This window comes from Micromonospora sp. NPDC049051 (genome assembly GCF_043197575.1).
Lineage (GTDB): Bacteria > Actinomycetota > Actinomycetes > Mycobacteriales > Micromonosporaceae > Micromonospora.
On sequence record NZ_JBICTL010000002.1, the window covers coordinates 975,055 to 1,031,232 of the forward strand.

Annotated in this window: 57 protein-coding genes and 3 tRNA genes (1 of these 60 only partly in view); 22 read left to right on the forward strand and 38 right to left on the reverse strand. The window is 74.2% G+C overall.

All coding sequences use genetic code 11. The features are described 5' to 3' along the window. Positions 1-573 (forward strand): hypothetical protein (locus tag ACGFIR_RS11590; RefSeq protein ID WP_393144574.1); only part of this gene is annotated, 573 nt, incomplete at its 5' end. A 236-nt stretch (positions 574-809) separates the two neighbouring features. Continuing rightward, on the forward strand, positions 810-1,331 hold the full coding sequence (locus ACGFIR_RS11595) for a DinB family protein (RefSeq protein ID WP_393144576.1): 522 nt from the start codon (positions 810-812) through the stop codon (positions 1,329-1,331). Between the two features lie 29 nt (positions 1,332-1,360). Here the strand turns inward: ACGFIR_RS11595 and ACGFIR_RS11600 are convergent, their stop codons facing one another. From ACGFIR_RS11600 to ACGFIR_RS11610, 3 genes are all read right to left on the reverse strand, one after another. After that, entirely contained in the window at positions 1,361-1,981 is a 621-nt protein-coding gene (locus ACGFIR_RS11600) for an HAD-IA family hydrolase (protein ID WP_393004422.1), read from the reverse strand. Continuing rightward, entirely contained in the window at positions 1,981-5,592 is a 3,612-nt protein-coding gene (smc, locus tag ACGFIR_RS11605; RefSeq protein WP_393004424.1) for a chromosome segregation protein SMC, read from the reverse strand. Before smc ends, ACGFIR_RS11600 begins: the two co-directional genes overlap by 1 nt. A gap of 278 nt (positions 5,593-5,870) precedes the next feature. Further along, entirely contained in the window at positions 5,871-6,065 is a 195-nt protein-coding gene (locus ACGFIR_RS11610) for a hypothetical protein (RefSeq protein ID WP_091096806.1), read from the reverse strand. Between the two features lie 375 nt (positions 6,066-6,440). Here ACGFIR_RS11610 and ACGFIR_RS11615 point away from each other — a divergent pair, with 375 nt between their 5' ends. Further along, positions 6,441-7,592 carry a CAP domain-containing protein gene (locus ACGFIR_RS11615; RefSeq protein ID WP_393004426.1) on the forward strand — a complete coding sequence of 384 codons (1,152 nt, stop codon included), beginning with the start codon at positions 6,441-6,443 and terminating at the stop codon, positions 7,590-7,592. 105 nt (positions 7,593-7,697) lie between these two features. Continuing rightward, on the forward strand, positions 7,698-8,528 hold the full coding sequence (locus tag ACGFIR_RS11620) for an endo alpha-1,4 polygalactosaminidase (RefSeq protein WP_393004428.1): 831 nt from the start codon (positions 7,698-7,700) through the stop codon (positions 8,526-8,528). Between the two features lie 41 nt (positions 8,529-8,569). Here ACGFIR_RS11620 and mutM read toward each other — a convergent pair whose 3' ends face one another. The 11 genes from mutM to ACGFIR_RS11675 form a co-directional block, all read right to left on the reverse strand. Next, positions 8,570-9,427, reverse strand: coding sequence for a bifunctional DNA-formamidopyrimidine glycosylase/DNA-(apurinic or apyrimidinic site) lyase (gene mutM, locus ACGFIR_RS11625; RefSeq protein ID WP_393004430.1), 858 nt, complete (start codon positions 9,425-9,427; stop codon positions 8,570-8,572). Continuing rightward, a complete protein-coding gene (rnc, locus tag ACGFIR_RS11630; protein ID WP_393004432.1) occupies positions 9,420-10,214 on the reverse strand; it encodes a ribonuclease III in 795 nt (264 codons plus the stop codon). The genes mutM and rnc overlap by 8 nt, the downstream gene beginning before the upstream one ends. Next, entirely contained in the window at positions 10,211-11,206 is a 996-nt protein-coding gene (locus ACGFIR_RS11635; RefSeq protein ID WP_393004434.1) for a phosphate acyltransferase PlsX, read from the reverse strand. The genes rnc and ACGFIR_RS11635 overlap by 4 nt, the downstream gene beginning before the upstream one ends. A gap of 114 nt (positions 11,207-11,320) precedes the next feature. Then, complete coding sequence (gene rpmF, locus ACGFIR_RS11640; protein WP_018786309.1) at positions 11,321-11,494, reverse strand: 50S ribosomal protein L32; 174 nt, start codon at positions 11,492-11,494, stop codon at positions 11,321-11,323. A gap of 5 nt (positions 11,495-11,499) precedes the next feature. Next, the gene (locus ACGFIR_RS11645; RefSeq protein ID WP_393004436.1) at positions 11,500-12,063 is read right to left on the reverse strand and encodes a YceD family protein; all 564 of its coding nucleotides are present in this window, start codon (positions 12,061-12,063) and stop codon (positions 11,500-11,502) included. A 109-nt stretch (positions 12,064-12,172) separates the two neighbouring features. Next, entirely contained in the window at positions 12,173-12,670 is a 498-nt protein-coding gene (locus tag ACGFIR_RS11650) for a hypothetical protein (protein ID WP_393004438.1), read from the reverse strand. A gap of 244 nt (positions 12,671-12,914) precedes the next feature. Continuing rightward, positions 12,915-13,403, reverse strand: a complete 489-nt coding sequence (gene coaD / locus ACGFIR_RS11655) for a pantetheine-phosphate adenylyltransferase (RefSeq protein ID WP_393004440.1) — start codon at positions 13,401-13,403, stop codon at positions 12,915-12,917. Beyond that, positions 13,400-13,963, reverse strand: a complete 564-nt coding sequence (gene rsmD / locus ACGFIR_RS11660; protein ID WP_393004442.1) for a 16S rRNA (guanine(966)-N(2))-methyltransferase RsmD — start codon at positions 13,961-13,963, stop codon at positions 13,400-13,402. Before rsmD ends, coaD begins: the two co-directional genes overlap by 4 nt. A 187-nt stretch (positions 13,964-14,150) precedes the next feature. Next, positions 14,151-15,092, reverse strand: coding sequence for a serine hydrolase domain-containing protein (locus tag ACGFIR_RS11665; RefSeq protein WP_393004444.1), 942 nt, complete (start codon positions 15,090-15,092; stop codon positions 14,151-14,153). A gap of 15 nt (positions 15,093-15,107) precedes the next feature. Beyond that, positions 15,108-17,309: an ATP-dependent DNA helicase RecG gene (gene recG / locus ACGFIR_RS11670; protein WP_393004446.1), complete on the reverse strand. Its 2,202-nt coding sequence runs from the start codon at positions 17,307-17,309 to the stop codon at positions 15,108-15,110. Further along, positions 17,306-18,916 carry a DAK2 domain-containing protein gene (locus ACGFIR_RS11675; protein ID WP_393004448.1) on the reverse strand — a complete coding sequence of 537 codons (1,611 nt, stop codon included), beginning with the start codon at positions 18,914-18,916 and terminating at the stop codon, positions 17,306-17,308. Before ACGFIR_RS11675 ends, recG begins: the two co-directional genes overlap by 4 nt. A gap of 190 nt (positions 18,917-19,106) precedes the next feature. Here ACGFIR_RS11675 and rpmB point away from each other — a divergent pair, with 190 nt between their 5' ends. After that, a complete protein-coding gene (gene rpmB, locus ACGFIR_RS11680) occupies positions 19,107-19,298 on the forward strand; it encodes a 50S ribosomal protein L28 (RefSeq protein ID WP_011905179.1) in 192 nt (63 codons plus the stop codon). Positions 19,299-19,544: 246 nt separating this feature from the next. Here the strand turns inward: rpmB and ACGFIR_RS11685 are convergent, their stop codons facing one another. After that, positions 19,545-20,012 carry a GNAT family N-acetyltransferase gene (locus ACGFIR_RS11685; protein ID WP_393004450.1) on the reverse strand — a complete coding sequence of 156 codons (468 nt, stop codon included), beginning with the start codon at positions 20,010-20,012 and terminating at the stop codon, positions 19,545-19,547. 29 nt (positions 20,013-20,041) lie between these two features. Further along, positions 20,042-20,980 (reverse strand): thiamine-phosphate kinase, encoded by a 939-nt coding sequence (locus ACGFIR_RS11690; protein WP_393004453.1) that lies wholly within the window; start codon positions 20,978-20,980, stop codon positions 20,042-20,044. A 122-nt stretch (positions 20,981-21,102) separates the two neighbouring features. Here ACGFIR_RS11690 and ACGFIR_RS11695 point away from each other — a divergent pair, with 122 nt between their 5' ends. The 5 genes from ACGFIR_RS11695 (at position 21,103) to ACGFIR_RS11715 (ending at position 24,547) form a co-directional block, all read left to right on the forward strand. Further along, positions 21,103-21,336, forward strand: a complete 234-nt coding sequence (locus ACGFIR_RS11695) for an Lrp/AsnC ligand binding domain-containing protein (RefSeq protein ID WP_393004455.1) — start codon at positions 21,103-21,105, stop codon at positions 21,334-21,336. A gap of 24 nt (positions 21,337-21,360) precedes the next feature. Then, positions 21,361-21,975, forward strand: a complete 615-nt coding sequence (locus ACGFIR_RS11700; protein WP_393004457.1) for a DUF3515 family protein — start codon at positions 21,361-21,363, stop codon at positions 21,973-21,975. A gap of 259 nt (positions 21,976-22,234) precedes the next feature. Next, positions 22,235-23,161 carry an ATP-binding cassette domain-containing protein gene (locus tag ACGFIR_RS11705; protein WP_393004459.1) on the forward strand — a complete coding sequence of 309 codons (927 nt, stop codon included), beginning with the start codon at positions 22,235-22,237 and terminating at the stop codon, positions 23,159-23,161. Between the two features lie 34 nt (positions 23,162-23,195). Next, a complete protein-coding gene (locus ACGFIR_RS11710) occupies positions 23,196-23,993 on the forward strand; it encodes an ABC transporter permease (RefSeq protein ID WP_393004461.1) in 798 nt (265 codons plus the stop codon). Then, positions 23,990-24,547 carry a TetR/AcrR family transcriptional regulator gene (locus ACGFIR_RS11715; RefSeq protein ID WP_393004463.1) on the forward strand — a complete coding sequence of 186 codons (558 nt, stop codon included), beginning with the start codon at positions 23,990-23,992 and terminating at the stop codon, positions 24,545-24,547. Before ACGFIR_RS11710 ends, ACGFIR_RS11715 begins: the two co-directional genes overlap by 4 nt. A 131-nt stretch (positions 24,548-24,678) precedes the next feature. On the opposite strand, the gene ACGFIR_RS11720 is transcribed toward ACGFIR_RS11715, so the two are convergent. Continuing rightward, a complete protein-coding gene (locus ACGFIR_RS11720; protein ID WP_393004465.1) occupies positions 24,679-25,785 on the reverse strand; it encodes a D-alanine--D-alanine ligase family protein in 1,107 nt (368 codons plus the stop codon). 261 nt (positions 25,786-26,046) lie between these two features. Here ACGFIR_RS11720 and ACGFIR_RS11725 point away from each other — a divergent pair, with 261 nt between their 5' ends. Next, on the forward strand, positions 26,047-27,327 hold the full coding sequence (locus ACGFIR_RS11725) for an AAA family ATPase (RefSeq protein ID WP_393004467.1): 1,281 nt from the start codon (positions 26,047-26,049) through the stop codon (positions 27,325-27,327). Positions 27,328-27,436: 109 nt separating this feature from the next. On the opposite strand, the gene ACGFIR_RS11730 is transcribed toward ACGFIR_RS11725, so the two are convergent. Beyond that, a complete protein-coding gene (locus ACGFIR_RS11730) occupies positions 27,437-27,655 on the reverse strand; it encodes a hypothetical protein (protein WP_393004469.1) in 219 nt (72 codons plus the stop codon). A 281-nt stretch (positions 27,656-27,936) separates the two neighbouring features. Here ACGFIR_RS11730 and ACGFIR_RS11735 point away from each other — a divergent pair, with 281 nt between their 5' ends. Both ACGFIR_RS11735 and ACGFIR_RS11740 read left to right on the forward strand, forming a co-directional pair. Further along, the gene (locus ACGFIR_RS11735; RefSeq protein WP_393004471.1) at positions 27,937-28,782 is read left to right on the forward strand and encodes a helix-turn-helix domain-containing protein; all 846 of its coding nucleotides are present in this window, start codon (positions 27,937-27,939) and stop codon (positions 28,780-28,782) included. A gap of 3 nt (positions 28,783-28,785) precedes the next feature. Then, positions 28,786-28,986 (forward strand): DUF397 domain-containing protein, encoded by a 201-nt coding sequence (locus ACGFIR_RS11740; protein WP_393004473.1) that lies wholly within the window; start codon positions 28,786-28,788, stop codon positions 28,984-28,986. A 216-nt stretch (positions 28,987-29,202) separates the two neighbouring features. Here ACGFIR_RS11740 and ACGFIR_RS11745 read toward each other — a convergent pair whose 3' ends face one another. The 4 genes from ACGFIR_RS11745 to ACGFIR_RS11760 are packed head-to-tail and all read right to left on the reverse strand — an operon-like array spanning position 29,203 to position 32,924. Beyond that, positions 29,203-30,015, reverse strand: a complete 813-nt coding sequence (locus tag ACGFIR_RS11745; protein ID WP_393004475.1) for a putative protein N(5)-glutamine methyltransferase — start codon at positions 30,013-30,015, stop codon at positions 29,203-29,205. Positions 30,016-30,073: 58 nt separating this feature from the next. Next, positions 30,074-31,186, reverse strand: coding sequence for a cystathionine gamma-lyase (locus ACGFIR_RS11750; protein ID WP_393004477.1), 1,113 nt, complete (start codon positions 31,184-31,186; stop codon positions 30,074-30,076). 5 nt (positions 31,187-31,191) lie between these two features. Next, positions 31,192-32,190: an NAD(P)H-dependent glycerol-3-phosphate dehydrogenase gene (locus tag ACGFIR_RS11755; RefSeq protein WP_393004479.1), complete on the reverse strand. Its 999-nt coding sequence runs from the start codon at positions 32,188-32,190 to the stop codon at positions 31,192-31,194. Next, the gene (locus ACGFIR_RS11760) at positions 32,187-32,924 is read right to left on the reverse strand and encodes a lysophospholipid acyltransferase family protein (protein ID WP_393004481.1); all 738 of its coding nucleotides are present in this window, start codon (positions 32,922-32,924) and stop codon (positions 32,187-32,189) included. Before ACGFIR_RS11760 ends, ACGFIR_RS11755 begins: the two co-directional genes overlap by 4 nt. 128 nt (positions 32,925-33,052) lie before the next feature. Between ACGFIR_RS11760 and cofC the strand changes: the two genes are divergently transcribed. Genes cofC through ACGFIR_RS11780 form a run of 4 tightly spaced genes read left to right on the forward strand, consistent with a single transcriptional unit; the run spans position 33,053 to position 37,323 of the window. Then, entirely contained in the window at positions 33,053-33,685 is a 633-nt protein-coding gene (gene cofC / locus ACGFIR_RS11765) for a 2-phospho-L-lactate guanylyltransferase (protein WP_393004483.1), read from the forward strand. A gap of 21 nt (positions 33,686-33,706) precedes the next feature. Further along, the gene (locus ACGFIR_RS11770; protein WP_393004485.1) at positions 33,707-33,904 is read left to right on the forward strand and encodes a cold-shock protein; all 198 of its coding nucleotides are present in this window, start codon (positions 33,707-33,709) and stop codon (positions 33,902-33,904) included. Positions 33,905-33,957: 53 nt separating this feature from the next. Continuing rightward, positions 33,958-36,339: an RNA degradosome polyphosphate kinase gene (locus ACGFIR_RS11775; RefSeq protein ID WP_393004487.1), complete on the forward strand. Its 2,382-nt coding sequence runs from the start codon at positions 33,958-33,960 to the stop codon at positions 36,337-36,339. A gap of 24 nt (positions 36,340-36,363) precedes the next feature. Beyond that, positions 36,364-37,323 carry an NUDIX domain-containing protein gene (locus ACGFIR_RS11780; RefSeq protein WP_393004489.1) on the forward strand — a complete coding sequence of 320 codons (960 nt, stop codon included), beginning with the start codon at positions 36,364-36,366 and terminating at the stop codon, positions 37,321-37,323. Between the two features lie 27 nt (positions 37,324-37,350). Here the strand turns inward: ACGFIR_RS11780 and ACGFIR_RS11785 are convergent, their stop codons facing one another. The 4 genes from ACGFIR_RS11785 to leuC all read right to left on the reverse strand — a co-directional run bounded on the left by ACGFIR_RS11785 (position 37,351) and on the right by leuC (position 42,359). Beyond that, positions 37,351-39,291 carry an endonuclease/exonuclease/phosphatase family protein gene (locus ACGFIR_RS11785; protein WP_393144578.1) on the reverse strand — a complete coding sequence of 647 codons (1,941 nt, stop codon included), beginning with the start codon at positions 39,289-39,291 and terminating at the stop codon, positions 37,351-37,353. A gap of 130 nt (positions 39,292-39,421) precedes the next feature. Continuing rightward, a complete protein-coding gene (locus tag ACGFIR_RS11790; protein ID WP_393144580.1) occupies positions 39,422-40,138 on the reverse strand; it encodes an HU family DNA-binding protein in 717 nt (238 codons plus the stop codon). 172 nt (positions 40,139-40,310) lie between these two features. Next, positions 40,311-40,898 (reverse strand): 3-isopropylmalate dehydratase small subunit, encoded by a 588-nt coding sequence (leuD, locus tag ACGFIR_RS11795; RefSeq protein ID WP_393144582.1) that lies wholly within the window; start codon positions 40,896-40,898, stop codon positions 40,311-40,313. Positions 40,899-40,910: 12 nt separating this feature from the next. After that, the gene (leuC, locus tag ACGFIR_RS11800) at positions 40,911-42,359 is read right to left on the reverse strand and encodes a 3-isopropylmalate dehydratase large subunit (protein ID WP_393004496.1); all 1,449 of its coding nucleotides are present in this window, start codon (positions 42,357-42,359) and stop codon (positions 40,911-40,913) included. Between the two features lie 49 nt (positions 42,360-42,408). Between leuC and ACGFIR_RS11805 the strand changes: the two genes are divergently transcribed. Further along, positions 42,409-43,095, forward strand: coding sequence for an IclR family transcriptional regulator (locus ACGFIR_RS11805; protein ID WP_393004498.1), 687 nt, complete (start codon positions 42,409-42,411; stop codon positions 43,093-43,095). A gap of 101 nt (positions 43,096-43,196) precedes the next feature. Here the strand turns inward: ACGFIR_RS11805 and ACGFIR_RS11810 are convergent. From ACGFIR_RS11810 to ACGFIR_RS11825, 4 genes are all read right to left on the reverse strand, one after another. After that, positions 43,197-43,269, reverse strand: a tRNA-Glu gene (locus ACGFIR_RS11810). Positions 43,270-43,525: 256 nt separating this feature from the next. After that, positions 43,526-43,598, reverse strand: a tRNA-Glu gene (locus ACGFIR_RS11815). A 134-nt stretch (positions 43,599-43,732) separates the two neighbouring features. Beyond that, positions 43,733-43,804: transfer RNA gene (locus tag ACGFIR_RS11820), tRNA-Gln, on the reverse strand. Positions 43,805-43,910: 106 nt separating this feature from the next. Next, complete coding sequence (locus ACGFIR_RS11825) at positions 43,911-44,714, reverse strand: fumarylacetoacetate hydrolase family protein (protein WP_393144584.1); 804 nt, start codon at positions 44,712-44,714, stop codon at positions 43,911-43,913. Between the two features lie 194 nt (positions 44,715-44,908). Here ACGFIR_RS11825 and ACGFIR_RS11830 point away from each other — a divergent pair, with 194 nt between their 5' ends. Beyond that, entirely contained in the window at positions 44,909-46,174 is a 1,266-nt protein-coding gene (locus ACGFIR_RS11830; protein WP_393144586.1) for a hypothetical protein, read from the forward strand. Positions 46,175-46,208: 34 nt separating this feature from the next. Next, positions 46,209-47,099 (forward strand): 3-methyladenine DNA glycosylase, encoded by an 891-nt coding sequence (locus tag ACGFIR_RS11835; protein ID WP_393004504.1) that lies wholly within the window; start codon positions 46,209-46,211, stop codon positions 47,097-47,099. 27 nt (positions 47,100-47,126) lie between these two features. Here ACGFIR_RS11835 and arfB read toward each other — a convergent pair whose 3' ends face one another. The 7 genes from arfB to ACGFIR_RS11870 all read right to left on the reverse strand — a co-directional run bounded on the left by arfB (position 47,127) and on the right by ACGFIR_RS11870 (position 52,726). After that, positions 47,127-47,552, reverse strand: a complete 426-nt coding sequence (gene arfB, locus ACGFIR_RS11840) for an alternative ribosome rescue aminoacyl-tRNA hydrolase ArfB (protein WP_393004506.1) — start codon at positions 47,550-47,552, stop codon at positions 47,127-47,129. Between the two features lie 9 nt (positions 47,553-47,561). Continuing rightward, positions 47,562-47,867, reverse strand: coding sequence for a hypothetical protein (locus ACGFIR_RS11845; RefSeq protein WP_393004508.1), 306 nt, complete (start codon positions 47,865-47,867; stop codon positions 47,562-47,564). Positions 47,868-47,977: 110 nt separating this feature from the next. After that, a complete protein-coding gene (locus ACGFIR_RS11850; RefSeq protein ID WP_393004510.1) occupies positions 47,978-48,841 on the reverse strand; it encodes a S1C family serine protease in 864 nt (287 codons plus the stop codon). A 43-nt stretch (positions 48,842-48,884) separates the two neighbouring features. Continuing rightward, the gene (locus tag ACGFIR_RS11855; RefSeq protein ID WP_393004512.1) at positions 48,885-49,844 is read right to left on the reverse strand and encodes a VWA domain-containing protein; all 960 of its coding nucleotides are present in this window, start codon (positions 49,842-49,844) and stop codon (positions 48,885-48,887) included. Then, positions 49,841-50,854: a DUF58 domain-containing protein gene (locus tag ACGFIR_RS11860; RefSeq protein ID WP_393144756.1), complete on the reverse strand. Its 1,014-nt coding sequence runs from the start codon at positions 50,852-50,854 to the stop codon at positions 49,841-49,843. The genes ACGFIR_RS11855 and ACGFIR_RS11860 overlap by 4 nt, the downstream gene beginning before the upstream one ends. Positions 50,855-50,883: 29 nt before the next feature. Then, positions 50,884-51,936 (reverse strand): AAA family ATPase, encoded by a 1,053-nt coding sequence (locus ACGFIR_RS11865; RefSeq protein WP_393004514.1) that lies wholly within the window; start codon positions 51,934-51,936, stop codon positions 50,884-50,886. Between the two features lie 262 nt (positions 51,937-52,198). Then, a complete protein-coding gene (locus tag ACGFIR_RS11870) occupies positions 52,199-52,726 on the reverse strand; it encodes a hypothetical protein (protein WP_393004516.1) in 528 nt (175 codons plus the stop codon). A gap of 446 nt (positions 52,727-53,172) precedes the next feature. Between ACGFIR_RS11870 and ACGFIR_RS11875 the strand changes: the two genes are divergently transcribed. Next, the gene (locus ACGFIR_RS11875; protein WP_393004732.1) at positions 53,173-54,117 is read left to right on the forward strand and encodes an endonuclease/exonuclease/phosphatase family protein; all 945 of its coding nucleotides are present in this window, start codon (positions 53,173-53,175) and stop codon (positions 54,115-54,117) included. Positions 54,118-54,121: 4 nt separating this feature from the next. On the opposite strand, the gene cimA is transcribed toward ACGFIR_RS11875, so the two are convergent. Continuing rightward, entirely contained in the window at positions 54,122-55,702 is a 1,581-nt protein-coding gene (gene cimA, locus ACGFIR_RS11880) for a citramalate synthase (RefSeq protein WP_393004518.1), read from the reverse strand. A gap of 340 nt (positions 55,703-56,042) precedes the next feature. On the opposite strand from cimA, the gene ACGFIR_RS11885 reads away from it, so the two are divergent. Next, positions 56,043-56,178 carry the start of a peroxiredoxin gene (locus ACGFIR_RS11885; RefSeq protein ID WP_393004520.1) on the forward strand. 425 nt of this gene lie beyond the right edge of the window, so 136 of the gene's 561 nt are visible here — the first part of the coding sequence; it begins with the start codon at positions 56,043-56,045; its stop codon lies off the right edge, out of view.

The following is a 56,178-nucleotide window of genomic DNA, read 5'->3' on the forward strand; positions in this document are numbered from 1 at the left end:
CCCATCACCGGCTACAACACCACCGCCCCCGCCGCCGGCAAGGACGTCGCCATCACCGGCATGCCCGACGGCTCCGCCCAGATGCTCATGATCGGCGCCGACAACGGCGTCTACCACCGGATCCGCCACCCCAACCGCACCTGGGACCCGCTCCAGCCGCTGCCCGGCGCGGGCACGCCCACCACGGCCGCCGGCAGCCGCGTCAGCATCGCCGGCATGCCCGACGGCTCCGCCCAGGTCCTCATCGTCGGCGCCAACGGAGGCATCTACCACCAGATCCGCAACCCCAACGGCACCTGGACCGGATTCCAGCCCATCACCGGCTACAACACCACCGCCCCCGCCGCCGGCAAGGACGTCGCCATCACCGGCATGCCCGACGGCTCCGCCCAGATGCTCATGATCGGCATCGACAACGGCGTCTACCACAAGATCCGCCACCCCAACCGCACCTGGGACCCGCTCCAGCCGCTGCCCGGCGCGGGCACGCCCACCACGGCCGCCGGCAGCAACGTCAGCATCGCCGGCATGCCCGACGGCTCCGCCCAGGTGACCATCGTCGGCCGAGGTTGACGAGGCACCCACGACCCGAGGGCTGACGCCGCACCCGGGCCGCTCCACCTGTCCACCAGGAGCGACTGCGGGAGATCACCGTCGAGCAGTCGGAGTACGGCCGCGCCGACCGTACTCCGACGCGCCGGTCCGCCGTCGCCCCGTCCGCTCGGCTCCGGCCCACGGAGGCGCTGGTCGTCCCGCCGCCCTGACAATCCGGTCGCGGACCGTCAGGGGTTCCCGCCAGGATGACCGGCATGACCTGGCGAGCACCGGAGATCACCCGGACCCCCGAGCCCTACGTCGGCGACGAGCGCACCATGCTGGAGGGCTGGCTGGACTACCACCGGCAGACCCTGCTGCTCAAGTGCGCCGGGCTGACCGCCGAACAACTGAAGACGCCGAGCGTCGAGCCCTCGGGGCTCACCCTGCTCGGCCTGGTCCGGCACCTGACCGAGGTGGAGGCCTGGTGGTTCCGGGAGAACTTCGCCGGCCAGCGGGTCGACTACCCCTACTTCACGCCCGACAATCCGGACGCCGACCACGACGTCAGCGCCGCCGACGCCGAGGCCGACCTCGCCACCTTCCACCAGCAGATCGCGCTGGCCCGCGACGCCGCCGCCGGCCGGTCGCTGGACGAGACCTTCACCGAGGTCGGCCCGAAGCGCCGCACGTTCAACCTGCGCTGGGTCTACGTGCACATGATCGAGGAGTACGCCCGGCACAACGGCCACGCCGACCTGATCCGCGAACGCATCGACGGCGTCACGGGCGAGTAGCCCGCGCCGGGGCGGGCCGGATCAGCCGGTCAGTACGCCAGGGCCGCCCGCGCGTACCGCAGGTCGGCCGGGCCGCTCCAGCGCAGCGCCGACAGCCCGGCCACCCGGGCGCCCCGGATCGCCCAGTCCTCGTCGTCGACGAAGAGCACCCGGCCCGGCGGGGTCTCCAGGGCCGCGCAGGCCGCCTGGAAGTACTCCTTCGCCGGCTTGTTCACCCCGATCCTGGACGAGTTGACCACCACGTCGAACTCGTCAGTCAGGTCGAGCGCGGCGAGGTCGGCGTCGAGCAGGTCGGTGGCGTTCGTGCCGAGCCCGACGCGGATGCCACCGGCCCGCGCCTCGCGGATGAAGGCGAGCACCTCGGCGTCCACCTCGCCCCGGTAACGCTGCCACTGCTCCACGGCCGCCCGGGCCCGCTCGGGGCCGCCCACCGAGTCGGCCAGCGCGTCGGCCACGCTGGTGATCCAGTCGGCGTGGCTGACCCGCCCGGTCAGCACCGGCTGGAGCCGCCCCCACTGCATGGCGATCTCGGTGAGTACGCCCTCGGACAGGCCGTACTCCCGCTCCACCCCGGCGGCGACCGCCGGGTCCCAGCGGCGCAGGACGCCGTCGAAGTCCACCAGGAGCGCCGTCGCCCGTTCCCGACCCACTACTCGTTCTCCTCGCCGCGGCCGTGCCGCTCGTCTCCGTCGGCCCGGTTGAGCCGTTGGCTGATCACCTGGGTCACCCCGTTGCGCATGGTCACGCCGTACAGGGCGTCGGCGACCTCCATCGTGCGCTTCTGGTGCGTGATGACGATGAGCTGGCTCTTCTCCCGCAACTGGGCCAGCAGCGTGATCAGCCGGCCGAGGTTGACGTCGTCGAGCGCCGCCTCCACCTCGTCCATGATGTAGAACGGGCTGGGCCGGGCCCGGAAGATGGCCACCAGCATCGCCACCGCCGTCAAGGAACGCTCGCCACCCGAGAGCAGCGACAGCCGCTTGATCTTCTTGCCCGGCGGGCGGGCCTCGACCTCGACGCCGGTGGTGAGCAGGTCGTCGGGGTCGGTGAGCACCAGCCGTCCCTCGCCGCCGGGAAAGAGCACGGTGAAGACCTGCTGGAACTCCCGGGCGGTGTCGGCGAACGCGCTGGCGAAGACCTCCAGGATCCGCTCGTCGACGTCCTTGACCACGGTGAGCAGGTCGCGCCGGGTGGCCTTGAGGTCCTCCAGCTGCTCGGAGAGGAACTTGTAGCGCTCCTCCAGCGCCGCGAACTCCTCCAGGGCCAGCGGGTTCACCTTGCCGAGCAGGGCCAGCTCCCGTTCCGCCTTGGCCGCCCGCTTCTCCTGCACCGGCCGCTCGTAGCGCACCGGCTCGGGCACCGGCAGGCCGTCGCGTTCGGCCGCCGCCACGTCGGCCTGGGTGGGCGGGACGGGCTGGGTCGGGCCGTACTCGGCGACGAGACTCTCCACGTCCAACCCGAAGTCCTCGGCGGCCTTCGCCTCCAGCTGCTCGATGCGCAGCCGCTGCTCGGCGCGGGCCACCTCGTCGCGGTGCACCTGGCTGGTCAGCCGCTCCAGCTCCGCGCCGAGCCGCTTGGCGGCGCCGCGTACCTCCTGGAGCTCGGCCTCGCGGGCGGCCCGTTCGCGCGCCACGGCGTCGCGGTGCTCCTCGGCCATGGCGATGGAGGTGGCCAGCCGGGTGAGCGCCTCCCGGGCCCCGCCCACCACGGCCCGGGCGATCCCCGCGCCCCGGGTGCGCGCCGCCCGCCGCGCCGCCGCGCGTTCCCGCGCGGCCCGCTCGGCGGTGGCCTGCCGGCGCAGCGAGTCCGCGCGGCCGGAGATCGAGGAGACCCGCTCCTCGGCGGTACGCACCGCGAGCCGGACCTCCATCTCGTTCTGCCGCGCCTGGGGCACCATGGCGGCGAGCTGGTCGCGTTCCTCGGTGGAGGGTTCCGCGTCGACGGGGGTCTCCTCGGCCAGCCGCAGCCGCTCCTCCAGCTCGGCCAGGGCGAGCAGGTCCCGCTCCCGGGCCGCCTCCGCGCGCGCCCGGGACTCGCCGAGCCGGTCGGTCTCCGCCTTCGCGGAGCGGGCCGCCGCGCCCAGCTCGGCCAGCCGGCGGGCGGCGGCGTTGCGGTGGCTCTCCGCCTCCCGCTTGGCGGCGGCGGCGTGCTGCACGGTCTCCTTGGCGGCGGCCACCTCGGCGCGGGCGTCCACGAGCTGCTCGCGCAGCTCCGCGCCGGTGCCCTCGGCGGCGAGCCGGTTCGACCGGGCCTCCTCGACGGCGGCCTGCACCTCGATGAAGCTGGGCGCCTTGGCCGATCCGCCGGCCGCCGCGTACGCGCCGACCACGTCCCCGTCCGGGGTGACCGCGCGCAGCTCGGGATTGCCGGCGACCACCTCGGCCGCCGCGGCGAGGTCGTCGACCAGCACCACGTCGCGCAGCGCCCGGTGCACCGCCGGGCGGATCTGCGGGGAGCACTCCACCAGGTCGGGCGCCCAGCGCGCGTTGTCGGGCAGCTTCGGCCGCAGCGCGTCGGCGGGGCCGTCCATGCCCGGGCCGGCGGGGCTGCCGACCAGCAGGCCGGCGCGGCCGGCGTCGGAGATCTTCAGCAGCCGCATGGCCTCGACGGCCTCGTCGACGCCGCTGACCGCCACCGCGTCGGCGAGCCCGCCGAGCGCGGCGGCGAGCGCGGCCTCCTGCCCGGGGGCGACCGTGAGCATCCCGGCGAGGCTGCCCAGCAGGCCCGGCACCTCGTCGGCGCGGGCCAGCAGCGCGCCCGCGCCGTCCTTGCGACGCAGGCCGAGGGCGAGCGCCTCCTCCCGGGCCTTCCAGGTGGCGGCGTCCTTCTCCGCCGCGCGCTCGGCGTCGGTCAGCGACCGTACGGTGGCCTGCGCCCGTTCCTGGGCGGCGACCGCCTCGGCGTGCCGGGCGTCGAGGTCGGCGTTGTCCCGGTCGGCCTCGGTCGACTGCTCGGCCACCGCGTCGAGCTCGGCCTGCGCCTGCTCGGCCCGGGCCAGCGCGTCGGCGTGCGCGGCGGCGAGCCGTTCGATCTCCTCACCGGCGCTGGTGGTACGGGCCCGGGCGGAGTTGACCTGGCCGGTCAGCCGGGCCAGCCCCTCCCGGCGGTCGGCGATCGCCTTGGCCGCGGCGACCAGCTCGCGCTCGGCGGCGGCGAGCTGCCGTTCCAGCTCCTGGCGGTGCTCGACGGCCTCGGCCAGCCGGATCTGGTCGTCGGTGAGCGCGGCCCGCAGGTCCTCCTCCTGCTCGCGGATCCGCTCGGCCTCGGCCTCCAACTGGTCGGGGTCGCGGCCGGGGCGCTCGTCATCGGGTGTGGCGCTGAGGTGCCGGAGCCGCTCCCGGGCGAGCTGCTCGATGGAGCGGAACCGCTCGGAGAGGGCGGAAAGCTTGTACCAGGTGTCCTGGGCGGCGGCCAGCAGCGGCGCGTCCTCGGCGAGGGCCGCCTCCAGCTCGGCCAGCCGCGCCTGCACCTCGGTGTGCTCGGCCTCGACCTGCTCGCGCCGCTCGCGCACCGCCGTCTCGTCGGCGATCTCCCGGTCCAGGGTGGCGCGCAGGGTGGCCAGGTCGTCGGCGAGCAGCCGCAGCCGGGCGTCGCGCAGGTTGGCCTGGATGGCGGCGGCGCGGCGGGCCACCTCCGCCTGCCGACCCAGCGGCTTGAGCTGGCGGCGCAGCTCGGCGGTGAGGTCGGTGAGCCGGTTGAGGTTCGTCTGCATCGCGTCGAGCTTCCGCAGCGCCTTCTCCTTGCGCTTGCGGTGCTTGAGGACGCCGGCCGCCTCCTCGATGAAGGAGCGGCGGTCCTCGGGCTTGGCGTGCAGCATGCCGTCGAGCCGCCCCTGGCCGACGATGATGTGCATCTCCCGGCCGATGCCCGAGTCCGACAGCAGTTCCTGGATGTCGAGCAGCCGGCAGGAGTCGCCGTTGATCTCGTACTCGCTCTCGCCGGAGCGGAACATCCGGCGGGTGATCGACACCTCGGTGTACTCGATCGGCAGCGCGCCGTCGGTGTTGTCGATCGTGAGGGTCACCTCGGCCCTGCCCAGCGGGGCGCGCCCGGCGGTGCCGGCGAAGATGACGTCCTCCATCTTGCCGCCGCGCAGCGCCTTGGCGCCCTGCTCGCCGAGCACCCAGGCGATGGCGTCGACGACGTTGGACTTGCCGGAGCCGTTGGGGCCAACCACGCAGGTGATCCCCGGCTCCAGCTTCAGCGTCGTCGCGGAGGCGAAGGACTTGAAGCCCTTCACCGTCAGGCTCTTGAGATGCACCTTCTCGATCCTCGTCCGGTGGCCGCCGTACCGTCGCCGGCTGCGCGGACCTGGGTTGACCCGCAGACTAACCCGGGACCGGGAGGCGCCGGGCACGCGACCCGCCTGGCGACCGCCGGGCGCTCACGACAGAGGGGTCGTTCGGTGCGGGACGTCGGCGGAATAGCGCAAGATCATTGATTCACGTCGCGACAAGGGGCCCGGACAGAGTTGCGCGCCGGCACAGAAGTGTCGGCGCGCTTTTTCGCGTGGTGCGATTCAGTTTTGCGATCTGGAGATCAGGTCAGCGCGGGCTCGGCCAGACGGAGCAGATCGTCCGCCTCCGCCGCAGCCGCCGCGAGCCGATCGTTCTCGGCACGCAGCCGCGTGATCTCGAACTCCAGAGCCCGAACCGTGGCACGCAGTCGGGTGACCTCGTCGAGCAGGCGCCGATCGGGCGCCGCGCCTACGTGGCCGTACAGGGCCTTAGCCATGTTGACTCCTTGATATGCGCTGCCGGAAGGGCCGGCCAACGCGCGCCCAAATGTGTACGCGGCTGTCATCCCAGACGATTCTGGGCATGACCGGGCGCGACTGGCGACACCTACATATTGAGCCGGCACCCCCTCCTTCGTCAAGTTCTCGCAGGCCGTAGATCATTTCCACGTCGACCTGACCACTTGCCGAGGGGGCTGCCACAAGGCGCGGACACACTCTGTCCGGACACCCTGACTCTACGCCTCGGATCCCGGGAAGTCCCCACCGTGCCGCCCGGCATCCCCTTAACTCTTCCTTAGCCGCGTTGCCGCTGTTCGCGCCCGCCACGTAGCGTCACCCCGGCCCGCAAGCAACCCCCTGGAGGCACAGGCGTGTACGGCTGGACCGATCCGAACGACCCGGACGGCGCCGCCCGGCGCCGCGAGCAGCCGCTGAGTGAGGAGCCGGCCTGGCTCACCGACCGTCCGGAGCCGAGGTCGGCCTACCTGTTCGGGGACGACCCGCAGCAGCCCGCCGACGAGTGGCACCGCGACCGGCCGACCGCACGCTGGCAGCCCGAACCGACCGACGCCCCGCGCTGGCAGCCCGGGTCCGACGACGCCCGGACCGCACACTGGCAGGCCGCGCCGACCGACGCCCCGGCCGGGCGCTGGCAGCCCGAGCGCGACGACGCCCGCACCGGACACCGGCGGCCCGAGCCGATGGACGCCCCGACCGCTCCCGTCGACCTCGCCGCGCTCCGGGCGAAGCAGACCGTCGCCGACGGCCGCCACCGCCCGCGCCGCCGGTTCCCCCGCCGGCTGCTGATCGGTGGCGCCGCCGCGGCCGCGACGCTGGTGGTGAGCCTCGGGGTCGGCGCGGTCGCGCTGACCGGCGGCGACCCGGCGACCGAGCCGACCGCCGTCGACGACACGGTCGCCGCCGCCCCGGTGCTGCCGGACGTCGAGTCGACACCCGACGCGCTGGCCCCGCCCACCCCGAGCACCACGCCGACCACCGCCAGGCCCAGCCCGTCGGCCACGAAGACCACCAGGCCGGCGCCGGCACCGTCGCGTACCACCGCGCCCTCGCGGGGCAACGCCGAGCGGAGCACCGCGCCGACCAGCGGCGGCACGAAGACCCCGGTCGGCAGCAGCGGGGCCGGCAGCCAGGCCAGCCAGGTGGTCGACCTGGTCAACGCCGAACGCGCCAAGGCCGGTTGCGCCGCGGTGAGCATCGACGACAAGCTGATGACCGCCGCCCAGCGGCACAGCCAGGACCAGGCCGACCACCAGAAGATGTCGCACACGGGCAGCGACGGCAGCAACGTCGGGACCCGGCTGGACCGGGTCGGCTACTCCTGGCGTACCTACGGCGAGAACGTCGCCTGGAACCAGAAGACGCCGGCCGCCGTCATGACCGCCTGGATGAACAGCTCCGGGCACCGGGCCAACATCCTGAACTGCGCCTTCACCGAGATCGGCGTCGGCGTGGCCAGCAGCAACGGGCCGTACTGGACGCAGGTCTTCGCCGCGCCGCGCTGAACGCGAGTCGTGGCCGGGTCCGCGCTCGTTTGACCGGATGAGGTACGCCGACGCGGCGTACCCGCTCCGGGCGGCACACCGCCGCCCGCGACCCGGGAGCTGCCGATGCGGATCCGGCCGCGTACGCGCGCCGTGGCGCGGGCCCTGCCCGCCTGCGTCGCGCTCGCGCTGCTGAGCGTGCTGGGCGCCTGTCGCGTGAACCTCACCCCGCCGGGCGCCCCGACGAGCTGGCCGGCGGCGTCGGCGGGCCGGTGGCAGTGGCAGTGGCAGCTCAGCGGCGTACTGGACCCGACCGTCGCCGCCGACGTCTTCCTGCTCGATCCGGTCGCCACCACCGCCGCGCAGACCGCCGAGCTGCGTTCCCGGGACCGCCGGCTGGTCTGCCAGGTGCACGTCGGCTCCGTCCTGCCGGGCGACCCCGACGCGGACCGCTTCCCGGCCGCCGTACGGGGTGCCGCGTCCCGCCGCCCGCAGAGCCGATGGCTCGACGTACGGCAGTGGGACGCGCTGCGCCCGGTGCTGGCCGACCGGTTCCGGCTCTGCCGGGGCAAGGGCTTCGGGGCGGTCGCGCTGGCCGACGCCGACGCGTACGCGCGCCGCTCCGGCTTCCCGCTCGGCTTCGACGACCAGCTGCGGTTCAACCGCCGGCTCGCCGAGCTGGCCCGCTCGCTGAGCCTCTCCCCCGGCCTGATCAACGACCTGGAGCAGGTGGCCGCCCTGGCCCCGGACTTCGACTTCGCCGTCAACGAGGAGTGCGTACGGCTCGACCAGTGTGACCGGTTACTGCCGTTCGTCGAGGCGGGCAAGCCGGTGTTCCACGTGGAGTACACCGGCTCGACGACGGACTTCTGCGTCACCACGGTGGGCTACGGCCTCTCCTCGATCCGCAAGCAACGCGAGCTGGACGCGTGGCGGATCCCCTGCCAGGTGCCCTGACCGCCGGCACCGCCCAGCGCAGCCGGGGACGCCGGTCGGGGTCACCCCCGAAGTGCCGCCCGGGGGCGGGGCTGACAGCGCGGGCAGCTGTACGACGAACGGTTCATGAACGACTCGCGACGGATGGGCGCGGCGCAGCGGGCGCACGGCAGCCCCTCCCGCCCGTAGGCGTTCAGCGCCCGGTCGAAGTAGCCGCTCTCGCCGTTGACGTTGACGTAGAGGGCGTCGAAGCTGGTGCCGCCGGCCGTGATCGCCTCGGCCAGGACGTCCCGGACGTGGCCCAGCAGCCGCAGCGCGGCCGGGCCGGTCAACGCGTCGGTGGGACGGGCGCCGTGCAGCTTCGCCCGCCACAGCGCCTCGTCGGCGTAGATGTTGCCCACGCCGGAGATCAGCGTCTGGTCCAGCAGGGCCCGCTTGACCTCGGTACGCCGTCGGCGCAGCGCGGCGGCGAACGCCACGTCGGAGAACTGCGGGTCCATCGGGTCCCGGGCGATGTGCGCGATCTCCGCCGGCAGCTCCGCGCCCCCGGCGGAGACGGACAGGCCGCCGAACGTGCGCTGGTCGACGAAACGCAGCTCGGGACCGCCGTCGGTGAACCGGAACCGCACCCGCAGGTGCGTCTCGTCGGGGGCGGCGGCCGGCTGCACCAGCAGCTGACCCGACATGCCCAGGTGCCCGATCACGGCGTCGCCGCTGTCCAGCGGCAGCCACAGGTACTTGCCGCGGCGGCGCACGTCCAGCACCGTCCGGCCGGCCAGCACGTCGGCGAAGTGCCCGCCACCGGGCGTGTGCCGGCGTACCGCGCGGGGGTGGCGCACCTCGACGGTGGAGATCCGCCGGTCGGTGACCCACCGGGCCAGCCCCTGCCGGACCGTCTCGACCTCGGGCAGCTCAGGCACGACCCAGGCCCGCCTCGGCGGCCTCCACCGTCGGGTCCTCGGCCACCGGGCCCTCCGGCCCGACCGGCTCCCGCTCCGCCTGCTCGGTGAGCGTCCGCCAGGCCGCCTCGGCGGCCCGCTGCTCGGCCTCCTTCTTGCTGCGCCCGTCGGCCCCGCCGTAGCGGTTGCCGGCGACCACCACCCAGGCGGTGAACGTCTTGAGGTGGTCCGGCCCGGTGCCCTCGATGCGGTACTCGGGGACGCCGAGCCCGAGCGCCGCCGTCAGCTCCTGGAGGCTGGTCTTCCAGTCCAGGGCCGCGCCCCGGCCGGCCGACTCGGCCATCAGCGGGTCGAACAGCCGGTGGATGACGATGGCCGCGGTGTCCAGCCCGTACTGGAGGTAGATCGCGCCGAGCAGCGCCTCCAGGGTGTCGGCGAGGATGCTCGCCTTGTCCCGGCCGCCGGTGGTCTCCTCCCCCTTGCCGAGCAGCAGGTAGGCGCCGAGCCCGTCCGGGCCGAGGCCCCGGGCCACGTCGGCGAGGGCGCGCATGTTGACCACGCTGGCCCGCAGCTTGGCCAGCTGCCCCTCGGGCAGGTCTGGGTGGTTGTGGAAGAGCGCGGTGGTGATCACCACGCCGAGCACCGAGTCGCCCAGGAACTCCAACCGCTCGTTGGTGGGCAGGCCGCCGTTCTCGTACGCGTACGAGCGGTGGGTCAGCGCGCGCTCGAGCAGTTCCGGATCCAGGCTGACGCCGAACGCGGCTTCCAGGTGACCGACGGACGCCCGCCGCCGCTTGTCGTTGCTCATGATGTCGGTACCTCGGTGTCGATGGTGCGATCGGTGCTGTCCTCGCGGTCGTCCGCCTCGGCGCCGTCGAGCAGCGCGCGGACCTGGTCGGTGGCGCGCCGCCGCCAGAGCTGGGCGGCCAGCGCGATGCCCTCGGCGACGTCCTCGCCCCGGGCGGCGCCGTGGCAGACGACAACCGTCCCGGCGACCCCGAGCAGGGCCGCCGCGCGGGGGGCGCCGCCGCCGGACGGGGGCCCGCCGGCCATCGCGTACGCGCCCTCGATCGCCTTGAGCAGCACGTTACCGGTGAACCCGTCGGTGACCACCACATCGGCGCGCGCGCCGAGGGAGACGTCGTAGCCCTCGACGAGGCCGACGTAGCGGCCGTCGCAGGGCAGCGACGCGGCGGCGAGGACGGGATCGGCGACCCGGCGGGCGCGGTCGCCCTTGCCGGCCTCGGTGCCCACCGACAGCAGCCCCACCCGGGGCGCGGCGACGGCGTGGGCCACGGCCGCGTAGGCGGCGCCGAGCATGGCGTGGCGGGCCAGGGTGGCCGGGCGCGGCTCCAGCGAGCCCCCGACGTCCAGCAGGACCACCGGGCCGGCGACGGCGGGGAGGGTGGCCACCAGCGCGGGACGGCGTACGTCCGGCCAGCGGCCGAGGCCGAGCGCGACGGCGGTGACGGTGGCGCCGGTCGAGCCGGCGGAGACGAACGCGTCGGCCACGCCGTCACGGACGGCGTGCACGGCGGCGCGGACGGTGCTGTCGGCGCGGGCGGCCACGGGGTGGTCGGCCATGCCGACGGCGGTACGGACGGGCCGTACGGTGACCCGGGCGCGCTGCGCGGGGTCGAGGGCACGGATCACCAGGCCGGCGGCCTCGGTCGGGCCGACGAGCAGCAGGTGCAGGTCGGGGTCGGCGTGCACGGCCCGCAGAGCGCCGTCAACCACGACGGCGGGAGCGTCGTCCCCGCCGAGGAGGTCAACGGCGATCCGCGCGGTGCCCGACTCCACCGCTACGCCGGCCGGAGCAGACCGGCCGGCGTCGGAGGGAGCCGGGACACCGGGCGAGTGCCTTGGTGCGCGCGCCGCCCGACCAGGGGTCGGGGGTGTCACTCGGCGTCCAGGTCAGACCTCGAGGACCTGGCGGCCGTTGTAGGTGCCGCAGACGGAGCAGGCGGCGTGCGGCAGCTTCGCCGACTTGCACTGGGGGCAGGCCACGGTCGCGACCACGGTCGCCTTCCAGTTCGCCCGGCGGGCGCGGGTGTTGCTGCGCGACATCTTGCGCTTGGGGACGGCCACGGTTCCTACTCCTCTTTACGGTTCAGTTGCGACAGGCCCGCCCAACGCGGGTCGATCTGCTCGTGACTGTGGTCGGCCGGCAGATCGTCCCAGTGCACCCCGCAGTCGGGGCACAGGCCTGGGCAGTCCTCCCGGCAGAGCGGGTTGGTCGGCAGTGTGAGTACCACCGCGTCCCGCAGCGCCGGCTCCAGGTCGATCAGATCGCCCTGCATCCGGCCCACCTCGTCCTCGTCGGTCGTGGTGTCCGTGGTGCTGTTCTCGTACGCGTACAGCTCCTGGATCCGCACGGCCAGCGAGTCGTCGATCTCGCGTAGGCAGCGACCGCACTCGCCTCGGACGGGACCGCTGACGGTTCCCGAGACGAGCACGCCCTCGGACACCGACTCCAACCTCAGGTCGAGGTCGAGGTCCGCGCCCTCCGGCACGCTGATCATCTCTCCGCCGAGGTCCGCCGGTGCCCGCGCCACCCGCTTTTCCGTACGCATCGCACCAGGCCGGCGCGGCAGCTCCCTCGTGTCGAGGACCAGCGGCGACCTGGGGTCGAGTGTCGGTTGCGTGTGCTTGGGCATAGTCAGACTCCGGCCGGTGAGAGGCCGACAAAAGAGGTTACCTGGACGACCGCCGGACCGTCGAACCGGGGGCGACGCCCGCCCCGTGTGCCGGCTGGTGAGGTGCCGCTCAGAAGGGTAGCGGGCGTTCCGCCTCCTCCCCACCGAAGGTGCCGATCTCCCGCAGCGCGTGCATCTTGTCCCGGCCCCGCTCTATCGACGCCAGCGCCCGGGTGAGGAACTGCTCGAAGTTGGCCAGCGCGGTGTCGACGTAGTCGTCGACCTCCTCGCGCAGGCGCTGCGCCTCGGCGCGGGCCTCCGCGATGATCCGCGCGCCCTCGTGCTCGGCGGAGACCGTGATCTCGTTCACCGAGACCAGCCGGGCGTGTTCCGCCTCACCCTCGCTGATGATCCGGTCGGCCTCGCGCTTGCCGGCCTCCATGATCTTGTCCCGTTCCTCCAGCAGCGCGGCGGCCCGGCGCAGGTCGGCGGGGAGTTCGGCGCGCAGGTCGTCGAGGGCCGCGATGAACTCGCCCCGGTCGACCATGCAGTTGTTGCGCGACATCGGGACGGAGCGGGCCTGCTCCACCATGGCGATCAGTTCGTCGATGCGATCGAGCGGGTCCACCGGTACCTCACTCCTGTCGTTCGTCGGGCCGACCTACATGATGCGGGCTACGGCCGGTTTCCCGCTCCACACATCATGTCGCGCCCCGACCACACCGCGCCGCTCACCCCGGCCCGGCGCGTCGCGGTGGCACGCGCGGCCACCCCGCCGGAGACGCTCCGGCGGGGTGGGTGGCACGGGCGTACCCGCGGGGACGCCCAGCCGCGAGGCGGCCAGGCTACTCAGCGCGAGGCGGCCGGGCGGCTCAGCCGCGAGACGGCGGAACGAGGCGGGCCCGCAACTCCTCGCGGACCCGGTCGGGCACGTGGGCCGAGATGTCCCCGCCCCACTTCGCCACGTCCTTGATCAGGCTGGAGGAGAGGAACGAGTAGAGCGGGTTGGTCGGCATGAACAGGGTCTCGACGCCGGCCAGGCCGATGTTCATCTGCGCCATCTGCAGCTCGTAGTCGAAGTCGCTGACCGCCCGCAGGCCCTTGATCAGCACACTCGCCTGCTGCGCCCGGCAGAAGTCGACCAGCAGTCCCTGGAACGACTCGACCCGGACGTTGTCGTAGGAGGCGGTCACCTCGCGGAGCATGTCGATCCGCTCCTCGACGGTGAACAGGCCGCTCTTCGACTGGTTGACCAGCACGCCCACGATCACCTCGTCGAACAGCCGGCTCGCCCGGCCGACGATGTCGAGGTGTCCGTTGGTGACCGGGTCGAACGAGCCGGGACACACCGCACGTCTCATGATCGGCGACCGTACCAAAGGGTCGTCTCGCCGTATCGACGGCTGCGCTCGGCGGTGACGCCCTGCACCCATCCGACCGGGCCGGTGCGGCTGGAGCGCTCCACCACCACCAGGGCGTCCGGGGCCAGCCAACCGCCGTCGACCAGCGCGGCGAGCATCGCGGTGATCTCCGCGTCGGGCACCGTGTAGGGCGGGTCGGCGAAGACCACGTCGTACGGGTCGCCGTCCGGGCCGGCCGTCAGCACCGTGGACACCTTGCCGGTGACCAGCCGGACGGCCGGGCCGACGCGCAGTGTCGCCACGTTCTCCCGGATCACCCGGGCCGCCCGGGCGTCGGACTCCACCAGCAGCACGTGCGCGGCGCCCCGGGAGAGCGCCTCCAGGCCGACCGCGCCGGAGCCGGCGTAGAGGTCGGCGAAGCGTACGCCGGTGAGGTCGAGCTCGGCCTGCACGGCGCTGAACAGCGCCTCGCGGACCCGGTCCGACGTCGGCCGGGTGCCCGCGCCCGGCGGCGCCGCGATCCGCCGCCCACCAAGGGTTCCGGCCACGATCCGGGTCACCGTCGCTCCCTGCGCATGCCCCGACGCTACGCGACGGTCCGGCCGGTGTACGAAGCACCCGAGACGACGGGCGGATCCGCCACGACCTGTCGGCCCCGCCGGCCCACACCGGGCCCGCGACGATGCCGGGACCGGTGCCGGGGGCTCGACGATCGCCGTCCGCCACCCGGCCGGCGTCCGCACCCGGTCAACGCACCTCGGCGGGGCCGAGCACCGACGTGATCGTGACCGGGTCGACCTCGGCCTGGTTGGTCAGCAGCACGAGCCGCTGGTCCGAGTCGGGCAGCCAGGCTGCGAACGCCTTGTAGCCGCCGTTGTCCCCCGAGTGGTGCAGCGCCCGTCTGCCGGCCAGCGGGCCGACAAAGAACCCGTAGCCGTACGCCTCCCCGGGCCGGCCGGTGGGCGCGTGCGGGGCGGTCATCGCCGTCACCGAGGCCGGGGCGAGCAGCCGGCCCCGGCGCGGCACGTCGAGCCAGGTGAGCAGGTCCGTCCCGGTGCACCAGACGTCACCCGCGCCCATGCTCACGGTCGCCAGGTCCCAGGACGGCACCGGACGGCCGCCCTCGTGCCCGACCGCCACGTCCGGCCGGCCATCGCCCGCACCGGCGAAGCTGCCCGTCATGCCCAGCGGCGCGAAGACCTCCTCGGCGAGGAACTCGGCGTACGGCTGGTCGGCCGCGCGCTCGACGGCCCGGGCCAACAGCACGTAGCCGGGACTGCTGTAGTGCCACCCGGCACCGGGCCGGAACAGCGGCGGCACCGCGGCGAACAAGCCGAGCAGGTCGTCCGGCTCGACCGGGTCGACGAGATCGACCGCCGGGTACTCCGCCCAGTGACCCAGGCCCGAGGTGTGGGTGAGCAGGTGGTGCAGGGTGATGCCGGACCATTCCGGCGGCGGGCCGGGCAGCCAGCGCACGACCGGATCGGACAGGCTCAGCGCACCCCGCTCGGCGAGCAACGACACCGCCGCGGCGGCCATCTGCTTGCTGATCGAGGCGATCTGGAACCGGGTCCCGGGAGCGCAGCGGATGCCGGTGCTCCGATCGACCACCCCGGTGACCTGTTCCGTCAGGATCTCGTCGCCCCGGGCCAGCAGGAGCACGCCACTGTCGATTGAGGATGTGGACATCCGTCGAAGCCTAGATCAGCCCTTCTCCAGGTATTCGGCGCGTTCCTCGTCGACCAGGGCGGCCACCGACGCCGCCAGCGCCGGGTGCCGGGAAAGCTCCGGGTCCGCCTCGACCAGGGCGATCGCCTCGGCCCGGGCGTCGCGGATCAGGTCGGCGTCGCGCAGCAGCGAGAGCAGCCGCAGGTGCGAACGCCGCCCCGACTGGGTGGCGCCCAGCACGTCGCCCTCCCGGCGCTGTTCGAGGTCCAGCTCGGCGAGCTTGAACCCGTCGGTGGTGGAGGCCACCGCGTCGAGGCGCTCCCGTGCGGGCGTGCCCTCCAGCGCCTCGGTGACGAGCAGGCAGAGCCCGGGGGCGCTGCCCCGGCCGACCCGGCCGCGCAGCTGGTGCAGCTGGGAGACGCCGAACCGGTCGGCGTCGAGCACGATCATCACGGTCGCGTTCGGCACGTTGACGCCCACCTCGACGACGGTCGTGGCGACCAGCACGTCGAGGTCGCCGGCGGCGAAGGAGCGCATCACCGCGTCCTTCTCGTCGGCCGGCAGCCGGCCGTGCAGCACGCCGATCCGCAGGCCGTGCAGCGGCCCCTCGGCGAGCAGCGGCGCCACCTCGGTGACCGCCATCGGCGGCCGGCGCCCGTTGTCGTCCTCCGGCGGCGGCTCCTCCTCGCCCGCCGGCCCCTCCCCGATGCGGGGACAGACGACGTACGCCTGGTGTCCGGCGGCCACCTCCTCGCGCACCCGGCGCCAGGCCCGGTCGAGGAAGGCCGGCTTCTCGGCGGCCGGGACGACGTGCGAGGCGATCGGCGAGCGGCCCTGCGGCAGTTGGGAGAGCGTGGAGGTCTCCAGGTCGCCGTAGACGGTCATCGCCACCGTGCGCGGGATCGGGGTGGCCGTCATCACCAGCACGTGCGGCGGCTGCTCGGCCTTGGCGCGCAGCGCGTCGCGCTGCTCCACGCCGAAGCGGTGCTGCTCGTCGACCACCACCAGGCCGAGGTCGGCGAAGTCGACGCCCTCGTAGAGCAGGGCGTGGGTGCCGAGCACGATGCCGGCGGCGCCGCTGGCGACCTCGGCCAGCGCGCGTCGGCGGGCCGCCGCGCCCAGCGAGCCGGTGACCAACTCGACCCGGGTGGCGTCGTCGGCCGCGCCCAGCTCGCCGGCCCGCCCGAGCGGCCCGAGCAGGTCGAGGATGCCCCGGTGGTGCTGCGCGGCGAGCACCTCGGTCGGGGCCAGCAGCGCGGCCTGCCCGCCCGCGTCGACCACCTGGAGCATCGCGCGCAGCGCGACCACGGTCTTGCCGGAGCCGACCTCGCCCTGCAACAGCCGGTGCATCGGGTGGGCCGTGGCCAGGTCCGCCGCGATCTCCACCCCGACGTCGTGCTGGCCGGGCGTCAGCTCGTAGGGCAGCCGGGCGTCGAAGGCGTCGAGCAGGCCGCCGGCCCTCGGCGGGCGCGGCCGGGCCGGCCAGGCGGCGGCCCGGTGCTTGCGCTGCACCAGGGTGAGCTGCACGGCGAACGCCTCGTCCCACTTGAGCCGGTGCCGCGCCCGGTAGAGCGCCTCCTTGCTCGACGGCCGGTGGATCTCGCGCAGCGCGGTGCCGATCCCGCCCAGGTTGCGGGTGGCCCGCAGGGTGCCCGGCAGCGGATCCTCCGGCGCGGTGAAGGTGTCCAGCACCACCCGGACGCAGCGGGCGATCACCCAGGTGGGCACCGCCGCGGCGGCCGGATAGACCGGGATCAGCGCGCCGGCGAACTCCTCGACCTCCTCGTTGGCCGCCGCCTCGCCCTCGCCGCCCTCCCCGAGCAGGACGTACTCCGGGCCGTTGAGCTGCCGCCTGCCCCGGAACTCGGTGACCTTTCCGGCGAACAGCCCCCACCGGCCGGGGCGCAGCTCGCGTTCCCGCCAGGCCTGGTTGCCGAAGAAGGTCAGGGTCAGGGTGCCGCCCGAGCCGTCGCCGACCGTCACCTCCAGCAGGTTGCCCCGGCGCTGGCGCATCGGGCGTACGGCGGTGCGCTGCACCTGGGCGAGCACGGTGGCCTGCTCGCCGACATCGAGCGAGCGGATGTCGGTGTGCTCGCCGCGCTCGTCGTAGCGGCGCGGGAAGTGGTAGATCAGATCGCCCACGGTGTGCAGGTCGAGGTGCCCGGCGAGGGCCTTCGCGGTCTTCTCGCCGACCAGCTTCTTCAGCGGAGTGTCCATCGTGGACGGCTCGGACGTCATTCGACCCCCACCAGGAGCGGGTAGTGCGGCTGCCCACCCGGGTACGCCTGCACCTCGACGAACGGCCAGCGCCGCTCGACGTGCGCGCGGACCGCGTCGGCCAGCCCCTCGGGGGCGTCCGCCCCGGAGAGCAGCGTCACCAGCTCGCCGCCGCCGCCGAGCATCCGGTCGACCACGGCGGCGCAGGTGTCGGTCAGGTCGGACCCGATCAGGTGCACCTCCCCCTCGACCAGCGCCAGCACGTCGCCCGGACGGCAGGGGCCGGCGACGGTCAGCGCCTCGCGGCGGGCGTAGCAGACCTCGGCGTAGCGGCAGGCCCCGGCGGCCTCGGCCATCGCGATGACGTCGTCGGCGAAGCGCCGCCCCGGGTCACGCACCGCGAGGGCGGCCAGCGCCTGCACCGGCGAGCGGGTCGGCACCACGCTGACCTCGACACCGAGCCCGTGCGCCTCCCGGGCGGCGGCGTTCGCCACCGCCTGCGTGTCGGGGTCGTTGGGCAGCACCACCACGCGGGCCGCCCCGGTGGCGCGGATCGCGTCGAGCAGCTCGCCGGTCGACGGGTTGCCGGGCACCACCGTCGCGCCCTCGCCGGCGAACAGCCCCGCGATGCCCGCGCCGGCGGCCACCACCACGGCGGCCCGGCCGTCCGCGACCACGGGGGGCGACGCCGGGGTGACCTGGTCGGCGAAGCGGGTCACCGAGATGCGGTGCGGCCGGCCGGCCACCACGCCCGCCTCGATCGCCGCGCCCACGTCGTTGACGTGCACGTGCACGTTCCAGGTGCCCGTACCGGCGTTGCCGTCGCCGACGACCACCAGCGAGTCGCCCAGGGCGCTCAGCTCGGCGCGCAGCCGGGCCACCTCCTGCGGCCCGGCGTCCAGCAGGTACTGCACCTCGTACGCGTACTCCTCGGAACCGGTTTCGCGGACGGCGGCGGCCGGCGGCCGGGCCGGGTCCGGCGCGGGCCGCTCCGGGCTCTCGCCGGTCACGACCTCGACCAGGGCGTCGAGCAGCAGGCACAGGCCCCGGCCTCCGGCGTCCACCACGCCGGCACGGGCCAGCGCCGGAAGCTGCTCGGGCGTGCGCGCCAACGCGCGCGCCGCCTCGCCCGCCGCCGCCCGGGCGACCACGCACAGGTCGTCGCTGTCGGCGTGTTCGGCGGCGTGCGCCGCCGCGGCGACGACGCTGAGCAGCGTGCCCTCGACCGGGCGGGCGACCGCGGCGTAGGCCGCGGTGGTGCTGTCGCGCAGGGCGGCGGCCAGCTCGCGCCCCCGTACGGCGGGCGCGGCGGCCACGGCGTCGGCGAAGCCGCGCAGGATCTGCGACAGGATCACCCCCGAGTTGCCCCGCGCGCCCAGCAGGGCGCCCCGGGCCATGAGCCGCAGCGCGTGCCCGTGCGCGGTGGGTCCGTCCTCCGGGAGGGTGCCGAGGTCCATCGCGAGCGCCTGCTGGGCGGAGGTGAGCGTGAGCACCATGTTGGTGCCGGTGTCGCCGTCCGGCACCGGGTAGACGTTCAGGTCGTCGATCTCGCCCTGGTGACGCTTGAGCGCCTCCAGCCCGCCCGCGCACCAACGGCGCACCGCGGCGGCGTCGAGGGTGTCCAGCACGGCGAGAAGCCTACTGGCGCGCACCGACACCCGCCGGTGTCGCCGGCACCCGCACGGCGTGTCCGGCCGGCCGCCAGCACCGCCCTCCGGGGCCGGTTGGTCGGTGCCTGGACCATCGGGTAACCTGGCCAGGTTGCCCGGGCTGCGCCTGGCGGCGACCTCATGAACGTTTCAATCCCAGGAGTATCCCGTGGCTAGCGTGTGCGACGTCTGTGGCAAGGGACCGGGCTTCGGCCACAACGTGTCCCACTCGCACCGGCGGACCAACCGCCGCTGGAACCCGAACATCCAGTCGGTGCGTACCCCGGCCGGTGGCGGCAACACCAAGAAGTTGAAGGTCTGCACCTCCTGCATCAAGGCTGGCAAGGTCACCCGCGCCTGACGCGGTAGGCCCCACCCTCCACAACTCGTCATTGCCGGCGGGCCGTCACGGCCCGCCGGCTCTGTCGCGTCCGCCGACCGACGCCTCGGCGTCCCGGCGACGGGCGAGCGGTCGCCGGATCGCGGCCTCCCGACGACGGGTCGGAGCCGGGTCGCGGCGCCCGGCGACCGGTCGGAGCCGGCACGCGCCTGCCGCCGTACGCTGGTCGAGCGGGCCCGGTGACGGGTCAGAGCGCCCGGAGAGCCGTCAGAGCGTCCGGGCGAAGGAGATGCAGCCGGGGGCGTCGCGGTAGTAGCCGAAGTTGGGGATCCGCTCGTAGCCGGCCGCCGTGTACATGGCGATGGCCTCGGGCTGCTTGTCGCCGCACTCCAGGACGATCCGCTTGCGCCCGTGCTCCCGCGCGGAGCGCTCCACCGCCGCCAGCACCGCCCGGGCCACGCCCCGGCCCCGGGCCTCCGGTGCGGTGTACATCCGCTTCAGCTCGGCGGTGTCGCCCTCGTCACCGTGGCTGCGCCAGCCGCCGCAGCCGACCGGCTCGCCGCCGAGGTGGGCGACGAGGAAGGCCCCGGCGGGCGGCTCGAACTCGCCCGGGTCGACCGGGGTGTCGTCGCCGCTGCCGCCGTAGCGGGCGCCGAGTTCGGCCATTGCGGCGCGGATCAGCCGCTGCGCCACCGGCGAGCCGAAGCGCTCGGCCCGAATCTCGATCTGACTCACGAAGTAAAGGGTACGACGACGATCACGCCTTACCGGAAGTGGTCCCAGCCGCCGGGTCCGTCGTACGGCTCCCCGTCGACGGTGACGCCCGAGCCCTCCGTGACACGCCCGATGGGCCGCCAGTCGGGCGGCAGCGCCACCGCCGACGGGAAGGTCGCGGCCAGCGCGTGGTCCTCGCCACCGGCGAGGAGCCAGGTGTACGGGTCGACGCCGAGCGCCTGGGCGGCGTCGCGCATCTGCCGGGGCACCTCGAAGGCGTCCCGGCGCACGTCCACGGCGACCCCGCTGGCCCTCGCCACGTGCCCGACGTCGGCGAGCAGCCCGTCCGAGACGTCGATCATGGAGGTGGCGCCGAGCCGGGCGGCGTGCGGCCCCGCCGGATAGGGCACCTCGGGCCGCCGGTACGCCTCCACCAGCAGCCGGGGCGTGCGGAAGCCCCGGGAGAGCACGGTCAGCCCGGCCGCCGCGTACCCGGTGCGCCCGGCCAGGGCCAGCACGTCCCCCGGCCGCGCGCCGGAGCGCGTCACCGGGGGCCGGCCGCCGAGGTCGCCCAGCGCGGTGACCGCGATCGTCAGCGTTGGGCTAGCCGACATGTCCCCGCCCACCACGCTCGCGCCGACCTTCGCCGCCTCGGCGGCCAGCCCGTCGGCGAGTTCCTCGGCCCACCCCGGGTCCAGCTCCGGCGGCATGCAGAGCGCGACGAGCAGCGCGGTGGGCTGCGCCCCCATGGCCGCGATGTCGGCCAGGTTGGCCGCCGCCGCCCGGTGGCCGACGTCACCCGCGCCGGACCAGTCCCGCCGGAAGTGCCGCCCCTCCACCAGCACGTCGGTCGAGGCCACGACCCGGGTGTCGGGGGCGGCCACCACCGCCGCGTCGTCCCCGGGACCGAGCAGCACGGTCGATCCGTACGACAACCGGGCGGTCACCCGGTCGATCAGGCCGAACTCGCCGATCCCCGCGACACTCATGCCGGTCCTCCGCCGCGCTCGCTCACCGCTTCTCCTCGACCACCGATAGGGATCAGACCTGGTCCGTAAGGTACTTTCTCCCTTCGGGCCGCTCGGAGGCGGCGACGGACGGAGGTCGACTCGTGGTACAGGCGTACATCCTCATCCAGACGGAGGTCGGCCGGGCGCGTGACGTGGCCGGCCTCATCTCGGATCTTGCCGGCGTGGTACGCGTCGACGCCGTCACCGGGCCGTACGACGTGGTCGTGCTCACCGAAGCCAACACCGTCGACGAACTCGGCAAGCTCATCGTCAGCAAGGTGCAGATGATACCCGGCATCACCCGCACCCTCACGTGTTCGGTGGTGCGCCTGTAAGTGGACAAGACGACTGACACTCCCGTGACCGATTCCGTCCAGCCGGACGGGGCCGCCACCGACCGGCCGGCCCCCGACCGTACGACCCGCAGCGCCGCCCTGATCGCGACGCTCGTCGCGCTGCCGGTCACCCTGCTGGTGGGCGGCCTCGCGTTCGCCCAGTTCTCCCCCGACGAGCAGGCCGAGCCGGCCGCCTCGCCGAGCGCCACCGTCGCCGGCCCGCAGTCCACCGCCCCGGTCGAGATGGCCGCGCCGGCGCTGGCCGAGCGGCCCGCCACGGTCTGCCGCGCCCTGCTCTCCCAGCTGCCACCGACCGTCGGCGACCTGGCGCAGCGCCCGGTCACCGCCGGCCCCGAGCAGAACGCCGCGTACGGCGACCCGGCGGTCACCGTGGCCTGCGGCGGCACCGAACCAGCCGTCGGCGAGACGGACGAACTGCTCATCGTCAACGGCGTCTGCTGGCATCCCACGCAGGCGACCGACGTCACCGTCTTCAGCACGCTGGACCGGGAGACCACGGTGACCGTCCGGGTGCCGGGCGCCTACCAGCCGCCGGCCAAGTGGCTCCCCCTGATCTCCGACACGGTGGTGGCATCGGTGCCCTCCGGCGGCGACGCCCCGAGCGGCTGCCGCAACTGACCCTCCCCGGCCCCGCCCGCCACGGGCAGGCCGGATCGGGACGAGGGCGAGGATCCGTTCTCGCCGCGGTGGGCGTCGCCACCCGTCCCGCCCGCGCTGGCGGCCGCCGCACGGCGGAGAGGCCCCCTCCTGAACGCCTGCCGGAAGGCAGGGTGTCCGGCGCGTTCGTGGGCCCGGTTGGCCACGCGGACCGGTCTGCTGAGCCCGGCGCCAGCGTTCCGGGTTGGCGAACCGACCTATCGGTAGGTAGGTTGATGGCATGACCTCTCCCGCCGTCAGCGTCACCGACCTGACAAAGTCCTACGGAGCCCGCCACGCGCTGCACCACCTCTCGCTGACGATCGGACGCGGCAGCCGCACGGTGGTGCTCGGCCACAACGGCGCCGGCAAGTCCACGCTTCTGGAGATCATCGCCACGCTGCGCGCCCCGACCTCCGGCACGGTGACCGTCGAGGGGCACGACGTGGTCACCCGGGCCCGCGAAGCGCGCCGGCTGATCGGCCTCACCCCGCAGTCCAACGCCCTGGACCCCCTCGCCACCCCGGCCGAGGTGCTTGCCTTCCAGGCTGCCGCGCTCGGGCTCGGCCGCCGCGACGCCACTCGCCGGGCACGGGAACTCCTCGATCTCTTCGGCCTCGGGGAGCATGGCGAGACGCGGATCTCGAAACTGTCCGGGGGAACCCGACGCAAGGTCGACCTCGCCGTGGCTCTCGTGGCGGAGCCACCCGTCGTGATCCTCGACGAACCGACGACAGGTCTCGATCCGCTCAGCCGCCTCGACTTCTGGCACGAGCTCAAGCGACTCAACCAGGACGGGAGAACCCTCCTGGTCTCGACTCAGGATCTCCACGAGGCGGACGTCCTCGCCACCGACATCGTGGTGCTCCGCGACGGCACGGTCGCCGCGCAGGGTTCCCCCGGGTCGCTCAAGCAACGCGTGGGGGAACGCACCCTGACCCTGGCGCTGGCAGACGCGGACACCGCGCGGAGGCTGCTCCGCACCTCGCAAGCCCCGTTCCGCGCCGCACCCGACGAGCCGCACACGGTACGCCTCGCGCTTCCCGACACCCCGGGTGCGCTGAAAGTCGCGCTCGACGACATCGGCCGGGTCGCGGGTGGGGTGAGCGAACTCCGCCTGAGCGAACCCTCACTTGACGATGTCTTCATGGCACTCGCCGCTCGCTGACCCGAACCACACGACTCTCCGGAAGGACACCATCGTGGCACTCCCCGCCGTCCCGCTCGCCCCCGCGCGCAGCGCCGCGATCCCGGTCACCGTCGCCGCGATCCGCCGCTCCACCCGGGTCGTCCTGCGCTCTCCGGCCCTGCTGGTCGCCCCGGTCGCACAGTCGCTGTTCTTCCTGCTGGTCTACTCCGGGCAGCTCGGCACCGTCGGCAGCAACTATCTCGCGGGCGGCAGCTTCATCTCGTTCCTGCTCCCGCTGATCCTGCTCACCGGCGTCGCCACGGGCGCGGGCGCCGCAGGCACACTCGTCCTCGGGGATGTCACCAGCGGATACCTCGATCGGCTCCGCCTGGCGCACGGCACATCCGCCCCGTTCCTCGTCGGCGCCGTCGTCGCGGCCCTCGTCGCCGTCACCATCCAGATGGTCGTCACGATCGCCGGGGCCGCGCTCATCGGCTACCGGCCGCAGAGCTGGTCCGGCACGGCTGCGATGATCCTCCTCCTGCTGGCGCTCGGGTTGGGTGTCGCTCTGCTCAGCATCGCGGTGGCGATCCGCACCGCGTCGGCAGCGAGCACCAATCTCGTCACCCTGGGCGTGTTCGGGCTGTCCTTCTTCACCGGGGTGTTCGCTCCGGTGGACGAGCTCGCCGGATGGATGCGTGCGATCGCGACCTTCAATCCGCTCACCTACATCGTCGAGGCGGCCCGTACGGTCGCGAGCGGCGCCGCGCTCCCGGCCCCGCCAGTCGCTCTCGCCGTCCTCGCTACGCTGGTCGGCACCGGGGCCGCCGCATGCGCCCTCGCCCTCGACCACGCGCGGAGGAACCGATGAGCCCCACCGCGGACACCCGCGCGCGGATCATGGATGCATTCGGCGAGCAACTGGCGGCCACCGGCTATCCAGGGATCTCGCTGCTCGGCGTCGCGCGGACGGTCGGCATCCAGAAGCCGTCCATCTATCACCACTTCCCGGGCGGCAAGGAAGAGCTGTACGCGGCCGTCGCGGTGAGATTCGTCGAGCAGCTCCACAGCCGCATGACCGCGGCGCTCTCGATGGAAGGGCCGACGGAGGACAGGTTGCGAGCGCTCGCGGTCGTCTCGGCGGAGCACTCCACCCACACCATCTCGTTCGAGCAGCGCATCTACGACGCGCTCGACCACGTCTCGGAGGAGACGAGAACGGACGTGTCGCGCCGGTACGTGCGTGGCGTACTCGATCCCGTCGTCGCGCTCTTCGCCCGTGCGGTCGAGGCAGGAGACGTCTCAGGGGATCCCTGGTTCCTCACGAACGCCTTCCTGCATCTCGCCCGCGCGACCGACACGAAGACGCCGGACGGAGCGGCCCAGGTCGTCGCCCTGTTCCTGAACGGCGCCCGGCCCCGCTGAGGAACGGACCGGCTGGCCGCTGAGGGACGGACCGGCTGGCCGGTGAGGGACGGGCCGGCTGGCCGGCCTGCCGACCCGGGTGGTGGGCGGCTGGGCCAGCCCAGCACCTTCGGACCGGCCCTGCCGCACGGTCAGTGCAGGCCGGTGCCGCGGTGCAGGGCGGTACGGATGAGGCGGTTGACGAGCTTCGGGTACTCCAGCCCCGACGCCGCCCACATCCGGGGGAACATCGACGTCGGCGTGAAGCCCGGCATCGTGTTGATCTCGTTGAGGTAGACGTCCAGCTCCGGGGTGACGAAGAAGTCGACCCGGGCCAGGCCGGCGCAGTCGAGCGCGGTGAAGGCGCGGGCGGCGTACTCCTGGATCTGGCGGGTCACCCGCTCGGGCAGGCCGGCGGGAATGTCGTACTCGCAGGCACCCTCGGCGTCGATGTACTTCGCCTCGAAGTCGTAGAAGTCGTAGTCGCCGACGACCCGGACCTCGGCGAGCACCGACGCCTCCGGCGCGCCGCCGGCCTCGCCCTCCAGCACACCGCACTCGATCTCGCGGCCGACGACCGCCCCCTCGACGAGCACCTTCGGGTCGATCTGGCGGGCCGTGGCGACGGCGGCGTCCAGGTCCGCCCAGTCGGTGACCCTGGTGATGCCGAACGACGAGCCGGCCCGGGACGGCTTGACGAAGACCGGCAGCCCGAGCCGTTCCTTCTCCGCCTCGCTCAGCGTCATCCCGTTGCGCAGCACCGCGTAGGGCCCCACCGGGATGCCCTCGGCGACGCAGAGCTTCTTGGTGAACTCCTTGTCCATGGCGGCGGCGGAGGCGAAGACGTTCGCGCCGACGTACGGGATGCCGGCCATCTCCAGCATGCCCTGGATGGTGCCGTCCTCGCCGTAGGCGCCGTGCAGCACCGGGAAGACCACGTCGACGTCGGCGAGCGCCCGGGGGCCCTCGGTGGGGTGGAACACCATGAGCCCGTTGCCGGTCGGGTCGGCGCGCAGCACGATGTCGGTGCCGGACTCGGCGGTGATCTCCGGCAGGCGACGCGCGGTGATCGCCAGCTGGGCGGGGTCGCCGCTGGTCAGCACCCACTGGCCGGCGCGGGTGATGCCCACCGGCACCACCTCGAACTCGTCCGGGTCGAGTGCGCCGAGCACGCTGCCGGCGCTGACGCAGGAGATGCCGTGCTCCGGGCTGCGGCCGCCGAAGACGATCGCCACGCGGGTCCTGCCTGGGGTGGTCACTGCGTCACCTCGTTCGTACGCGACTGCTCCGGTCGGGTCGCTCACGCGGTTGACCTTACTGTGCGTGGCGGGTGCCGGCTGCCGATACCCGGGGACCGCCGGACGACACGGCAATCGGTCAACAAAGGATATACGTTGCGTAACCGCCCGTACGGCCACGGTAGCCGCCGGTCCGGCGGAGGCAGCCGCGGGACCGGCCCCGCCGCCGGCGCGGAATCCGGGACGGTGACGGCACCCGGTGCCCACTACGCTGCACGTCCTATGAGCGCTGATCCCCTCATCGAGTCCCTGTTGGCGGCCCTGGACGCCCGCCCCGACGACCTGCCGCTGCGCGTGCACCTCGCCGGACTGCTGCTGGACGCCGGCCGGGCCGGGGAGGCGATCGCACAGGTCGGGCAGGCACTCGCCCGGGATCCGGGCAACGCGCAGGCGCAGGCGTTGATGCAGCGGGCGCTGGGTGGCTCCGTACCGCCGCCGGCGTCGACGCCGCCCCCGACGGACCCGCAGCCGCCGACGCGACGCCCGGCCCCGGCCGACGGTCCGGCCGCGACCGCCGACCAGGATCCGCTCGCGGCCTACGAGCAGGAACTGGCGGACGTGGTGCCGCCGCGCTTCGCCCGCGCCGGCGACGAGCCGGAGTCGGTCACCGGCGACTCCGACCGGGTGTACGACGTGGAGACCTCCGGCGTCCGGCTGGCCGACGTGGGCGGCATGTCGGCGGTCAAGGAGCGGCTGGAGTTGGCCTTCCTCGGCCCGCTGCGCAACCCGCAACTGCGCAAGATGTACGGCAAGAGCCTGCGCGGCGGCCTGATGCTCTACGGCCCGCCCGGCTGCGGCAAGACGTTCCTGGCCCGGGCGGTCGCCGGCGAGATGGGCGCGAAGTTCCTCTCGTTGTCCATCGTGGACGTGCTCGACATGTGGCTGGGCAACTCGGAGCGCAACCTGCACGAGCTGTTCCAGGCGGCCCGCCGCAACGCCCCCTGCGTGCTCTTCCTCGACGAGGTCGACGCGCTGGGGCACAAGCGCTCACAGACCAACTCCAGCTCGATGCGGACGCTGGGCAACCAGTTGCTGGCCGAACTGGACGGCATGGAGGGCAGCAACGAGGGGGTCTTCGTGCTGGCCGCCACCAACACGCCGTGGGACGTGGACCCGGCGCTGCGCCGGCCCGGGCGGCTGGACCGGGTGGTGCTGGTGCTGCCGCCGGACGCCGAGGCGCGCCGGTCCATCCTGGAGTACCACCTGCGGGAGCGGCCCATCGCGGGGATCGACCTGCGGAAGATCGTCGCGGCCACGGAGGACTACTCGGGCGCCGACCTGGCCCACCTCTGCGAGACGGCCGCCGAGTTCGCGATGGCCGACTCGGTACGCACCGGCGAGGTGCGCATGATCGAGCAGCGGGACCTGGAGCGGGCGGTCAAGGAGGTCCGGCCGTCGACGAAGCCGTGGATGGCCACCGCCCGCAACGTGGCGATGTTCGCCAACGAGGGGGGCACCTACGACGACCTGGTCGCCTATCTGAAGGGGCGCAGGATGCTGTGACGCCGGACGGCCCGGCGGGGCGCCGGGCCGCGCCTCCCGCCGGGCCGGGCCGCCTGCCGGATGGTCTTCCGCCCGGCGGGGCCGCTCCGGCGAACGCACGCACCGGGGGTCAGCCGCGCGCGTGCCGCCGGCCGATGGCGATCACCTTGACCCGCTGCCGGCCGGCCCGCACCATGCCCAGCGCCATGAACGCGCCCGCGATCCGGTCGGCCGCCTCCCGGCTGCTCGCCCCGACCACCTGACGACGTCGCTCGGGACAATTGCGTTCGTCGCGGCCGGTGCCCTCGGCCGGTCGCACATCGGTGAGCACCACCAGGAACCGCGTCATCGGTGCCCGCCGGCGCGGTCGGCGCGGGCCTGTCGGGCAGTACGCACGTCGAATCCCTTCCGGCTGGCGGGCCACGGAGGGCGTGGCACGCGGCGATCGGGTACGGGGGAGAAACCCGATCACCGCGCGCCCCATCCCCTCCGGTCACTCACCACCACCGTCGCCACGACAACCGGCGGTGAGGACGCGATGACAGACTGACATGTCCACAGCCATGAATGCAACTCTCATCGGCGTTCTCTCATCTACACCTTCCCGGCAAGATGTGCGACGATCGATGCATGGCTCCCAAGACCGCCCGTGCCCGGCGACTGGGCATCGCGCTGCGTACCCACCGGGAAGCCGCCGGCCTCACGCTGGAGGCGGCGGCGGACGAGATCAGCAGCACCCGCAGCACCCTGTCCCGCTACGAGAACGCGCAGACGCTGGTCAGCCCCGCCACCGTGCGCGCCCTGCTCACCCTCTACCGGGTGGGCGCCGACGAGGTGGCCGCCGCCGTGCAGCTGGCCAAGGACGCGCGCAAGCCCGGCTGGTGGGTGTCCTACTCGTACCTGCTGGACCGGCGCACCATCGACTTCATCGCCCTGGAGGCGGAGGCGACCGGGATCGCCAACTTCGAACCGTCGGTGGTGCCGGGTCTGTTGCAGACCGCCGACTACATCCGGGGCGTGATGCGGGGCGGCCCGCACACCCTCAGCGACGACGAGGTGGAGCAACGCGTCCAGCTCCGGTTGGACCGGCAGGAGCGGCTCATCAGCGACCAGCCCCCGATCCTGGACGCCATCATCGACGAGGGCGCGCTGCTGCGGCCCGTCGGCGACCGGTCGGTGATGGAGTCGCAGCTGCACCACCTGGTCAAGATGGGCGAGCTGCCCAACATCACGGTCCAGGTGATCCCGCTCGCCGCCGGCTACCACCGGGGCACCAGGGGCTCGCTGCACATCCTGGAGTTCGCAGATCCGGAGGACCCGATCATCGCCTCGGTCGAGACGGTGGCCGGGCAGATGGTCCTCGACCGGCCGGGCGACCTGCGTACCTGCACCAAGATCATGGAGCACCTGCGGACCGTCGCGCTCAGCCCGGCGGACAGCCGCGACCAGCTCGTTCAACTCCTGAAGGGACGGTAGGACATGACACCGACGATCAGCGCGGCGCTGGCCGTGGCGCGGTGGCGCAAGAGCAGCCGCAGCGGCGACGAGGGGGCGTGCGTGGAGATGGCGGTGCTTCCGGGGACGGTCGCCGTACGCGACTCGAAGGACCCGTCCGGCCCCGCCCTGCTCTTCCCGCCGACCGCCTGGGCCGCCTTCGTCGGGGCGCCGCCCGGCCACTGACCCTCCCTCCGAAGAGGCGCCGGCGCGCCCGCTGACCACGTCGCGCCGGCGCCCTGCCGGCGGCGGTCCCACCGTTGGGAGCCGGTGGGGCCGTCGCCCGGCGGGTCAGCGCGCCGGAAAGGCAGGTGGGCTCGGCCCGCCGGAAAGACGAGTGGCTCGGCCCGCCGGAAAGGCGAGTGGGTCAGCGGCCGGATCGGCGGCACGGCGGAGCCGGGCTCAGCGCGGACGGCGGGCCGTGACGGCGGTGGCGTCCCGCTCGTCGTCGTGGCTCACCGTGGGATGCAGGCCCACGGCGGTCAGCGCGGCGCACAGGGCGTCCACCTGTGCCTGTCCCGCCTCCACCACCAGGTGCCCGCCCGGGGCCAGCCAGCGCGCCGCGCCCTCGGCCACGCGGCGCAGCACCGTCAGCCCGTCCGGCCCACCGTCGAGGGCCACCGGCGCCTCGTGCAGCCGGGCCTCCGGCGGCATCAACGCCACCGCCGCCGTCGGCACGTACGGGGCGTTGGCCAGCACCAGGTCCAGCCGCCCCCGCCAGCGCACCGGCAGCGGGTCGTACAGGTCGCCCTCGAAGACCGGGACGGCCAGCGGGGCGAGGTTGCGCCGGGCGCAGGCCACGGCGGCGGGGTCCACGTCGGCGGCGGCCAGCCAGCGTGGCGCGAGCCTGCGGGCCAGCGCCACGGTGGTCGCGCCGGAGCCGCAACACAGGTCCACCACGGCCGCCGCCGGCCCGGTCACCGCGACGGCGGCGTCGACCAGCAGGGCGGTACGCGCGCGCGGCACGAACACGCCGGGGTCGACGGCGATCCGTTCGCCGCAGAACTCCGCCCAGCCGAGCACGTACTCCAGCGGCGCCCCGGCGACCCGGCGGTCGACGAGGCCCGCCAGCGCCTCGACCGAGTCGGCGGCGGCGATCAGCAGCTCCGCCTCGTCCTCGGCGTAGACGCAGCCGGCGGCGCGCAGCCGGTGCACCAGCGCGGCCCGGTCGGGGCGGTAGGCGGGCCGGTCGGGGCCGTGGGAGGAGACGGTCACCGGGAGCCTCCGGGGCGCCTCGTCCACGCCCCCGGGCCGGGGGCGTCAGCCGCCGCGCTCAGCGGCTCGCGTCCAGCGCGGCGGCCACGTCGGCGACCAGGTCGACGGGGTCCTCGATCCCGCAGGAGAGCCGGACGAAGCCGGGCGGGGTGTCGTCGCCCCACTGGGCCCGCCGGTCGGCGGTGGTGTGCAGGCCACCGAAGGAGGTGGCCGCGGCCACCAGCCGGGCCGCGTCGAGGAACCGCGCCACCCGGTCGGCGTCGCCGAGGTCGAAGCAGAGCACCCCGGGGATCCGCCGCATCTGCACCGACGCCACCGGGTACGCCGGGTCGCCGGGCAGCCCCGGCCAGCGCACCCCGGTCACGTCGTCCCGCGCCGCGAGCAGCTCGGCGAGGGCCTGCGCGTTCGCCGTCTGCCGGCCCAGCCGCAGGTCCAGGGTGGCCAGCGAGCGGTGCGCGAGCCAGGCGTCGAACGCGCCGGGCACCGCCCCGGTGGCGTCCCGCCAGGCGGTGACCGCGTCCCGCAGCTCGGGCGAGCGGGTCGCGACGTAGCCGATCAGCAGGTCGGAGTGCCCCGTCAGGGCCTTGGTCCCGGAGGCCACCACGACGTCGGCGCCCAGGTCGAGCGGACGCTGCCCGAGCGGCGTGGCCGTGGTGTTGTCGACGGCGACCAGGGCACCGGCGGCGTGTGCCCGGGCGGCCAGCGCCGCCACGTCGGCGACGTCCAGGCCGGGGTTGGCCGGGGTCTCCAGCAGCACCAGGCGTACGCCGTCGAAGTCCGGGTGCGGGCCCTCGGTCGGGGCGAGGAGCACCCGTACGCCGATGCCCTCCAGCGTGTCGGCGGCGAAGGCGCGGACGGAGAAGTATCCGTCCGACGGGAGCACGACGGTGTCGCCCGGCCTCAGCACCGTCAGCAGCAGCCCCGTGATCGCGGCCTGCCCGCTGGCGAAGACCCGGCAGTCGCCGCCCTCCAGTTCCCCGACCGCCGCCTCCAGCAGCCGCCGGGTGGGGTTGTCCGGCCGGCCGTAGCCGTCGCGTGCCGCCGCCGGCCCCGCCCACGGGTCCAGGTGGTACGGCGCCGCGAACACCGGCCCGGGCAGGAACGGCTGGCCGGGGGCCGGCGCGGGCAGACCGGCGTGGACGCAGCGGGTGCCGTCCTGGTGTTCGGCCATGTCCCTCACTCCGGTTTGGTGGTGCGGCTCATCAGGGCCCCGACGGCGAGCCGCGGGTCCATGCCCTCGTGGCAGACCAGCTCGACCTGCTCGGTGATCGGCATCTCCACCGCGTGCGCCCGGGCCAGGTCGCGCAGGGCCAACGCGCTCTTGACGCCCTCGGCGGTCTGCCGGGTGGCGATGCGGGCCTCCTCCAGGGTCGCGCCCCGGCCCAGGTGCTCGCCGAAGGTGCGGTTGCGGGCCAGCGGCGACGAGCAGGAGGCGACGAGGTCGCCCATCCCGGCCAGGCCGGCGAAGGTGAGCGGATCGGCGCCCAGGGCCACCCCGAGCCGGGCCGTCTCGGCCAGCCCCCGGGTGACGATCATGGCCCGGGTGTTGTCGCCGAAGCCCATCGCCACCGCGATGCCGTACGCCAGGGCGATGACGTTCTTCACCGCGCCGCCCAGCTCACAGCCGATGACGTCGTCGTTGGTGTACGGCCGGAAGTAGGGCGTGGTGATGGAGCGCTGCACCTGCGTGGCCCGGTCGGCGTCGGTGCAGGCGACCACGGTGGCGGCGGGCTGCTCGGCGGCGATCTCCGGGGCCAGGTTGGGGCCGGAGACCACCACCACCCGGTCCGCCGCCACGCCGGTGGTCTCCACGATCACCTCGCTCATCCGCCTGGTGGTGCCCAGCTCGATGCCCTTCATCAGCGACACCAGGGTGGCGTCCGGGTGCAGGTGCGGGGTCCACCCGGCCAGGTTGCCGCGCAGCGTCTGCGACGGTACGGCCAGCACCACCAGCTCCGCCCCGGTGATCGCCTCGGCGGCGTCCCCCGTCGCCGTGACCCGGGACGGCAGCAGCACGTCCGGCAGGTACTCCGGGTTGCGCCGCTCGGCGCGGATGGTGTCGGCGATCTCCTGCCGACGGGCCCAGACGGAGACGTCCCGGCCGGCGTCGGCCAGGATCTTGGCGAACGCGGTGCCCCACGACCCGGCCCCCAGCACCGCGACGTGGCCGCTCACGCCGTCGCCCCCGGGCGCCGTCGCTCGCCGGCGGGGCGGGCAGTGCGTTCCCACAGTGGTGGCGGGGTGCCGCCCCGGATCTCGGCGAGCATGTCACGAAGGCGCAGCATGATGGTGTCGGTCATCTCCTCGAGGACGGCTCTCGTCGGGGTCGCCCCGGACCAGGGGCCCAGGTCGACGGGGGGTCCGGCGACCACGGTCACCGGGATGCGGGGGCGGGGGTTGAGCCGGGAGCGACGCGGGTCGAACATCCGCTCCGGGCCCCACATGACGAGCGGAACCACGGGCGCCCCGGTGGCGAGCGCGAGCCGGGCCGCGCCGGTCTTGCTCTTCATCGGCCACAGGTCCGGCTCGCGGGTGATGGTGCCCTCCGGGTAGATCACCACCGCGCCGCCCCGGTCGAGCGCGGCGACGAGATGGTCGAGCGACCGCACCGCGTCCACGGTGTCGCGTTCGACCGGGATCTGCCGGCACCGGTGCAGGATCCAGCCCATCACCGGGACCCGGAACACGCTCGCCTTGCCGAGGAACTGCGGCCAGCGGCCGGAGTCGTAGATGAAGTGCGCAGCGACGAGCGGGTCGGCGTGCGAGATGTGGTTCGCCACGATGATCACGCCGCGGTCGCCGCGCAGGTGCTCCATCCCCCGCCAGGTACGCCGGGTCCACATGATCAGCACCGGCTTGACCAGCACGACGGCGAACCATTGCCAGAACCCCAGCCTCGGCCGTGTCACCCACGCCTCCTCGTGCCGCCCCGCGCCGCACCGGATCCGCACCCGGTGACACCCGCAGCGGAAATCATGCCTGTTCGACCCCGGTCCGGCCAGAGAGGGTACCGCCCTCCGGCTGGCAGGATGGCGGTGTGAGTCAGCCGAGGTGGACCGTGGTGGTGCCGGTGAAGCGCCTCGCCGCCGCGAAGAGCCGGCTGCGGGGGGCGCTGCCGGCCGTACCGCACGAGGAGCTGGCGCTGGCCCTGGCCGCCGACACGGTCGCCGCGGTGCGGGCCTGCCCGGCGGTCGCCGGGGTGTTCGTCGTCACCGACGACGCCCGCGTGGCCGAGGTCGCGCACCGTGCGGGCGCCCGGGCGGTGCCCGACGCCCCCGGCGCCGGGCTGAACGCCGCCTTCCGGCACGGCGCGTCGGTCGCCGCCGACGGCTGGCTGGCGGGGCTCACCGCCGACCTGCCCGCGCTGCGCCCCGCCGAGTTGGCGGCGGCGCTGCGGGCGGCGCAGGCCGCACCCCCCGGCGTACGCCGGTACGTGGCCGACGCCCCCGGCGAGGGCACCGTGCTGTTGACCGCGCCGCCGGGCGTGCCCCTGGATCCCCGCTTCGGGGTCGGCTCCGCCGCCGCGCACGCCGCGAGCGGGGCGCTCGCCCTCACCGGGGAGTGGCCGAGCCTGCGGCGGGACGTGGACACCGCCGACGACCTGGCCGAGGCGGCCCTGCTCGGGCTCGGACCCCGCACGGCCGCGCTGGCCGCCGGCTGCCCGGCCTGAGGGGCGTGTAGCGTGCGGGACATGCAGGGCACGGTGGCCACCTACGACGCGGCGACCCGCAGCGGGACGCTGCTCCTCGACGACGGCACCGAGCTGGCCTTCCCGGCCCGCGCGTTCGACGCCTCCGGGCTGCGGCTGCTCCGCCTCGGCCAGCGGCTGCGCGTCGAGACCGACGCGACCGGCGGGGTGGTCCGGGTGACATTGCCGACCATGGCCTGAGCGGCTGGCGGAAGTTCATTTTGCGTTAACCGCATCCGGGTGATTATGGGCAGGTGAGCACCCCTCGCAAGCACCCCGCCAACCGCCCGCACACCGACCCGGCCGCACCCCGCAACGGCACCCGGGCCCGGGGCGCCGACGGCCGCTTCCACGCCGCCGTCCCCGGCGCAAACCCCGGGGACACAGTTGACGGCACCACCGGGGACGCGGCCGGCGGGACCACCGGGGAGACAGCCGGCAGGGCTGCCGGGGTGGAGGCCGCCGGGACCGACGCGGCTGCCGCCTCCGCCGGGCTGGAGGAGGTGCTGGACCAGGTGCCCGGCCCACCCGCCGAGGCGCCCGGCCTCACCGACGAGCCGCCGGTGGCCGAGCCGCTGCCGGAGGACCGCTTCCTCAACCGGGAGCTCTCCTGGCTCGACTTCAACGCCCGGGTGCTCGCCCTCGCCGAGGACCCGCGCACGCCGCTGCTGGAGCGGGCCAAGTTCCTGGCCATCTTCGCCAGCAACCTCGACGAGTTCTACATGGTCCGGGTCGCCGGGCTGAAACGCCGGCTCCAGGCCGGCCTGCCGGTACGCGGCGGGGACCGGATGCCGCTGCGTACACAGCTCGAACTGGTTGCCGAGAAGGCCGCCGCGCTGGTCACCCGGCACTCGGCCTGCTTCACCGACGACGTGCTGCCGAAGCTCGCCGCCGAGGAGATCCGGATCCTGCGCTGGAGCGACCTGGACGACCCCGAGCGGGAGCGGCTGCGCACCTACTTCCGGGAGCAGATCTTCCCGGTGCTGACCCCGCTCGCGGTGGACCCCGCGCACCCCTTCCCGTACATCTCCGGGCGCTCGCTCAACCTCGCGGTGGCGGTGCGCGATCCCGACGGCGGCTCGGAGTTCTTCGCCCGGGTGAAGGTGCCGAACAACGTGCCCCGCTTCGTACGGGTGCACCGCGACCTGCCGGGCCTGCGGATGCTGCCCGTGGAGGACCTGATCTCGGTGCACCTGGGGCAGCTCTTCTCCGGCATGCAGGTGGTCGAGTGCCACCTGTTCCGGGTCACCCGCAACGCCGAGGTGGAGGTCGACGAGGACCGCGACGAGGACCTGCTCCAGGCACTGGAACGGGAGCTGGCGCGGCGCCGGTTCGGCCCGCCCGTACGGCTGGAGGTGGCCGCCTCGATCTCCGAGCGCGTACTGGAACTGCTCGTCCGCGAGTTGGACATGCACGACCAGGAGGTGCTGCGGGTCCCCGGCCTGCTCGACCTCTCCGCGCTCTGGCAGCTCTACAACGAGGCCGACCGGCCGGACCTGAAGGATTCGCCGTTCGTGCCGGCCACCCATCCCCGGCTCACCGAGGGCGAGGTGCCGCGCAGCGTCTTCGCGACCCTGCGCGACGGGGACATCCTGGTCCACCACCCGTACCACTCGTTCGCCACCAGCGTGCAGCGGTTCATCGAGCAGGCCGCCGCCGACCCGGACGTGCTGGCCATCAAGCAGACCCTCTACCGCACCAGCGGCGACTCCCCCATCGTGGACGCGCTGGTCGACGCGGCGGCGGCCGGCAAGCAGGTGGTCGTGCTGGTCGAGCTGAAGGCGCGCTTCGACGAGGTGGCCAACATCGGCTGGGCGCGCACGCTGGAGCGCGCCGGCTGCCACGTCGTCTACGGCCTGGTCGGGCTCAAGACGCACTGCAAGACCGCCCTGGTGGTACGCCAGGAGGGCAACCAGATCCGCCGCTACTGCCACATCGGCACCGGCAACTACCACCCGAAGACCGCCCGGCTCTACGAGGACTTCGGCATGCTCACCGCCGACCCGGAGATCGGGGCCGACCTGACCGACCTGTTCAACGTGCTCACCGGCTACAGCCGGCAGACCGCGTACCGCCGGCTGCTGGTGGCGCCGCAGGGCATCCGCCGTGGGCTGATCGAGCGGATCGAGCGGGAGATCAGGCACGTCCGGCTGGGCATGCCCGGCCTCGTGCAGATCAAGGTGAACTCGCTGGTCGACGAGGAGGTCACGGACGCGCTCTACCGGGCCTCCCGGGCCGGCGTCCACGTGGACCTGGTGATCCGGGGCATGTGCACGCTGCGGCCGGGGGTGCCCGGCCTGTCGGAGAACATCCGGGTCCGCTCGATCCTGGGGCGGTTCCTGGAGCACTCCCGCATCTTCCGGTTCGGCAACGACGGCGACGCCGAGTTCTGGATGGGCTCGGCCGACCTGATGCACCGCAACCTGGACCGCCGCGTCGAGGCGCTGGTCCGGGTGAGCGACCCCGTCGCCCGGGCCGAACTGGACCACGTGCTGACCGCCGCGATGAGCCCCGACGTCGACGCGTTCGAGCTGGCGCCGGACGGCACCTGGAGCCGGCGTACGGGCACCGCCGACGAGGAGCCGGTGCACCTCCAGGAGTTGCTGCTGCGTCGTGTCGGTGGCACGGCGGGCTGACCGGTACCCGCATAGGCTGACCTGATGCTGGATGAGCGGGACGCGCCCGGCTCCGGTCGGGACCGGCCGGCCGGGGGCCCGGACGCGACGGCCCCGATCCGGGCGGCGGGCGGGGTCGTGTGGCGTACCGCCGACGGCGCCGGGCCGGCCGGCGGGCGCGCGGCCGGCGGGGTGCTGGTCTGCGTGGTGCACCGGCCCCGCTACGACGACTGGTCGCTGCCGAAGGGCAAGCTGGAGCCCGGCGAGCATCCGCTGCTCGCCGCCGTGCGGGAGGTGGCCGAGGAGACCGACGTCCGGGCGGTGCCGCAGGTACGGCTGCCCACCGTGCGCTACCGCAGCGAGGGCCGCCCGAAGGTGGTCGACTACTGGTCGATGCGGGCGGCGGCCGAAGGCGGCTTCCAGCCGGCCACCGAGGTCGACGACGTGCGCTGGCTCGGCGTGGACGAGGCGGTCCGGCTGGTCAGCTACCCGCACGACGCCGAGGTGCTGGCCGCGTTCGCGGCCCTGCCGACGGTCACCGGGACGGTGGCGCTGGTCCGGCACGCCCACGCCGGCAGGCGGGCCACCTGGTCGGGCCCGGACACCGGCCGGCCCCTCGACGCCCGGGGTTGGGCGCAGGCCCACGCGCTCGCCCCGCTGGTGGCGCTGGTCCGCCCGGTACGCCTGCTGTCGGCCTCGGCGCGTCGCTGCGTACAGACCCTCGACCCGGCGGCGGCGCTGCTCGACCTGCCGATCGAGGTCGACGGCGACCTGGACGAGCCGCGGCCCGGTCAGCAGCCCGACGAGTGCGCGTTGGCCGCCGCCGCCCGCCTGGTCGCGCTGGCGGCGACCGGAGAGCCGGTGGGGGTGTGCAGCCAGGGCAAGGTGATTCCGGGCGCCCTGGGCCGGCTCAGCGGGCTGCCGGACGACTTCACCACCCCGAAGGGCGGCGGCTGGCTGCTCGCCTTCGCCGGCGACCGGCTGCTCGCCTTCGACCGTCTCTGACTCCGGGTCCACGCCGGTGCGCGTGGGTCAGGTCGGCGGCAGGGTCAGGGTCACCACGACCGGCAGGTGGTCACTGGCCGTCCCCGGTGGGGCCGCCGCGTCGCCGGCCGCCAGGTCGGGCGTGACGAGGATGTGGTCGATCTGCTGGCGCGGGGCGTCGGCCGGGCTGGTCGGCAGGGGGCGGGCGGCGGCCAGCGCGTCGACCAGACCGGCCCGGGTGAACTCGGCGAACGCCGGGTCGTCCGGCCCGGTGTTCAGGTCACCGGCGACCACCAGGGGTCGGCCGGCGGCGTACCGGACGGCGAAGTCGGCGACCGCGCGGGCCTGGACCACCGGATCCTCGCCCGGCGGCGGTTGCAGGTGGGTGGCGACGACCGCGAGGCGGACGTCCCCGCTGAAGTCGACGGTGATCCCGAGAGCCTGCGCCCCGGTGGGCGCGCCGACGGCCGGCAGCGGCCGGGTCCGCGCCGCGACCAGGGGCCACCGGCTCAGCACGGCGTCGCCCCAGAGCGGGTCGGCGGCGGGCGCGAAGACGTACGGCATGTCGAGCCGCTCCGCCAGCAGGTCGAGCGTGTCGTGCCCGCCGTTGAGCAGCCAGCCCCGGTCCACCTCGCTGAGCGCCACGACGTCGGCTCCCGCGACGGCCCGCGCCAACGCGTCCGGGTCGAAGCGGCCGTCCATCCCGAACCCCATCCGCACGTTGTACGCCGCCACCCTGACCGTCTCGGGCGGCCCGGGCCGGTTGGTGGCGACCAGCACCTCGTCGCTGGCGACCGCGGCGAGCAGCGTCAGTACGGCTGCCGTGGCGGCCGTCCGCACCGGCGGCAACGGCGACCGGGCCGGCACCGGGGTGGGCCGGGTCGCCAGCGCGACGGCGGCGACCAGCACCGCCACCGCCACCGGCACCCCGGCATTGGGGTAACCCAGGTCGTAGGCGGCGTAGTACGCCACCGCCGCGACGGCGAAGACGAGCATCCCGCCGGCGGCGGCGTACCCGCGTCGGGCGGCCACCCGTGCCGGCTCCGGTCCGCCGCCGGCCGACCCGGCGGACGGGGCCTCGTCGGCGCCGGCCCGTCCGTCGGCGGCGCCGGCCAAGGCCAGGCACGCCCCGAGGCCGACGGCGGTGAGCAGGACGGCCGGCAGCAGCAGCATCCCGCGTTCGAGGGCGACGAGGACGGCCCCGCCGACGAGGGCCGCCGGACCCAGCCACCGCCAGGCCCCCCGCAGGGGCGGCGCCAGCGCGGCGAGCAGGAAACCGCCGACGGCCACGGCGAGCGGGGCGGGGCCGAACGCCGGCACCGTGGCCACCCCCGCCTCGCCGGCGGGGTCCGCGCGCAGCAGCCCGAACTGGTACGACATCGCCGTCCGGGCGACCGCCGGGGAGAGGGCCACCATGCCGGCGAGCAGCAGCGCCGGCCCGGCCAGCAGCCAGCCCCGTACGCCGCCCGCCCCGGCCGGGGGCACGGGCCGCGCCTGGCCCGCCAGGAAGAGGCCCGCGACCGCGACCGCCGCGAGCCACGCCGGCCAGGGGCCGAAGAACGCCGAGCGGTACGTGTCCAGCACCGTGTGCACGCCGGCGCCGACCGCCATCCCCAGCGCCAGCCCGGGTACGGGGCGGTCGGTGCCGGCGGCGGCGCCGGCAAGCCACACCAGCCCGGCGAGCAGCCCCGCCGTGGCGAGCCAGAGCTGGAGCCGCCCGCCGGGCTGGCCGTTGACGGCGAGACGCGCCACGACCAGCAGCACGGCGGCGACGAGCGTGCCGGGGCGGGTGCCCACCCGGCGCAGCAGCGCGGGCGCGACCAGGGCGAGCAGGAACCAGCCGAACGCGAACGCCCCCAGCAGTTCGGCGGGTGTCGAGGCGGCCTGCCCGAAGATGGTGATCACCGCCGGCAGGAAGACGCGCAGCACGTCGACCAGGAGCACGACGCCCAGGGCGAGGGTGACGGTGGGGAGGTGGCGGTAGCGCACGGGGCTGCCTTTCGCCGACCGGAAGGGGTGCGGCGATTCTGCGGGCGCGGCACGCTCGCGGTCAACGGGTGGGGCGGACACGACGGAGGGCGCCCACCGGCCGGTGGGCGCCCTCCGCGTACCGCTCGACTCAGCGCTTGGTCGCTGCCTTCCTGGCCGGAGCCTTCTTCGCCGTGGTCTTCTTCGCCGCGGTCTTCTTGGCCGCCGCGCTCTTGCTCGCCGTCGCGGCGGTCTTCTTCGCCGCCGTGGACTTCGTCGCCGCCGTGGACTTCGTCGCCGCCGCGGTCTTCTTCGCCGGGGCGGCCTTGGCGGTCGTGGTCTTCTTCGCCGCGGTCGTCCTGGTCGCCTTCGCCGCGGGGGCCTTCTTGGCCGCCGTGGTCGCCTTCGCCCCGGTCGCCTTCGCGCCCGTCGCCTTGGCTCCGGTGGCCTTGGTCCCGGTGGCCTTGGCTCCGGTCGCCTTCGCCCCGGTGGTCTTGGCCCCCGTCGTCTTGGCCGCCGCAGTGGACTTGGCGGCGGACGTGGTCTTGGCGGCCGCCGCGGTCTTCTTCGCCGCCGCCGTGGCCTTCGGCACCTTGCCGCTGGCCACCATCTCCTTGAATCCGGCGCCCGGACGGAAGGTCGGGACGGATGTCTTCTTGACCTTCACCGCCTCACCTGTCCGCGGGTTGCGCGCTGTTCGGGCGCCCCGGACGCGCTTTTCGAACGCTCCGAATCCGGTGATCGCCACCTTCTCGCCCTTGGTGACCGCCGCCTGGACCTCAGCGAGGACCGCGTCGAGCGCGGCCGTCGCCGTCTTCCGGTCCCCCAGGCGAACGGCGAGCGCCTCGATGAGCTCGGCCTTGTTCACGACTTCCTCCCGATTGTGCAACTGACTCGACGCGAGCCATTCTGCGCGCACGGTATGCCCTGTGCTGCCGCTACACAAACATTCGGTCGAAAAAAGCCCTTGTGTCGTAACGGATTCGCCCCCGCCGGTGGGACCGACGGGGGCGGAAACCGCTGTGGGATCGGGCGTACGGCTATGCGATCGAGGGCAGGAACGGCAGCCGGGTGGTCTCGTACGCGCTGATCTCCGCCTCGTGGCGGAGGGTGAGTCCAATGTCGTCCAAGCCCTCCAGCAGCCGCCAGCGGCTGAAGTCGTCCAGCGGGAACGGCCAGGTGGACTCGCCGACGCGCACCTCGCGGGCGGTCAGGTCGACGGTGACCGGGGTGGTCGGATCGGCCTCCACCCGGTCCCAGATCTCCTCGATCGCCTTCAATTCCAGCTCGACCGGGAGCAGACCCTCCTTGAGCGCGTTGCCCCGGAAGATGTCGCCGAAGCGGGGCGAGATGACGGCACGGAAGCCCCAGTCGCGCAGCGCCCAGACGGCGTGCTCCCGGGAGGAGCCGGTGCCGAACTCCGGACCCGTCACAAGAATCGACGCACCCGAATGGGCTTGATCGTTGAGTACGAATTCCGGGTCCTCGCGCCAGGCGTTGAACAAGCCGTCCGCGAAACCGGTTCGGGTCACCCGCTTGAGGTACACGGCGGGGATGATCTGATCGGTGTCCACGTTGGACATCCGCAGCGGCACGGCGGTACCCGTGTGGGTGGTGAACCTCTCCATCTGAATGCCCTTCTACAGGTCGGCGGGAGCGGCCAGCCGGCCCGCCACGGCGGTGGCGGCGGCGACCGGCGGGGAGACCAGGTGGGTGCGTCCGCCCCGGCCCTGGCGGCCCTCGAAGTTGCGGTTGGAGGTGGAGGCGGAGCGCTGGCCCGGCGAGAGCGTGTCCGGGTTCATGCCCAGGCACATGGAACAGCCGGCGAAGCGCCACTCGGCGCCGGCGTCGGTGAAGACCTTGTCCAGCCCCTCCGCCTCGGCCGTCTCGCGGACGGCGGCGGATCCGGGCACGACCAGCATCCGCACCCCGTCGGCGACCCGGTGCCCGCGCAGCACGTCGGCGGCGGCCCGGAGATCCTCCAGCCGGCCGTTGGTGCAGGAGCCGACGAAGACCACGTCGATGGCGAGGTCCCGCAGCGGGGTGCCGGGGCGCAGGTCCATGTACTCCAGCGCACGCCGGGCGGCGGTCTGCTCGGTCTCGGTGCCGAAGTCCTCCGGTGCCGGCACCACCGCGCCCAGCGGCGCGCCCTGGCCCGGGTTGGTGCCCCAGGTGACGAACGGGGTGACCGCCGCGGCGTCCAGGGTCACCTCGGCGTCGAAGGTCGCGCCCTCGTCGGTGGGCAGGGTCCGCCACCAGGCGACCGCCGCGTCCCAGTCGTCGCCCTGCGGGGCGTTCGGCCGCCCCTTCAGGTACGCGAAGGTGGTCTCGTCCGGCGCGATCATGCCGGCCTTGGCGCCCCACTCGATGGACATGTTGGCGACGGTCATCCGCCCCTCCATGGACAGCGACCGGATGGCCTCGCCGCGGTACTCGACGATGTATCCGCGGCCGCCGCCAGTGCCGACCTGGGCGATCAGCGCGAGCACCAGGTCCTTGGCGGTCACCCCGGGGGCGAGCTGCCCCGTGACGTTCACGGCCATCGTCTTCGGCCGGATCTGCGGCAGCGTCTGCGTGGCCAGCACGTGTTCGACCTCACTCGTGCCGATGCCGAACGCGAGCGCGCCGAACGCGCCGTGGGTGGCCGTGTGCGAGTCGCCGCAGACGATGGTCATGCCCGGCTGGGTGACGCCGAGCTGCGGGCCGATGACGTGCACGATGCCCTGGTTCTCGTCGCCCAGCGAGTGCAGCCGCACCCCGAACTCGGCGCAGTTGCGGCGCAGCGCCTCGATCTGCGTACGCGAGGTGGGGTCGGCGATGGTGAGCAGGTCGCCGCGCCGCTGCCGGAACGCCGGGTCGGCGTACCCCGTCGGGGTGTTGTGGTCCTCCGTGGCGAGCGTGAGGTCGGTGCGACGCACCCGACGCCCGGCGAGGCGCAGCCCGTCGAAGGCCTGCGGGCTCGTCACCTCGTGCAGCAGGTGCAGGTCGATGAAGAGCAGATCGGGCTCGCCCTCGGCGGCCCGGACGAGGTGTGCGTCCCAGACCTTCTCGGCCAGGGTCCTCGGCTTGGCAGTAGTGACTCCCACCATCTGGACATCCTAAATTCTGGGAGGTAAGTTTCGGCTTGTGGGACACAGTATGAGCGGTGTCGGCGTTCTCGACAAGGCGGTGGTCATTCTGGCCGCCTGCATCGACGGCGCCAGCCTGGCCGAACTCGTTGAACGCACCAAGCTGCCCCGGGCCACCGCGCACCGGCTGGCACAGGCGCTGGAGATCCACCGGATGCTGGTCCGGGACACCCAGGGGCGCTGGCGTCCCGGCCCGCGCCTGGGTGAGCTCGCCAACGCCGCGCCGGACGTGCTCCTGACGGCGGCGGAGCCGCTGTTGGCGGCGCTGCGGGACGCGACGGGCGAAAGCGCCCAGCTCTACCTGCGCCGCGCCGACGAGCGCATCTGCGTGGCCTCCGCGGAACGGGCCAGCGGCCTGCGGGACACCGTGCCGGTCGGCTCGGTGCTGCCGATGACGGCGGGCTCCGCGGCGCAGATCCTGCTCGCCTGGGAGCCGCCCGAGGCGGTGATGCCGCTGCTCCCCCGGTCGAAGTTCACCGGCCGCACCCTCGCCGAGGTACGCCGCCGGGGCTGGGCGCAGAGCGTCGCCGAGCGCGAGGCCGGTGTGGCCAGCGTCTCCGCGCCGATCCGCGACCGCACCGGTCGGGTCATCGCCGCGATCAGCATCTCCGGCCCCATCGAGCGCCTGGGACGCCGCCCCGGCGAACGCCACGCGATGGCCGCCGTCCGGGCCGGCCAACGCCTCTCCGGCCTCTGACCGCCCTCCGCTGGCTGGTCGGGCGCCGGAATCCGGGGCGGGCCGAGGGGCGGAACGCGAAACGGCCCGTCCCACCGGGGTGGGACGGGCCGTTCGAGATGTAGCCCCGACCGGATTCGAACCGGCGCTACCGCCTTGAGAGGGCGGCGTCCTGGGCCGCTAGACGACGGGGCCAAGACTTCGCTGCTTCCACCGCCCTCGCGAGCGGTGCCGCTGTAGTCTAGCGGCGTCCCCTCCGGGGACGAAATCGGGGCGACCGGGCCGGCGCGACCAGGACGGAACGGCCGGGCCACGGCAGACGGCGGCGCCCGGACGCGCGAAACGGGTCCGTCCCACGGCATGGAACGGCATACCGCGTGGAACGGCATACGGCGTGGAACGGCATACGAAACGGCCCGCCCCACCGGAGTGGAACGGGCCGTTCGAGATGTAGCCCCGACCGGATTCGAACCGGCGCTACCGCCTTGAGAGGGCGGCGTCCTGGGCCGCTAGACGACGGGGCCAGAACCTGCTTGCGGCACCACTTCGCAAGTGGTGCCGCTGGACTCTACCAGAGAGAACCCCGATCCCCTGACCGGGAATCGGAGTCATCTCCTACGAGATCCAGCGCCCGAGGCTCTTCCGAACCTCGGCTGCGCTGGGGTACCAGGACTCGAACCTAGACTAACTGAACCAGAATCAGTCGGGCTGCCAATTACCCCATACCCCATTGGCCCCTTGCGGTGCCGGGAACAAACCTTACCCTCCCGGTGCCGACAGGCCAAATCGAACCCCCCGAACCGCCTCTGAGCTGCGGAAACGGGACTCGACGCGGATCAGGCGACCGGCACCACCGGGTTGCTCAGCTCCCCGATCCCCTCGATCCGCACGGTCACCGTATCCCCGTCCGTGAGCGGGCTAACCCCCGCCGGCGTGCCGGTGAGCACCACGTCGCCGGGGAGCAGCGTCATCACGTGTGAGACGTACGACACCAGGGCCGGCACGTCGAAGACCATGTCCCGGGTCCGGCCGAGCTGACGCACCTCCATCTCCTCGGGATCGCGGCCCACCTCGCAGCGGATCTCCAGGTCGCGGACGTCGAGCCCGGTGGTGATCCACGGGCCGATCGGGCAGAACGAGTCGAAGCCCTTGGCGCGGGTCCACTGGCCGTCGGAGCGCTGGAGGTCCCGGGCGGTGACGTCGTTGGCGCAGGTGTAGCCGAAGATGGCCCGCTCGGCGGCGGCCCGGTCGGCCCGGCGGGCCCCCGGCGCGCCGATCACCACGGCCAGCTCGGCCTCGTGCTCGACCTGCTTGGAGAAGATCGGCAGCCGGATCGCGTCCCGGGGCCCGATCACGGAGGTGGACGGCTTGAGGAAGAGCAGCGGCTCCTTCGGCACCTCGCTGCCGTGCTCGGCCGCGTGCTCGGCGTAGTTGCGGCCGACGCAGACGACCTTGCTGGGCAGGATCGGCGAGAGCAGGCGGACGTCCGACAGCGCCCACCGGGCGCCGCTGAAGGTGATCTGGCCGAACGGGTGGCCCTCGATCTCGGCGACGGTCAGGCCCTGCGGGCCCGCCTCCGGCTCGCCCTCGACGACCCCGAACGACATTCCCTTGGCATGAGCAAAACGAGCGATACGCACCGGGTCAATCTATCCCCGGCGACCAGCGTCCCGACCGAGGCCGCAGGCAGGCGCGCCCGGGCGGCCTCCAACGCGCTCCGTGAACCGGGGCGGGCGCACCCTATGCCACCGTCCACCCACGGGGGCCGGTTTCGCGACTTCGTACCCGCCCGGTGTCGCCCCGCCCCTAGCGTCGGCTCCGGAGGTTCGTTCGTATGCCTGCATCGACACGACACCACAGGGCCCTCGCAGTGTTCGTACACTGCCTCGGCATTCTCGCCGCCATGCCGGCACCGTCCGCGGCGGCCGCGCCACCACCGGCGGTCGCGTCGACCCCGGAGCCGGCGATGCCGTCGGCGCCACCGGCGGTGCCCACCCCGACCCGGGCCGCCCCGCCGATGGCGAAACCGCCGGTCACGGTCGCGGTGCTGCCGGAGAGCACGCCGGCGCCGCGCTACCGGATCCAGGTCCGCAACAGCGGGGCCACCCCGGTGGACACCACGGTCCGGCAGGAGCTGCCGGCCGGGGCCTCGGCGACCGCCATCACCAACGGGGGCCGGGCCACCCGGAGCGCCGGGCACTCCACCACGGAGGTCACCTGGCAGCTGAAGCTGCCCGCCCGCAGCACCACCACCCTGGGCACGGCGCTCACCACCGCCGCCCCGGCCCGGCCGCTGACCGCCCCGGCCTGCGCCTTCGCCCGCGACGGCAACCGGCCGTACGACTGCGCGACGGCGACCTGGGCGGCGGGCGTGCCGGCCGCCGCGCCCGCCCGCGCCGAGGCACCACCGTGGCGACGTACGCCGGTGCTGCTGGCCGGGCTCGCCACGGTGACGGTGCTCGCGGTGGGTGGGGTGTGGACGTGGCGCCGACGCCGCCGACCGGTCGCCGCCGCCCTGACCAGAGAGGGGCCGGGGACGGTCTACCCGCGCCCGGCCACCCCGCGCCCGGAACAGCTGCGCCGCAAGCCGTCGGTCTGGCTGATCGTCCCGGTGGCCGCCGTGGTGCTCGCCGGCACGGTCGGCACCGCCGCCTGGACGGCCACCCGGCGGGTTTCCTCCGTCGACACCGACAGCCAGCCGACCAGCGGCGCGTGGATCGGCCAGGGGGTCAACGGCGCCATCGGCGAGGCGCTGCGCGAGTCGGCGTTCGAGTTCACCGTGTACCGCGTCGCGTGCGAACCCGGCACGGCGGCCCGGCGGTGCGAGGCCACGGTCGGGGTGCGCAACCTCACCCCGGAGAAGCAGAGCTGGCACGGCCGGCTGCAACGGGCGTACCTGCCCGACGGCAACTTCGTCAGCACCGACGAGCAGGCGACGCGCACGGCCAACCAGGGCCGGGACGTCTTCGCCCAACCGATGGCGGCCGGCAGCCGGACGGTGCTGCCGCTGGTCTTCACGGTCGACGGGAAGGCGCCGCCGCAGCAGCTGGAGCTGCGCAGCGGGGTGTTCTCCGCCGGGGTCCGGGTGGACGTGCCCTGACCGGGCGCCGGGCGGCGGTCGTACCCTGGGGTCCGTGACCGCCGCCCTCGCCCCGACCGCCGTGCTCGACGCGGCGTGCTGGCAGGCCCGGCGCCGGGCGCACGAGCAGCGGGTCGACGCCTGGGTCACCCCGCACCTGGCGCGCCGCCGCCGGGGCGGGAAGCACCCGGTGGAGGACTTCCTCTTCACCTACTACTCGCACCGTCCGGCCCAGTTGCGCCGCTGGCACCCCGGCGCCGGGGTGGTGCTGCGCGACGCGGACCCGGGCGATCTCGGCCGGGACTACCGGGCCACCGCCGCCGGGGCCACCCTCCACACCGAGGCCGTACGCGCGCGGCGCGCCGAGTCGCTCGGGTGGATCCGGGCGCTGCTGGCGGCGACAGCCGACCGACCGGCACACCTCGGCTGCTTCGGGATGCACGAGTGGGCCATGGTCTACCGGCAGACCCAGGAGGAGGTACGCCACAACGCCTGGCCCCTGCGGCTGAGCCCCGACGAGACGGCGGCCGTGGTCCGGGAACGGGGCGTGCGGTGCAGCCACTTCGACGCGTACCGGTTCTTCACCGCGCCCGCCCGGCCACTGAACCTGCTCACCCCGACGCGCGAGACGCAGCACGCGCACGAGCAGCCGGGTTGCCTGCACGCCAACATGGACCTCTACAAGTGGGCGTACAAGCTCTCCCCGCTGGTGCCGAGCGAACTGGTCGCGGACGCGTTCGAGCTGGCCCGGGAGATCCGCACGCTGGACATGCGGGCCTCCCCCTACGACCTCACCGCCCTCGGCTACGCCCCCGTGCTGGTGGAGACCGCCGAGGGGCGGCACGACTACGTACGGGCGCAGCGGTCGTTCGCGCAGCGCGCCGCGCCCCTGCGGGCGCGCCTGGTCGCCGAGTGCGACCGGCTCCTGTCGACCGCCGACGGGTGAGCGGGTCGGCCCGCCTCCGGGCCCGGCTCAGTCGCCGTCGACGCGGCGGTCGCGCTTGCGCTGTGACCGGCGCTTCTTCTCCGCCAGCCGGCGCTCCTTCGCGCCCCGCGACGGGCGGGTGGGCCGGCGGGGCGGGGGCGGCGGGGCGGCGGCCTCGCGCAGCAGCGCGGCCAGCCGTTCCCGGGCCGCCTCCCGGTTGGCCAACTGCGCCCGGTGCTCGCTGGCGGTGACGGTCAGCACGCCGTCGACCAGCCGGCCGGCGAGGCGCTCCAGGGCGCGCGCCCGCAGCGGCTCGGGCACGCCCGGCGAGGCCGCCAGGTCGTAGCTCAGCTCGACCCGCGAGTCGGTGGTGTTGACGCCCTGACCGCCGGGCCCCGACGACCGGGAGAAGCGTTCCCGCAGCTCGGCGGCGGGAACGCTCCACCGGTCGGTCACCCGCAGTCCGTCGTCCACCCCCCGAGGCTAACGCCCCTGCCGGACGCTCGGGGTCGCGGACGGGCTCGGGGTCTGCGCGGGCGGGGCGGGGTTGTCGTCGTCCGAGCCTGCGGCGGCGTACGCGACCGCCCCCACCAGCAGCAGGGCGATCACCCCGATCTTCGTGGTGGCCACCTTGATCAGCAGCCACGCGGCGCGCCGGGCGCCGGGCACGGTCTTCTTGGCGGTCTGGTAGTCGGCCCACCCGCGTCGTGCCCGGGCGTACGCCGACCCCACTCCGGTACCGATCAACAGGCCCACCAGCAGGAGGGCCACGATTCCAGGACGCTCCACCCACGCCAGTATCCATACTCAGCGTAATATTTCCATGGTCCGATCATTTCCCGCCGGGTATCTGACAGTTTTCACGTTCCCAGGCTGTCCCGAAGGGACGTACGCACAGCTCAGCCGCCCTTTCCGATGATCGTGTCGGCGGTCTGCTGCACCTGCTCGATGGGAATGGCGAAGCCGATGCCGATCGAGCCGTTGCCGTCGATCGTGGCGATGGCCGTGTTCACCCCGATCACCTCGCCGCGCGCGTTGACCAGCGGGCCGCCCGAGTTGCCCGGGTTGATCGAGGCGTCGGTCTGCACGGCGGTGTGCCGGTTGTCGCCGAGGCGCACCTGCCGGTCCAGGGCGCTGACGATGCCGGCGGTGACGGTGCCGGGCAACCCCAGCGGCGAACCGACCGCCAGCACCGGCTCCCCCACCTTGGTGGAGCCCGGCTTGGCCAGCGGCAGCGCCGCCAGGCCGGCCGACGGCGGCACCCGGAGCACGGCGAGGTCGCTGCGCGGCTCCCGCCCGACCACCTCGGCGGTGTACCGCCGCCCGTCGGGCAGCTCCACCGTCACCGCCCCGCCGCGCCCCTTGGCCAGGATGTGGTCGTTGGTGATGATGTGCTGCTGGTCGTCCACGGCGAAGCCGGAGCCGGTGGCCGAGGCGCCGCCGGACCCGCCCACGAGCACCGACACCACCCCCGGCACGGTCTTCCCGGCCGCGGTCACCAGCTCCGCCGGGACCGGGGCCGCCGAGGCCGCCGTCGGGCCCGGTGCGTCGTCACGGCCGGCCACGATGCCGCCGGCCACCGCGCCGGAGGCGGTCGACAGTGCCACCACCGCCAGCGCCGCCAGCACCCGCCCGCGCGGGCCGCGTCCCGCCGGGCCCCGGTCCGGGTCGGTCCCGCCCCACCGGGCCCGCCCGTCCGGATCCAGCTCCGGGGAGATGAACCAGGGGCCGCGCGGTTCGCCCAGCCCGGTCTGCACTGCCATGCGTACGCTCCTCACGTGTCCTTCTCGACGGTGGCCGTACGGTTCAGGGCAGCCGGGCGAACCAGCGCATCGAGCCGGCCGCGGCCCCCATGGCGAACACCAGCCCGAGGCCGATGAACCGGGCCGAGACGTCCTGTCGCTCGGTGCGGTAGCCGACCGAGGTGCCGATGTCGTCGTAGACGGCGCGCAGTTCGTCGCTGGTGCTGGCCTCGTGGAACCCGCCCCCGGTCTCCTCGGCCACCGCGCGCAGGGTCTGCCCGTCGACGGGCACCTGGATCGGCCGGCCGCCCCGGTCCACGGTGCCGCCGGGGGTGCCGAACGAGATGGTGTGCACCGGCACCTTCATGTCGATCGCCTCGGACGCCGCCTCCATCGGGTCCATGCCGGAGGTGTTCGCCCCGTCGGAGAGCAGGATGATCCGGGCCGGCGGCGGGTCCTTCGCCGCCTGGCTGTCGAAGCCCTTCACGGCGCCGAGCGAGGTGCTGATGGCCTCGCCGATGGCTGTGCCCTGCACCCCGGTGGCCCCCTCCACCAGCCGCTCGATCCCCTCGTGCAGGGCCTCCCGGTCGGTGCTCGGCGGCACCAGCACCGCCGCGCTGCCGGCGAACGCGACCAGCCCGACGTTGAACTCGTCCGGCAGGCCGTCGACGAAGCGCCGGGCGGACTCCTTGGCGGCGCTGAGCCGGTCCGGTTCCACGTCGCCGGCGAGCATCGAGGTGGAGACGTCGACGGCGACCATCACGGTGGCCCGTTCGCGGGGCACCCGCACCTCCGCCGTGGGCCGGGCGAAGCCGACCACCAGCAGCGCCAGCATGGCCAGGAAGAGCCCGGCGGGCACGTGCCGCCGCCAGGCCGGGCGGTGCGGCGCGACCCGGTCGAGCAGCCGCAGGTTGGTGAAGCGGACGGCGTACCGGCTGCGCCGGCGCTGCATCAGCAGGTATCCGACGGCCAGGGCGAGGACCCCCAGCAGGAGCCAGAGCCGGGCGGGCGACTGCCAGATCACGCCACACCTCCCCGGGCCGCCCGGGGAGGGGCCGCCGCGAGCCGCCGCTGGGTGTGCACGTGCCGCACGATGTCGGCGGCCCAGTCCCGGTCGGTACGCAGCGGCAGGTGCGTGGCCCCGCTGCGGCGCAGCGCCTGGCGTACCTGGTCGCGCTGGGCGGTCGCGGCGGCGGCGTAGCGCTCGCGCAGCGCGCGGTCGCCGGTCCAGAGTTCGCGCCGCCGCCCGGTCTCCGGGTCGACCAGGGTGACCAGGCCGACGTCGGGCAGCTCCAGCTCCCGGGGGTCCGTGATCTCCACGGCGAGCACCTGGTGGCGCGCGGCGAGGCGGCGCAGGGCGGTCTCCCAGGGCGGCGCCTCCCGGGGGTCGTCGGGCAGCCCGTCGAGGAAGTCCGAGACCACGACGACGAGGCCGCGGCGCAGCGCCGCCCGGTGCACGCCGGCCAGCCCGTCGGCCAGGTCGGGGCCGGGCGGCGCCGGGTCGTCGCCGTCCTGGCCGCCGACGCGTGGCGGCGGGTCGTGGTCGCCGACGCGCGGGGCGGTCAGCAGGGCCCGGAGCAGGCCGAGCAGGTGGGTACGCCCGCTGCGGGGCGGGAACCGGCGCAGCCCGTCCCGGCTGAGCACCTGCGCGCCGAGGCGGTTGCCCACGCCTCCGGTGAGGAAGCCGACCGCCGCGACGGCCGCCACGGCCAGCTCCCGCTTGTCGAGTTCGGCGGTGCCGTACTCCATGCTGGGGCTCGCGTCGATCAGCAGCCAGGTGGTGAGTTCCCGGTCGGCGTCGACCTCCCGTACGTGCGGGACCGTGGTGCGGGCGGTCACCGCCCAGTCCATCCGGCGCACCTCGTCCTCACCGGGCCGGTACTCCCGGCTGCCGGCGGTCTCGCTGCCCGGCCCGGGCAGCAGGCCCCGGTACCGGCCCTGCAACAGCCCGTCGAGCCGGCGCGTGACGCTCAGTTCCAGCCGGCGCAGGCGCCGGTCCGCGGTGAGCTCGGCCAGTCCCGGGTCGGCCGGCACGACCGCCGGCGCGGTGGTTCCGCGCCACCTCATGCCGCCGCCAGGTCGGCAGCCGCGTGTTCCGGGTGCCCGGTGGCGACGCGGGGCGGCGGTACGGCCTCCACCAGCCGCCGGACCACCGCCTCGGCGGCCACCCCGTCGGCGACCGCGTCGAAGGAGAGCACCAGCCGGTGGGCGAGCACGTCGACGGCCAGTTCACGCACGTCCTCGGGCAGCACGTACTCGCGACCGCGCAGCAGCGCCTGGGCCCGCGCGGCGCGGACCAGGCCGAGGGTGGCCCGGGGGCTGGCCCCGTACGCGAGCAGCGGGGCGATCTCGGGGAGCCCGAACCGGCCGGGGTCGCGGGTGGCGAGGATCAGCCGGACCACGTACTCGGCGATCGCGTGGTGCACGAAGACGTGGGCGGCGCGGGCCTGGAGTTCCCGCAGGCGCTGCGGGTCGAGCACCTGTCGGGCGGTGGGCCGGTCGGCGCTCATGCGGTACAGGATGGCGAGTTCGTCGACGTCGCTCGGATAGTCGACGACGACCTTCATCAGGAACCGGTCGCGCTGCGCCTCCGGCAGTTGGTAGACGCCCTCGGACTCGATCGGGTTCTGGGTGGCCAGCACCAGGAACGGCTCGGGCACGGGATAGCTGTGCCCGCCGATCGAGACCTGCCGTTCGGCCATCGCCTCCAGCAGGGCGGACTGCACCTTCGCCGGGGCCCGGTTGATCTCGTCGGCGAGCACCAGGTTCGCCATGATCGGGCCCAGCTCGATGTCGAAGTCCTCCCGCGACGCCCGGTAGATCCTGGTGCCGACGATGTCGGAGGGGACCAGGTCGGGTGTGAACTGGATCCGGGAGAAGGTGCCGCCCACCACCGTGGCCAGGGTCTGCGCGGCGAGCGTCTTGGCGACCCCGGGCACGCCCTCCAGGAGGCAGTGCCCGTCCGCGACGAGGGCGGTGAGCAGGCGCTCGACGAGCCGATCCTGCCCGACGATCACGCGTTTGACCTCGAAGAGGGTCTGTTCCAGGTCGGCCGGGGTCGCATCGGGATCGACCGGGCTGGGCACGCTGGCCAGGGTGTCCGAGATGTCCGTCACGGTGCTTGCTTCCCGTGCCGGCCGCCGCACAAACGTCGGAATATCGGCGCCGGGGTGGCCCTTAGCGACCCGAACCGGGACAACCCTCCCGCCGGCCCCCGACCCTGCGTCGATCATGCAGTTGTGGCGCCCCGCACAGGGCGCGATCCGGGGCACAACCCCACCACGCCCGCATGTTCGACCCGCGAGGGGAGGGCGCGGGCGGCGGGTGCGGCGGCGCCGGCCCCCGCGCGTGGTGGGGGCCGGCGGCGTCAGCAGGTGCTCAGTTGGCGATGACCAGGTGGAACGGCCGGTCGGCGGCGCCTCCCGTCGAGTTGCGCGTCTGGACGTAGACCGCGTTCGGCGTCTGGAGCCGCGGCGCGACGGAGACCTCGCCTCCCGGGGGCACGTTGTACGGGTCGGTGGTGCCGATGGTCGCCACGAACGTCTTCAGCGAGACGTCGTAGTTGAACAGGACCTGGTACTGACCGGGGCCGTACCGGGTGGCGGAGACCACCTCGGGCGAGCCACGGAGCAGGATGCCGCCGCTGGTGACGACGGCGGAGGCGACGGAGCCCGGCGTACTCGCCTGCGCGGACGGGCCCTGCGCCAGCGCGGCCTTGGCCGCGCGGGCCTCGGCGGGGGTCACGGCTGGCTGGCTGCCGGAGCCCGGCTGGCGGGCGGCCGACTGGGCGCTCCCGGCGGGCGCCTGCGCCGCTGGCTGGGCGACGGCGATCCCGCCCCCGGCCAGGGTGAGCGCCAACGCGGCGAACGCCACCGTCACCGCCTTGCGTCGGAAGAGTGTGGTCATGACAGGGTCTCCCTCTTGTTGACCGTGCGGATTCGACCTGCCCACCGATCGGGGGGCGGTCGACTTCCAATTCTTGAGCGGAGAGAATGAGCGGCAACCGCCTGGAGTCCACACCTCAGGCCGCACCCTAGATGTTGCCATCTCAACATTTTCCACCGGGCCTGAGCTGGGATTACTACTCAGAGTTCCGGCCTCTCAACCCACTGGAACGTAGCACCGCAAAAAGTCCGACGTCAATAGTTGATCACGCCCCGTTAATGGTCTGAACCGGTGTCGACGAATTGCGAAAAGTGAGCGCTCGACCATTCACGAATGGCGGCGCGGGGCCGGTCGGGCCCCGGGGTGGCGCGCTGTCGCCGACCGTGGCCGAGGGCCGGGGGCGCTACCCTCCAACGGTGATCATCGGGGCCGCACGGCCGGACACGGGCCGCCGGGCCACCGGGCTGCTGACCGCGCTCTGCTGGGCCGCCGTCGCGCCCGGGGTCGCCTGGACGGCGGTACGACTGGGCGGCCTCGACCGGGGGCCGCTGGTGCAGCTGCTCGCCTTCACCCCGTACGCCGCCGCCGGGAGCCTGCTGCCGCTGCTGCTCGCGCTCGCCCTGCGGCGCCGCCGGCCCGCGGTGGTCGCGGCGCTGGTCGCGGCGGCCCTGGTGGCCGTGGTGGCGCCCCGGGCACTGCCGTCTGGCCAGCCGCCGGTCACCGGCCCGACGGTGCGGCTGCTGACCGCCAACCTGCTCGCCGGGGCCGGCGACGCGCGGGCGTTGGTCGACCTGGTCCGGGAGCACCGCGTCGACGTGCTCACCGTGCAGGAGTTCACCCCGGAGGCCGGTGCGGAGCTGGACCGGCTCGGCCTGGACCGGCTGCTGCCCCACCGGCGGCTCGACCCGGCCCCGGGCACCGTGGGCTCCGGGCTCTACGCGCGGTTCCCGATCGGCGCGGACGGCGTCCGGCACAACCGCGGCGGCTGGGGCTTCGACCAGTCCCACGGCACGGTGGCGGTGCCCGGTGCGCCCGCGGTACGGGTCGAGTCGGCGCACCCGTCGGCCCCGTACGCCGTGGACCAGGTCGGCCACTGGCACGCCGACCTGGCGGCGCAGCCGCCCGCCACGCCGGACGGGCCGCTGCGGATCCTCGCCGGAGACTTCAACGCCACCCTCGACCACGCCCCGCTGCGTGCCCTCTTGGACACCGGCTACGTCGACGCCGCCGACCAGGCCGGCGCGGGCCTGATCGGCACCTGGGGCCCGTACGACGGGGACCTGATCCCGCCGGTGACCATCGACCACGTGCTGGTCGACCGGCGGATCGCCGTGCGGGCGGTCTCCGTGCACCGGGTACCCGGCAGCGACCACCGCGCCGTGCTGGCCGAACTGCGCCTGCCGGCCGGGTGACGGCTCAGACCCGGGCGCGGTCCAGGCCGTAGGTGAGCGCGTCGACGAGGGCGTGCCAGGACGCCTCGACGACGTTGGGGTGCACGCCGACGGTGGTCCAGTCGCGTCCGCCGCCGTCGGCCGTCTCCAGCAGCACCCGGGTCACCGCGCCGGTGCCGTGGGTGCCCTCCAGGATCCGCACCTTGTAGTCGGCCAGCTCGAAGTCACGCAGCTGCGGGTAGTGCCGCGTCAGCCCCGCCCGCAGCGCCTCGTCCAGGGCGTTGACCGGACCGTTGCCCTCGGCGGTGGCGATGACCCGCTCCCCGCGTACGCGGATCTTGACGGTCGCCTCGGAGACCACCGAGCCGTCCTCCCGGTGCTCGACCAGCACCCGGTACGACTCGAGCGTGAACGGGGTGGCCGGGGCGGTGTCCAGCTCCGAGCGGACCAGCAGCTCGAACGACGCGTCCGCCGCCTCGAACGACCACCCGCCGGCCTCCAGCTCCTTGACCCGCCGGGTGACCCGGGACAGCGCCTCCGGATGGCCGGCCAGGTCCAGGCCGAGTTCGCGGCTCTTGAGCTCGACGCTGGCCCGGCCGGCCATCTCGGTGACGAGGATCCGCATGTCGTTGCCCACCACCTGCGGGTCGACGTGGTTGTAGAGCAGCGGATCCACCTTGATCGCACTCGCGTGCAGCCCCGCCTTGTGGGCGAAGGCCGCGGCCCCGACGTACGCCTGGTGGGTGTCGGGGGCGATGTTGGCGATCTCGGCGATGGCGTGGGAGACCCGCACCATCTGTTCCAGGCAGCCCTCCGGTAGGACGGGCAGCCCGAGCTTGAGCTGGAGGTTGGCGACCACGGCGAAGATGTCGGCGTTGCCGGGACGCTCGCCGTAGCCGTTGGCGGTGCCCTGGAAGTGACGCACCCCCGCCTCCACGGCGGCGACGGTGTTGGCCACCGCGCAGGCCGTGTCGTTCTGGCAGTGGATGCCGAGCAGCTCCGGGCCGACGCCCAGCCGCGCGGTCAGGTCGGCGATGGCGGCGGTGACCTGGGAGGGCAGCATGCCGCCGTTGGTGTCGCAGAGCACCACCCGCTCGGCGCCGGCGGCGAGGGCGGTCTCCACGACGGCGGCCGTGTACGCCGGGTCGGACCGGTAGCCGTCGAAGAAGTGCTCGCCGTCGACGAATACCCGCCGCCCCTCGGCCACCAGGTGCGCCACGGTGTCGCGGATCATCGCCAGGTTCTCGGCCGCCGTGGTGCGCAGCGCCCGCTCGACGTGCCGCAGGTCCGCCTTGGCGACCAGGGCGATCGCCGGCGTCTGCGCGTCCAGCAGGCCGCGCACCTGCGGGTCCTCGCCGACGGGCACGCCGGCCCGCCGGGTGGCCCCGAACGCGACCAGCAACGCGTGCCGCAGGTCGAGTTCGGTACGCGCCCGGCGGAAGAACTCGGTGTCCTTCGGCACGGCGCCCGGCCAGCCACCCTCGATGAAGCCGACCCCGAACTCGTCGAGCAGCCGGGCCACCGCGAGCTTGTCGACCACCGAGTAGCTGAGCCCCTCACGCTGGGCGCCGTCGCGCAGCGTGGTGTCGTACACCTGGAACGTCATCAGGGAATCCTTTCGGGGAGCAACAAAAAGACCCCCCGCGGATGCGGGAGGTCTGCGCGCTCGGCGGAGGGGGAGGCCGGCGCGCTAGGTGCGAATAATCAGGTGGGTGCTGGTCACGATCGCCACTCTGCCACGGGGCGGCGGATCTGGGAGACACAATCCACATCGCGGGACGGTGACGGAGGGTTCCGATACCGCATGGGCGGCCGATGCGGCGGCCCGCACCACCGCCGGTGATCGACTTCACAAGTCACCTGGCCGCCCTCCGGCGGAAACGGGACTGCGGAAGAATCTGGAACCGATCAAGTTACCGGCCTCGTGCCGCTGTCAAGGAGGACCTGTGCTCACTGTCGGTGACCGCTTCCCCGAGTACGAACTCACCGCCTGCGTGTCGCTGGACGCCGAGAAGGCGTTCGAGTCGATCGACCACAAGTCGCACGAGGGGAAGTGGCGCGTCGTCTTCTTCTGGCCGAAGG

Coding starts and splice junctions, on each gene's coding strand:
- ACGFIR_RS11595 (WP_393144576.1), top strand. CDS start 810: ATGACCTGGCGAGCACCGGAGATCACCCGGACCCCCGAGCCCTACGTC.
- ACGFIR_RS11610 (WP_091096806.1), bottom strand. CDS start 6,065: ATGGCTAAGGCCCTGTACGGCCACGTAGGCGCGGCGCCCGATCGGCGC.
- ACGFIR_RS11620 (WP_393004428.1), top strand. CDS start 7,698: ATGCGGATCCGGCCGCGTACGCGCGCCGTGGCGCGGGCCCTGCCCGCC.
- rnc (WP_393004432.1), bottom strand. CDS start 10,214: ATGAGCAACGACAAGCGGCGGCGGGCGTCCGTCGGTCACCTGGAAGCC.
- ACGFIR_RS11645 (WP_393004436.1), bottom strand. CDS start 12,063: ATGCCCAAGCACACGCAACCGACACTCGACCCCAGGTCGCCGCTGGTC.
- coaD (WP_393004440.1), bottom strand. CDS start 13,403: ATGAGACGTGCGGTGTGTCCCGGCTCGTTCGACCCGGTCACCAACGGA.
- ACGFIR_RS11665 (WP_393004444.1), bottom strand. CDS start 15,092: ATGTCCACATCCTCAATCGACAGTGGCGTGCTCCTGCTGGCCCGGGGC.
- recG (WP_393004446.1), bottom strand. CDS start 17,309: ATGACGTCCGAGCCGTCCACGATGGACACTCCGCTGAAGAAGCTGGTC.
- ACGFIR_RS11690 (WP_393004453.1), bottom strand. CDS start 20,980: ATGAGTGTCGCGGGGATCGGCGAGTTCGGCCTGATCGACCGGGTGACC.
- ACGFIR_RS11705 (WP_393004459.1), top strand. CDS start 22,235: ATGACCTCTCCCGCCGTCAGCGTCACCGACCTGACAAAGTCCTACGGA.
- ACGFIR_RS11715 (WP_393004463.1), top strand. CDS start 23,990: ATGAGCCCCACCGCGGACACCCGCGCGCGGATCATGGATGCATTCGGC.
- ACGFIR_RS11725 (WP_393004467.1), top strand. CDS start 26,047: ATGAGCGCTGATCCCCTCATCGAGTCCCTGTTGGCGGCCCTGGACGCC.
- ACGFIR_RS11730 (WP_393004469.1), bottom strand. CDS start 27,655: ATGACGCGGTTCCTGGTGGTGCTCACCGATGTGCGACCGGCCGAGGGC.
- ACGFIR_RS11735 (WP_393004471.1), top strand. CDS start 27,937: ATGGCTCCCAAGACCGCCCGTGCCCGGCGACTGGGCATCGCGCTGCGT.
- ACGFIR_RS11740 (WP_393004473.1), top strand. CDS start 28,786: ATGACACCGACGATCAGCGCGGCGCTGGCCGTGGCGCGGTGGCGCAAG.
- ACGFIR_RS11750 (WP_393004477.1), bottom strand. CDS start 31,186: ATGGCCGAACACCAGGACGGCACCCGCTGCGTCCACGCCGGTCTGCCC.
- ACGFIR_RS11770 (WP_393004485.1), top strand. CDS start 33,707: ATGCAGGGCACGGTGGCCACCTACGACGCGGCGACCCGCAGCGGGACG.
- ACGFIR_RS11780 (WP_393004489.1), top strand. CDS start 36,364: ATGCTGGATGAGCGGGACGCGCCCGGCTCCGGTCGGGACCGGCCGGCC.
- leuD (WP_393144582.1), bottom strand. CDS start 40,898: ATGGAGAGGTTCACCACCCACACGGGTACCGCCGTGCCGCTGCGGATG.
- leuC (WP_393004496.1), bottom strand. CDS start 42,359: ATGGTGGGAGTCACTACTGCCAAGCCGAGGACCCTGGCCGAGAAGGTC.
- ACGFIR_RS11805 (WP_393004498.1), top strand. CDS start 42,409: ATGAGCGGTGTCGGCGTTCTCGACAAGGCGGTGGTCATTCTGGCCGCC.
- ACGFIR_RS11830 (WP_393144586.1), top strand. CDS start 44,909: ATGCCTGCATCGACACGACACCACAGGGCCCTCGCAGTGTTCGTACAC.
- ACGFIR_RS11850 (WP_393004510.1), bottom strand. CDS start 48,841: ATGGCAGTGCAGACCGGGCTGGGCGAACCGCGCGGCCCCTGGTTCATC.
- ACGFIR_RS11870 (WP_393004516.1), bottom strand. CDS start 52,726: ATGACCACACTCTTCCGACGCAAGGCGGTGACGGTGGCGTTCGCCGCG.
- cimA (WP_393004518.1), bottom strand. CDS start 55,702: ATGACGTTCCAGGTGTACGACACCACGCTGCGCGACGGCGCCCAGCGT.